This window comes from Aequorivita sediminis (genome assembly GCF_032080575.2).
Taxonomy (GTDB): domain Bacteria; phylum Bacteroidota; class Bacteroidia; order Flavobacteriales; family Flavobacteriaceae; genus Aequorivita; species Aequorivita sediminis.
The window spans coordinates 1-41,285 of the sequence record NZ_JAVLSO020000013.1; the positions used below are offsets into that span (position 1 = coordinate 1).

The following is a 41,285-nucleotide window of genomic DNA, read 5'->3' on the forward strand; positions in this document are numbered from 1 at the left end:
CCGATACTTATTTAACCTCTCATCTTGTCTATGAACACGCTTATTCGCTAAGCGGGTGCAAATATACAACTCTTTTTTTAACCTACAACACTTTGCAGAAAATAAATTAAAAAAGATTTGAAAGAACTTTTACGCTTCATCCTAAAACTAAAAAAAACGTTTTCCAAAGCGGGGTGCAAATATAAAACCATTTTTGATACCCGCAACACTTTTGAAAAAGTATTTTTGTAAAATTTTAAAGAGCGAGTTTTTAACCCCTGAAACAAGCAATTCTGTTTCGTTAAGCGGGTGCAAATATAACCCCGTTTTTTAACCCCACAACATTAATTTAAACTTTTTTTAATGCCTACTTAATAATAAATCATAACACACTGAAAACTCAGAACTTAAAATGAAAAATAAATTTCCCCCACTTATACCTTAATATATATACTATTAAAAATACCATCAAAACCAAACACCCCTAAAGCTCCATTAATCCTAGTAAATACAAGTAAAACCACATCACCTAAACTTCCGAAAAACAGGATAAATAATATCGGTTTCTTATAATTCATATAGCTAAATAAATCACCATTCTATAACAGACACAGAATTGCGAAATTCACTTCGGTTATAAACCAACAATTCGGAAAATTAAATTATCATTAGATTCTACTCATTAAACACTTCCCAAGAAAACACCTAACAACTCAAAATAATGATTTGATTATTCTCTATTTACTTCGACACAGCAAATAGTAACGCTACATCATAATACTACTGTTTTCTCACAAGAAACCGTAAAACGAATATTGCAAAACGGTTAAACTAATAGTATCTTTGCAGCCTAAAATTTTCAACATATGATAGCCATTACCCTACCAGATGGAAGTGTAAAGCATTTTGAAGCAGGAGTTACTCCAATGGATGTAGCTAAAAGCATAAGTGAAGGATTTGCACGAAATGTAATTTCGGCATCCTTTAATAAACAAACCGTAGAAACTTCCACCCCGTTAACACAGGACGGAAACCTTGTACTATATACGTGGAAAGACGACCAAGGTAAAAAGGCGTTTTGGCATTCTACAGCACATATTCTTGCACAAGCACTAGAACAATTATACCCTGGAATCAAGCTTACTATTGGTCCAGCCATTGAAAACGGATTTTATTACGACGTAGATTTTGGAGACATAACTATTTCTGATAAAGATCTGAAAGAGATTGAAAACAAAATGCTTGAAATTGCTAGAGGAAAGCACGAGTTTTCAATTCGCGAGTCTTCTAAAGCAGATGCGTTAGAATATTATAAAAAACAAAACAACGAGTATAAAGTAGAGCTTATTGAAAATCTTGAGGACGGAAGTATTACTTTCTGCGATCACGATAATTTCACCGATTTATGCCGCGGGGGACACATTCCAAATACTGGAATTGTAAAAGCCATTAAATTAATGAGTATTGCAGGAGCATACTGGAGAGGTGACGAAAACAACAAACAGCTTACTCGTGTTTATGGAATTAGCTTTCCTAAACAAAAGGACTTAACTGAATACCTACAGTTACTAGAAGAAGCTAAAAAACGCGACCACAGAAAACTTGGAAAAGAATTAGAGCTTTTCACGTTTTCGCAAAAGGTTGGTCAGGGTCTGCCATTATGGCTTCCAAAAGGAGCAGCTTTACGTGAAAGACTTGAGAACTTCCTAAAGAAAGCTCAGAAAAAAGCCGGTTATGAAATGGTAGTTACACCACATATCGGTCACAAAGAATTATATATGACATCTGGTCATTATGAAAAATATGGTGCAGATAGTTTTCAACCTATACTAACTCCGCACGAAGGGGAAGAGTTTTTACTTAAACCGATGAACTGCCCTCACCACTGTGAGATATTCAACAGCAAGCCGTGGTCTTACAAAGATTTACCAAAGCGTTTTGCAGAATTTGGAACAGTGTATCGCTACGAACAAAGTGGTGAACTTCACGGTTTAACCCGTGTAAGAGGATTTACTCAAGACGATGCCCACATCTTCTGTACACCAGATCAACTTGATGAGGAGTTTAAAAAAGTAATCGACCTTGTACTTTACGTATTTGGTTCCTTAGGATTTGAAAACTTTACAACACAAGTATCGTTAAGAGATCCTGAAAAGCCTGAAAAATACATAGGAAGACCTGAACTTTGGAAAAAAGCAGAGCAAGCTATCATCAATGCTGTAAAAGACAAGAATCTAGATTACGTAATTGAAGAAGGTGAAGCTGCGTTTTACGGACCTAAACTAGACTTTATGGTTAAAGATGCTTTAGGAAGAAGTTGGCAGTTAGGAACTATTCAAGTAGATTACACACTACCAGAGCGATTTGAATTAGAATACAAGGGAAGTGACAATGAAATGCACCGCCCGGTTATGATTCACCGCGCGCCATTTGGTAGTATGGAACGATTTGTAGCAATTTTATTAGAACATACGGGTGGAAATTTCCCTCTTTGGTTAATGCCAGAACAGGTAAGTATCTTATCTTTAAGTGAAAAATATGAAAAATACTCCCAAAAAGTTTTAAATTTGCTTGAAAATGACGAAATTCGCGCCCTTGCTGACAACAGAAGCGAGACCATCGGCAAGAAAATTAGGGAGGCAGAAATGAATAAAATCCCTTATATGCTGATTGTAGGAGAACAAGAAGAAAAAGATGGTACGGTTTCTGTACGAAAGCATGGGGAAGGTGATTTAGGGACAATGTCTATAAAGGCCTTTTCAGAATTGATTCAGAAAGAAATAAAAGAAGAATCGATAGAATTTAATGTTTAACTAAATATTTTAAGCCATAGCAATACGAAGAAAAAGAAGTAGAGGACCTGCAAGGGTAATTAAGGAAGATCAACACAGAATCAACGGAAAGATTCGTGCTGAAGAAGTACGCCTTGTTGGAGACAATGTAGAGATAGGAGTTTATCCTTTAAAAAAAGCTCGTGAGATAGCAGCAGAGCAAGAACTTGATCTTGTTGAAATTTCACCAAATGCAAATCCACCTGTTTGTAAGGTAATAGACTATAAGAAGTTTGTTTATGAACAGAAGAAGCGTGAGAAATCCTTAAAAGCAAAAGCGTCTAAAGTTACCATTAAGGAAATTAGATTTGGACCAAATACGGATGATCACGATTACGAATTCAAAAAGAAACACGGTATTAAGTTTTTGGAGGATGGTGCTAAGCTAAAAGCTTATGTATTCTTTAAAGGCCGCTCAATTATTTATAAAGACCAGGGTGAGATTTTACTTTTGCGTCTTGCGCGTGATTTAGAAGAATACGGTAAGGTTGAGCAAATGCCAAAACTTGAGGGTAAACGAATGATTATGTTCATTGCACCTAAGAAGAAATAATCAATATTAAGTATTGATTTAAATTAAGTGATGTAGAACTTCGGTTTTTTTAATACAAACCGAATGTAATAATAATGCGAAATAATAATTAAATAAGAAAACATGCCTAAACAAAAGACAAAATCTAGTGCTAAGAAGCGTTTCAAGCTTACAGGTTCTGGTAAAATTAAAAGAAAGCATGCGTTTAAAAGCCACATCTTAACAAAGAAGAGCAAAAAACGTAAACTTGCATTGACTCATGACGCCTTAGTGGACAAAGCCGATGAAAGCAACGTTAAGCAAATGCTTCGTTTGAAGTAAAAAGCTTAACCGGTTAAAACAAATTATTTAAACCCTGGAGTAGTGCTTTTATAAAGAATTCAGGATTCAGTCCCGATCACTATCGAGATCAGAATTAAAGAATCGCCTGCTACAAAAAAAATTAAAATTATGCCAAGATCAGTAAATTCAGTTGCGAAGAGAGCCCGCAGAAAAAAGGTTCTTAAACAAGCCAAAGGTTACTTTGGAAGACGTAAAAACGTATGGACTGTTGCGAAAAACGCAGTAGACAAAGCAATGCTTTATTCATACCGTGACCGTCGTGTTAAGAAGAGAAATTTTAGATCTCTTTGGATTACTCGTATTAATGCGGGTGCAAGACAGCATGGAATGTCTTATTCACAATTTATGGGAAGTTTAAAAAATAGTGGAATTGAGTTAAACCGTAAGGTTTTAGCTGATTTAGCTATGAATCACCCTGAGGCTTTTGCCGCAATCGTAAAGAAAGTAAAATAAGACAATAACTATATTATTTCGTATTAAAACCGCTTCAGCAATGAAGCGGTTTTTTATTTTACAGCTATTGTTATATAATGTTTATCTTAGCTAAAAGCATTTTAATGAAACTTTTTGTCAAGATACTTCTTATCTTCTTACTGCTTTCGTACACCGAAATAAATGCTCAATTTAAAACTACTTATCACGACTCTAATGGCTCCAGTGTCTATATTCCTTTAGGTAAAATTTCTTTTGCCGATGAAGTTGTATCCTTTACAATCGGCAATCCAAAACCTTTTAAGGAGTTTAGAGATAGCTCTCAAGCCCTTCACGAACCAAATTACACCAAGTATGAAAAGGCAGACTTTGTGTCGTTAGGATGCGGAGGTGTGTTGGTGGTAAAATTCACTAACAATGGGTTTATGAACTTAGAGGGAGACGACTTATACATCTTTGAAGTTGGACCTTCCAAAGAGACTGCTACGGTTGAAGTTTCGTCAGATGGAGAGAATTGGATTTACGCCGGTAAAACAAAAGGAGGGAAATCTAGCATCGACCTATCCGATGAGGGGGTAGACAACAATACTATTTTCTATTATTTACGGTTGACAGACCTTAAAGATTTATGTAGGAGTAAAACCGCCGGTGCTGATATTGATGCTGTAGCCGCAATAAATAGCGTTGTAAAATTAGATATTGCTGCTGATGTACTTTTTGGAGTGGATAAATTTGATTTAAAAGAAACAGCCACTAAAACCATAGATTCCATTTCAAGAGTTTTAGATGAAATACCAAGTGCTACTATTTTAATTGAAGGACATACTGATAGTGATGGGACCAATGAGTATAATATCGAATTGTCAAAAAACCGATGTGTGTCTGTTAAAGAGCGTTTAAAAGCAGCATGTAAAAACTACGATAGATTCAATTTTGAGGTAAAAGCTTATGGAGAAAGCAAGCCAAGGGTTCCAAATGATTCCCCAGAAAACAAACAACTAAACCGTAGAGTTGAAATTATGGTTCTTCCTCCTAAAGAATATTACGAATCTCTTTCGAACTAAAATTCTAGGTTTTCTGTTTTTTCTTCTTTGCTGCAGGAAACAATACGTTATTCAAAATAAGTCTATAGCCAGGAGATTTTGGGTGTAGTGCTAATTCTGTAGGTGCGTCCCCTACTCTATGTTGATAATCTTCTGGGTCGTGACCTCCAAAAAAAGTAAAAAATCCTTTTCCCTTAATTCCGTGAATGTAACGCGCTTCCCCATTCGATTTATTTTCACCCATAACAAGCACGTTCGATTTTATCTGATCTCTAGCAAAGGAAGTTGTTTGCCCCATAAATCCCTTCACTAAAGATGTATGGTTCTGGCAAAGCATGGTAGGAATTGGATCCCATTTTGCAGAATAATCCATCAGAGAAAAATAATCTGTTTCCTTTTTAACCTTGCGCTTAGCGGTCATATCAATACTAGAAAACTCATAAACCATAGGGCTTCGCTCTAATACAAAATCGGTAAAAGCAAAGGTCCTACTATAATCAATTTTACTTTGATATCCTGGTTCGCTTGGATCACCATCAAACATTGGCTCGCATATGTCTACCCCTTCAGCAGAAAGTGCTATATCAAAACTATCAGTAGCACTACACATTGCAAACATAAATCCGCCACCGATAACGTAATCTCTAATTTTTTTAGCAACAGCCAACTTTTGTTCAGACACTTTATTATAACCTAATTTAGCTGCAAGCTCTTCAGCTTTTCTCTTTTCTTCTATATACCAAGGAGCAGAACGATACGCTCTATAAAATTTTCCGTACTGCCCAGTAAAATCTTCGTGGTGTAAATGCAGCCAATCGTAAAGTATCAATTGGTCGCTTAAAACCTCTTCGTCATAGACGGTGGTATATGGTATTTCGGCATAAGTGAGCACCATAGTTACTGCATCATCCCAAGGTAAATTTCCTTTGGGGGTATAAACTGCAATTTTTGGAGCTTTCTCAAGAACTACAGCATCCATATTTTTTGAAGGACTACTAATATCAAGTAGAATTTGCTCTGTTTTACTGTCGGATAGTACTTCGAAAGAAACCCCTCTTATCTGACATTCTTTTTGAGTTTCTGCAGTATCTGGAAGTAAAAAAGATCCACCCCTATAGTTTAACAACCACTTTACCTTTTGTTGCTTTTCGAGTACCCAATAGGTTATGCCATACGCTTTTAAATGTTCTTTCTGACTTTCAGCATCCATAGGAATTAGGATATAAGATGCAAATGCATTTACAGAAAATAAAAACAGAAATAGAAAGGAGATTTTTTTGATCATAGCTCAAATATAGTAACAAATTTTAAGCCAGAGAGTTGATAAAATATAATATCGTATAGTTTCAAGAAAGAAGTTTTGTGCTTAAGGAAATTGAATTTCAGACTAAGCAACTATCTTTTTACTATTAGTAATCTATGAAAGTCGAAGGGAGGATATTAATTGCGTACCCTTAAAAGGAAAAGGATGGAACATAAATTGCGTTCCATCCTTTTTTCTATGTTGTAAAGTTTTCTACTAAGTCTTAAAAAGGCACGTCGTTATCTTCTGAAGAAGAAAAGTCATCGTTCATTGAACTGCCAAAAGCTTCATTTGGTGATGGAAGGTTTTGCGGGTTAAAACTATCGTCGTTAGCTGCATCGTTCATTCTCGAATGAATTTCTGTAGGAGTGATAAACGACTCTAGATTCTCAAATTTACCAAGATGTCCTACGAACTTAAGACGAATTTCATCTAAACCACCGTTACGGTGCTTAGCCACGATAAATTCTGCCTGTCCTGCAGTTGGTGAATGCTCATCGTCATCCCATTCGTCAATTTTATAATATTCTGGACGATAAATAAACGATACAATATCGGCATCCTGTTCAATCGCTCCAGATTCACGTAGATCGGAAAGTAAAGGACGTTTGCTACCTCCACGTGTTTCAACCGCACGAGATAGCTGAGAAAGTGCGATTACAGGAACGTTCAATTCCTTAGCCAAGGCTTTAAGGTTTCGAGAAATTGTTGAAATTTCCTGCTCACGGTTTCCTCCTTTTTGAGTTCCCCCGGCAGTCATTAACTGTAAGTAATCTATAATTATTAGCTTAATTCCGTGTTGCGATGAAAGTCTTCTAGCCTTCGCTCGTAAATCGAAAATAGATAGTGAAGGCGTATCATCAATAAATAGCGGTGCCTTCTCTAATCCTTTTACTTTTACATTAAGTTGCTCCCACTCGTGTTTTTCAAGATTTCCGGTTCTTAGTTTTTCTGAACTCAGTTGTGTTTCAGATGAAATAAGTCTTGTGATAAGCTGTACAGACGACATTTCCAGCGAGAAAAAGGCAACAGGTATATTGTGCTCAACAGCCATATTTCGTGCCATAGAAAGCGTTAGTGCCGTTTTACCCATACCAGGACGAGCTGCAATAATAATTAAATCACTAGGCTGCCAACCCGATGTAAGTTCGTCAACTTTCGCGAAGCCAGAGGGTACACCCGAGAGTCCTTCTTTATTTGCTATTTCTTCAATTCGTTTTTTAGCTTGTATAACGAGACTCTGAGCAGTTTCGGAAGAACGCTTAATATTACCTTGAGTTACTTCGTATAATTTTGCTTCCGCAGTATCTAAAAGATCAAAAACATCTGTACTCTCATCGTAAGACTCTTCAATTATTTCATTTGAAATTTTAATCAAGCTTCGCTGAATATATTTCTGAAGAATAATACGTGCATGGAACTCAATATGCGCCGAAGAAGACACCTTTTGAGTAAGCTGAATAAGGTAATATTCGCCTCCAATCATTTCTATTTTACCATTCTTCTTAAGTTGGCTAGAAACGGTTAATAAGTCGACTGGTTGACTGTCTTCAAACAGTTCATATATAGCATCAAAGATGAATTGGTGGGCTTGTTTGTAAAAAACATCTGCGTGAAGAATATCAATAACCTCATCGACTCCTTTTTTATCAATCATCAACGCTCCAAGCACAACTTCCTCTAAATCAACAGCTTGTGGCGGTATCTTCCCTTTTTCTAGGGAAATCACTTGAGCAGATCGTTTTGAAAAATTGGTTTGAGATTTGATTTGTTCCATTATGCGAATGTAAATAAAATGTTAAGAGAAAGGTATGGTTTTATAAGGTACGATATTAACTGTTCATCAACAATTTAACTGTTGAAAACTATGTTTTGTTGTTGATAACCCGTAAAAAAATCCGAAGATTGCACTTCGGATTTACGGTATGCTAAGCTATAGTTAGTTTTAACTTTTAAACTCACCCATTTCTAAATATTTATCCATTCTCTTTTTCACCAAATCGGTTGGGGATAACATTTTTAGACCATCGTAAGTCTTTACAATTGCTTCAGAAACGGTTTTAAAAGTCTTTGTTCGGTTGCTATGTGCGCCACCTAAAGGTTCCTTTACAATTTCGTCGATAAGTTTTAATTTTTTCATGTCTTTGGCTGTAAGTTTTAAAGCATCTGCTGCTTGTTCTTTAAACTCCCAGCTTCTCCATAAAATAGAAGAACAACTCTCTGGAGATATAACAGAGTACCAAGTGTTTTCGAGCATTAATACTTTATCACCTACTCCTATTCCAAGGGCACCACCACTTGCACCTTCACCTATAATAATAACAATTATTGGCACTTTTAGGCGTGTCATTTCTAAAATGTTTCTAGCAATTGCTTCTCCTTGCCCTCTTTCTTCAGCTTCAAGTCCTGGAAATGCTCCTGGAGTATCTACAAAACAAACTACAGGTACATTAAACTTTTCGGCCGACTTCATAAGTCGTAAAGCTTTTCTATATCCTTCAGGATTTGCCATCCCAAAATTTCTATATTGACGTGTTTTGGTGTTGTAACCTTTTTGCTGACCTACAAACATAAAGCTTTGGTCCCCTACTTTTCCTAAACCACCTACCATTGCTTTGTCATCTTTAAAGCCACGATCACCGTGAAGCTCTAAAAATGTATCACCGCAAATAGCATTTATATAATCCATTGTATATGGACGATCTGGATGACGAGAAAGTTGTACACGCTGCCAAGGTGTAAGGTTTTTATATATTTCTTTTTTAGTATCGTTAAGTTTCTTTTCAATCTGCTTGCAAGTATTGGATACGTCTACTTCGCTCTCTTCTCCAATAAGACAGGCTTTTTCATACTGCTCTTGCAATTCTTTAATAGGGAGTTCAAAATCAAGATATTCCATAATATATTTCCTTCTTTTTATAAAGGTTGGTGTACAAAGATAAAATTTTGTTTTAGAGGTTAGACAATCTTCGTCTTTTTCTTTCTTGTGTTATTTTAATGATGCCATTTGCAATTACAGTAATTAAGATTATTAAAGCTCCATAATAAAATTGAGGGCTCATATTTTCTGAATCACCTAAAATTATGAGCGCTAGAACAATCCCATATACTGGCTCCATATTAATGCTAAGCATAACCGTGTATGGGCTTATCCATTTCATAACGTGTACCGATGCTATAAAAGCATACGCTGTACACACGGAAGCTAAAATTAAAAGGTACATCCAATCGTTGGCGGACACCTTGAAAAATTCGGCTGTAAAACTTCCTGAAAAAGCCAAATATATTGTTATACCTAAAACGCCAAACATCAACTCATAAAATGAAATAGCCGATGCTTTGTGTTTTAGCACAAATTTCCCATTGATAACCGAAAATAAAGCGCTTAAAAATGCTGAGATTAGCGCCAATACGATTCCTAGAGTATAGGAGGCTTCCACATCGAAAATAACATAAAGTCCTGCAACAACTATCAACCCAAATAATACTTCGTATAAAATTACTTTTCTACCGTATAGTAACGGCTCTAAGATTGATGCAAAAAAAGCTCCTGTTGAAAGCACGGCAAGGGTTACCGAAACATTGGACGCCTTTATTGCTCCAAAAAAAGTGAGCCAATGCAAGGCTATAATTATGCCACCCAGGGCAAAGCCAGAGAGTGTTTTTAATGAGAAGTTGAGTTTTTCTTTTTTAAACTTCAGAAAAGCAAAAATTATTAGTGTAGCTAGTAACATCCGGTACCATACCAATGGTATGGCTTCTAAGGAAATCAAAGCTCCTAACACAGCAGTGAACCCCCAAATAAATATTATAAAATGAAGATGGAGGTAATTAAGTAGCTTATCGTTTCGCATTTCTCAACAGATAAATGGCCAATATTGCAAATACAAAGTTTGGAAACCAAGTTGCGACTAAAGGAGAGAAATCACTTTGCTCGGCCATAGTACCAAACACCTTATCGAAAAAGACAAATATCATCCCGATACTAATTCCAATTGCGAGGTTAAGCCCCATTCCACCACGTCTTTTTACTGAGGAAACTGCTACAGCAATAATGGTTAGGATATAAGCTGAAACTGGTAAACTCCAACGTTTGTAACGCACAACTTCGTATCGATTAATATACGAAGATCCACGTGCTTTTTCCTTCTCTATAAAGTCGTTTAGTTCGAAGAAATTAAGTGTTTCTGCTATATAGGTTACAGGCGTTAAATCTTCCATAGTGAAAGAGAAAACGGTATCTAATTTATGTTCGCTCTGTATAATGTCTTCATTTTCTCCTATTATACGTTTTCGGTAATTAAACAGTGAATAAGTACTATCTTCTTCATTGTACTTAATTTGTCCAGCCGAAATCTTGTAAGTCATTTTATTCCCTTCAAAATGTTCTAAAGTGAAGTTACTACCTATCTTTTCAGCAACATTAAAGTAGCTTACATAGATGTATTCGTTCTTGTTTATCTGTGTGTAAACATTGCTTTGATCTCGATCTTTTCTTCCTTTCTTTAAGTATTCATAAGAAAATTCATTGAAGCCCTTACTCGCTTTTGGCGCTAGGTACATACTAAACCCCAAGGCAGCAATACAAACGATTGTTGCGCCAATTAAATAAGGTCTTAAAAATCTAGAATACGAAACTCCACTACTTAAAAAGGCAATAACCTCTGTATTATTGGCAAGTTTTGAAGTAAACCAAATTACTGAAAGGAATAGAAACAGCGGAAAAAGTAAATTGGCAAAATAGATAGTGAAGTTATAGAGATAGATTAAAACCTCCATTAACGGCACTTCATTCTCTAGAATTTTGTCAATTTTTTCAGCGAGATGGACTGCAATACCAATAGGGATAAATAGCAATAAAAGGAGCGTAAAAGTGCCCAAATATCTTTTAAGTATGTATTTATCCAGTATGCTAAGCATTGTTTATAGTCTTTGAGCTAGTTTTTTAACCATACCGTTTTTCCAATCGGCAAATGTACCCGCTAAGATATGTTTTCTCGCTTCGCGAACCAACCACAGGTAGAAACCAAGGTTGTGAATAGTGGCAATTTGTCGACCTAACATTTCATTTACAGTGAATAAATGACGGAGGTAAGCCTTGCTGTATTCGGTGTCTACCCATGTAATTCCCATTGGGTCTACCGCTGAAAGATCGGCTTCCCATTTTTTGTTTTTGATGTTTATTATTCCTTCAGAAGTAAAAAGCATTCCGTTACGGCCATTTCTTGTAGGCATAACACAATCGAACATATCGATTCCAAGGGCAATATTTTCTAATATATTAACTGGTGTACCTACACCCATAAGATAACGAGGTTTATCTTTTGGAAGAATATCGGTTACAATTTCGGTCATTTCGTACATTTCTTCTGCAGGTTCTCCCACCGAAAGACCACCAATGGCATTACCTTCTGCTCCAACTGAAGCTATATATTCTGCCGATTGTTTTCTTAAATCTTTGTAGGTGCTTCCTTGAACTATCGGGAAAAACGTTTGGTCGTAATCGTATTTTAAAGGTGTTTTACCTAAGTGTTTTATACATCTATCCAACCAACGATGCGTCATATGCATAGAGCGTTTGGCGTAGTTGTAATCGCAAGGATAAGGCGCACATTCATCAAAAGCCATAATAATATCGGCTCCGATAGTACGCTGAATTTCCATCACGTTTTCAGGAGTGAAAAAATGATAGCTCCCGTCTATATGACTTTTAAACTTAACCCCTTCTTCTTTAATTTTTCTATTTGCCGAAAGCGAATACACTTGATACCCTCCACTATCGGTTAGGATATTTCGGTCCCAGTTCATAAATTTATGAAGTCCGCCTGCTTTTTCAAGAATTGGCATTTGTGGACGTAAGTACAAGTGATAGGTATTACCAAGAATAATATCGGGGTTTATATCTTCCTTAAGTTCGCGTTGATGCACTCCTTTTACAGTACCTACGGTACCAACAGGCATAAAGATTGGTGTTTCAATAACACCGTGATCTGTAGTAATAGTTCCAGCTCTTGCGCTGCTTTGTGTATCTGTGGCTTCTAATTTAAACTGCATTCAGCTATTTTTATTGAGGATGCAAAGATAACTTTATAATTCTGAAATCGGGATTCTGAATTCAGATTTGAATGGCATGTTAACAAAACTGCTAAATCGTTAATAAAAGGTTATACTACTATTTTGCTTCCCTTATTATATAGGTTACTTTTGAAGCTGAAAATTAAACTATGTTATGGCAGATTACAAAGCACTTGAAGATTTAGTAATTCAGGTACGAAGAGATATTCTTCGACAGGTACACAAAGTAAATTCGGGACATCCGGGAGGTTCATTAGGGTGTGCAGAATTTTTTGTTGCACTTTACAACGAATTAATGGATCACGATAATGATTTTTCTATGGACGGCGAAAACGAAGATATCTTCTTCCTTTCAAACGGACATATCTCTCCAGTTTTTTACAGTGTTTTAGCGCGTTCTGGGTATTTCCCAGTAGAAGAACTAAACACTTTCCGCCTTTTAGATTCTCGTTTACAAGGTCATCCAACTACTCACGAAGGGTTGCCAGGTATTCGTATGGCTTCTGGCTCTTTAGGTCAAGGGATTTCAGTTTCTATTGGAGCTGCTCAAACTAAAAAGTTGAATAACGACAATCACATTGTTTATACGCTTTGCGGTGATGGTGAGTTACAAGAAGGTCAGAACTGGGAAGCTATTATGTATGCTGCAGGAAATAAAGTGGACAACCTAATTGTTACCATCGATTTAAACGGACAGCAAATTGACGGTTCTACAGAAAATGTACTTCCTTTAGGAAATATGAAAGCTAAGTTTGAAGCTTTTGGCTGGGATGTAATGGATATTGAAGAAGGAAATAACATTGAAGCTGTAATAACTGGAATGAAAAAAGCCAAAGAAAAAACTGGAAAAGGAAAACCAGTATGTGTGCTTTTACGTACAGTAATGGGTAATGGTGTAGATTTTATGATGCACACTCACGATTGGCACGGGAAAGCGCCAAACGACGAGCAATTAGAAAATGCACTTTCACAGAATCCTGAAACCTTAGGAGACTATTAAAATTGAAAAAAATCAAGATGAAAAAATATACAGATTCAGGCAAAAAAGATACACGATCAGGTTTTGGTGACGGACTTACCGAGCTTGGAAAGAAAAACAAAGACGTAGTTGCGCTTTGTGCAGATCTTACAGGTTCACTTAAAATGGATGAATTCAAGAAAAATCATCCTGAACGTTTCTTCCAAATAGGAATTGCTGAAGCTAATATGATAGGAATTGCAGCTGGAATGACTATAGGAGGCAAGATACCTTTCACTGGAACTTTTGCCAACTTTTCTACAGGAAGGGTTTACGACCAAATTCGTCAAAGCGTTGCCTACAGTGGTAAAAACGTAAAGATTTGTGCTTCACACGCAGGTATTACTTTAGGTGAAGATGGGGCAACACACCAAATTTTAGAAGATATTGGTTTAATGAAAATGCTTCCAGGAATGACTGTAATTAACACTTGCGATTACAATCAGACTAAAGCTGCCACCATTGCAGTTGCTGAGCACGAAGGACCTGTTTACCTTCGTTTTGGAAGACCAAAAGTAGCTAACTTTACTCCTGCCGATCAAAAGTTTGAAATCGGAAAAGCTATTCAGTTACAAGAAGGAACCGATGTAACTATTATTGCAACAGGGCATTTAGTATGGGAGGCTTTACAAGCTGCGGAAACCTTACACGAAAATGGTATATCTGCCGATGTAATAAACATTCACACCATCAAGCCTTTGGACGACGAAGCGATTTTAAAGAGCGTTAAGAAAACGGGCTGTGTAGTTACTGCAGAAGAGCACAACTACCTTGGTGGATTAGGAGAAAGCGTTGCTAGAGTTCTTTCAACACAGCATCCAGCGCCACAAGAGTTTGTTGCTACTCAAGACACCTTTGGTGAGTCTGGAACACCAGAACAACTAATGGATAAATACGGATTAAATGCTTCAGCAATTGTTTCTGCGGCTAAAAAAGTTATTGCTCGAAAATAGCAGTCGAGACGATACAATCAGAAACAAAAAATCCCCACTTTAAGCAAGTGGGGATTTTTTTTATATGTAATTGTCATTAGAAAAAGACGTGAAACTTAATGTTACATAAAGAAGCTAAAAGCATCTATTCTCTTTGTCTAAACAATTTGTTGTTTTAGACTGTTGGATCTAAATAATCTGGGATTCCATTTCCGTTTGTATCAGGGAAAAAGATTTCACCGTCAATAATTTCAATCTCGTACTCTGTAAGTCTACCGTCGCCGTCATCGTCATCATCTAGATAATTTGGAACTCCGTTGTCGTCGGTATCGTCATCAGTTAGAATCTGATTGTTGTTTAAGTCCTCCATATACGAAGGGATTCCATCGTTATCGTGGTCTGCTACTTCAGAAGCAAATAATTCAAATGAGAAAATTAATTGATCGTAAGGAAGTAAATCCCCCGCTGGTGGATATTGATAGTACCCTAATCCAGAAGGCACAAACACAGCTCCAATTCCATAGTCTTCAAAAGAAAGCGTTCCGTCAGGGTTTGAAATTATATTTCCAGCACCTTTAAACTCGATGATAGCTTGTTGTAAACCTCTAATAATCCCTGGACTACTTGGACCATCTACTAGGCTAAAACGCACAGGAATTACTGAGTTATCAAACAATTCAAGATTTAAAAATCTTCCGTCGTAAGTATTAATAGTATAATCTGAGAAGTTTGGTCGCTCCCCTGCTCCTTCACGAACTTTTAAATAGTATAACTTATACTTTACGTCCATATCCACAGCATCAATTACTTCCTTATATGAAACTTGTTCAATTAAAGGCGTTTTTGAAGCGTTATCACCAGCGATAGTATCAAAAACTAATTTGAAGTTTTCTGGATCGGCTTGAAAGTCTTCGTAGTTATAAAAGTGTGTTTCTAGAAACTCTTCTATTTCAGCTTGTGCTCTAATAGCTTCCTCCCCACGATCTCTAGGTGGTGGTGGCGGTGGTGTATCGTCTTCATCTTTTTTACAAGAAACAGTAATAGTAAGCATTGCAATAAAAATTGCAAGTCCGTATTTTATTTTTGTCATCATCTCAATTTTGTGGGCGCAAGATACAATTTTCCCCTATTTTTGTATATCATATTAACGTTGTTTTTAGGATAAATGTATGCGGATTGATAAGTATTTATGGTGTGTTCGGTATTTAAAAACCAGAAACATGGCTACTCAGGCTTGTAAAAAAGGAGCTGTACGGGTAAATGGCGATATAGTAAAACCCTCTCGGGATGTTTACCCAGGGGATGTTATTACGCTACGAAAAAATCAGATAAACTATCAAATTGAAGTGTTAGATTTACCCCCAAATCGAGTTGGGGCTAAGCTTGTAGGACTTTATAGAAACGACATTACTCCAAAAGAAGCTTTTGAAACAAATGAATTGCTTCAATACGCTAAGAGTTATTACAGAAAAAAAGGTGTAGGAAGGCCAACTAAAAAAGACAGAAGAGATTTAGATGATTTTATAGAATCCCCGGAGGACGAAATAGAATAGTTACAATTTTGAAAAACACATAGTAGATGCAAGAAATAGATACAGTTATTTTGGATAAGAAGCAGATTGCTCACAAAATAAAAAGAATAGCATATCAAGTATATGAAACCAATGTAAACGAAAAAGAAGTGGTGATTGCTGGAATTATAGGCAATGGGTATGTACTTGCAAAAAAGATAAAAACCGAATTAGAAAAAATCTCTCCTATAAAAGTTATTTTATGCGAAGTGAATATCGATAAGAAAAATCCTATTTCGAAGATTGAAACTTCTTTAAAGCCAGAAGAATACAAAAACAAGTCACTTTTACTAGTTGATGATGTATTACACTCCGGCACAACACTAATTTACGGGATAAAGCATTTCTTAGAAGTGCCTTTGAAGCAGTTTAAAACTGCGGTTCTAGTAGATAGAAACCACAAGAAATACCCTGTAAAAGCAGATTTTAAAGGGATTTCGCTTTCAACGTCTTTAAATGAAAATGTTTCTGTGATTTTTGAAAAAAATAACGACAGAGCGGTTTTAGAGTAAGGTTGAAGTTATTTCTTTAACCACTTCATCTATACTTTTATTTTCAACTTCAACAATTTTGTTGGCTTGATTGTAGTAGTACACTCTTTCAAAAAGGTGTTTACGAATAAAATCGTTTAGCAATTCTTCTGTTTCGAGGTGCGATAATAATGGGCGACTATCTTTTTCTAAAAACAAACGCTTAGTAAGTACTTCTAACGGCGCTTTTAGGTAAACCGATGTTACATTGTCTTGATTGGCAAGAACTGTAATAGAGTCGGCGTAACAAGGCGTACCTCCGCCAGTTGCCAAAACAAAGCTTTTATCTAGGGCTAGGATCTCTTTTAGGATTGTATTTTCAATTTTTCTGAAGTAGATCTCTCCTCTGGTTGAAAATATTTCAGAAACGGTTGTTCCTTCTCTATTTTCGATTTCAGCATCTAAATCTTTAAAGGGAAGATTTAAAACTTCTGCTAGTTTTTTACCAATTGCAGATTTTCCACTTCCCATATACCCTATTAGAACAATTTTCATTTGCTTTTAAAATTATATTATTAGCATTTTCAAGCGGGAAAAACGCTTATATTTTAGATAATTCCCTTTGTTTTGACAAAATTAGAATAAAAAATGCATTTGTGAGCCACTGAATTTCAGGCAATTTAAAATTAATTTAAAATTTTATTCGTTTTCGTTTTGAAAGTATAAATTAATGATAGTATATTTGCACCCGCCTACCGAAAGAAAGGCAACAACAAAAGGACGACTTGGTAGCTCAGTTGGTAGAGCACCTCCCTTTTAAGGAGGTGGTCCTGGGTTCGAGCCCCAGCCAAGTCACAAATTAAAAATCAAATCCCGATCGAAAGTCGGGATTTTTTTGTTTAGAACAATAGTTATTGGGGATCAAGAACAATTGTGGATCAAGAACAATTGTTGTGTTTATGCAAAAATCGTTGTAAATCTACACAGGTAGAGTTCATGCGAGAACGGAGAGAACGAAAGGGGAATTGAGGGGAGTGCTGTTCAAATAGCAGCATAACTATCCATTGTAAAATATTAAATTACTTAACCAATAAAGGAACATTAACTTGGAACTGATTTCATTCTTTAAATATCTCAACAATTCAAATTTGATTTCAAAACTGAAAATTTTTCATATAATTCATTTCTCTTCAAGTACAAGCTCTATATAAATAGGGAAATGATCGGAACCAATATCTGCAAGTTTTTCTAGTTTTTGTACACTAAATTCATCGGTAACAAAAACGTGATCTAATGGCCACCTCATAAGAAAATTCTCAGCATTAAAACTATTGAAGAACCCTCTGCCTACTCTCACATCGTAGAGTATATTTTTAGTATTAGTTAGTTTATCCACTTTAGACCACACTACATCGTTTAAATCACCAGCTACCACTGTTGGGAATTCACGATTGTTAATCATTTTACCCATTTTCATCAAGGCCTTTTCTTTCTGACCGGCATTATCAGGTAATTTTTCAAAATGGGTTGGCGGCACAGGATGCATACAAAACAAACTTAGTTTTTTTCCATTATTTAATAAAATTGTACTCTCAAATGATGGTACATTTTCGTTATTGAGATAATAAATTTCCTTTTTTAATAAGGGAAGCTTACTGTACAAAATCATTCCATAAGTGTTATCTAATATTACCTTCTGCGAAAAGGGATACTCATTTTCAAAGATTTCAAGTTTATTATCCCACCAACTATCAACCTCCATGGCTAAGATTAAATCGGGACTTTTATGTTTGATAATGGAGGTTAGACTTTGTGAATTTCTATTAGACTTTTTAACATTAGCTAATAGTAAACTAAATTGAGCATCTTTAGAACTTATAGTTTTTGATGATGGTACTGCTTCAGCCACCAATGATGTATAGTTTATTATGTATGATCCATTTACTACAATTCCAGATATTAAAAATAACAAAATCAAGTATTTGTACCACCTCCATTTTTTTACAACAAATAAAATTACAATTAAACAAGATATAGAAATTATAAAATACTGAATACGAGGAAAATCCATCATTTTTAAAATGCGACTTTCAGTATTTCTAAAAATTGAAAGTATAGAAAAAACTGCTATTAGCAGCGCAATGGTATAAAGAACAAACTTTAATACGTTTTTCAACATTTTCATTCTATGAAGTTATGTAAAAAAGTTTAGAAAATATGATAAATAAAAAGAACACTTCACCCTATCTCTTCTAGAACGTAATGGACCTATTGCCCTACAAATGAAAAGTTTTAAAAATTGATATGTGAAATCACTTTTGTAAATACAAAAAATTCTATTTGCATGAGTTAAATGAAAATGTATAAAAGAAATAAATAATTCGGCAAAATCTTTAGACAATTAAAAGTATATAGCTGTTAGCAAGAATTAGATTTACTTTTGGAGAAGCTTGTTACCAACAAAGATTTTAAACTCGCACTTCTCTTATTTCTAATGATTTTAACGCTTTTTATCACAGGTTTACAATTTACTTAATATAGTAAACGCGCTGTGAATCTTATCTTTACATAAAAGAAAAATTAATTAAAAATTAAAGTTATGAATAAGAGGATAGCCATATTGGCAACCGATGGATTTGAAGAAAGTGAGTTAAAATCTCCAAAAGAAGCAATGGAGAAAGAAGGCTTTGACGTTCATATTGTAAGTCCGAACTCCGGAAAAATTAAAAGTTGGAGCCAAGGAAATTGGAGTGATGAATACGAAGTAGATAAGGTGCTAAAGGATGTGAGTGCTAACGAATATAATGCCCTAGTATTACCTGGTGGTGTTATTAATCCGGATAAGTTACGTACAAATGAAGATGCTATCGAATTTATTAGAGATTTCTTTAAACAAAAGAAACCGGTAGCAGCTATCTGCCACGGCCCTTGGTCTTTAATTAATGCAGAAGTTGTAGAAGGTAGAAAAATGACATCTTACGCTTCTATTCGAAAAGATTTAGAAAACGCAGGTGCAAATTGGGTTGACGAAGAAGTAGTTGTTGATCAGGCATTTGTTACTAGCCGAAATCCAGACGATTTACCAGCATTCAATAGTAAATTAATTGAGGAAATTAAAGAGGGGAAGCACGAATTGCAACACGCTTAATAATTTAATTAATCACATATCCCTGAATTTAAAAAATAGATTTGACCATCAGGTTAAATCTATTTTTTTTGGAAAAAACATGCTGATTTTATTAAATCTCTAGAAGATATGGATGCGAATTGTTATAAGACTTAGGACGTAGGACGTAGGACGAAAGATATAAAGACTTAGGACATGAGACCTATATGCGTCTCTGATATAGGTTGACTACTTAAGGCTTGGGGAACTGTTTAAGGAAAAGTTTAACATTACATGTAGGATTCGTGAGGTAGCGGGGGATTGTTATAGTTGGGAGTTAGCTTTTCACTTTTAACCATCAAAAAAGCTGCCTAAATCCTGAGAGTTAGACAGCTTTAAAGATTCCTACTTACGTTTTATTTAATGGACAATCAGTTTTTTAGAAGAAGTTCCAAATTCTGATACTACATTAATAATGTAGGTACCTGAAGAAATATCTAGGTTCATTAAAGATGTACCTGCTTCTTTTATAGATTTGCTTAATACTCTTCCATGCATATCTATAACACTTACTTCAGCTTTCTCTGCAAGTACTATTGCAAATATTCCTGATGTTGGGTTTGGATAAATTTGGAAAGCATCCTTTTTGTAGCTTTCTACATCGAGCAAGGTGATTAATACTTCAGTTTTTTCAGACATACCAGTTTCATAAACTGCCTCGACCTCGGCTAAATGGGTTCCATTGGTAAGATTTTCTAAAGTAAATGTTGTTTCGGTTACGGAAGAAGAAACAAGTTCCCCATCTAGATATATATTATACGAAATTTCATGATTGTAATTCTTTTCATAAGTGACATCATCAATCATAACGAAATAAGTATCGTTACTTATATAGTTAATAGCAACATATTTGGTTTCTTCTGGAGCGTTAAAACTATATTCGGTCCAGTTTTCTGGCACGGTGATTTCGCCACCAAAAGCTGTAAAATCTGAAGGTTCACTTCCTGAGGTAGAATATAAAACCTTTATTGTTTCAGGGTCTGATCCCAAAAGCGACGAAGCATTAAACCTAAATTCGCCAGGACCTGCAGGAATTATCAACCAATCGTTATTAGCACCGTTTGGCCCAGCAAATGCAGTTAGATACCTTCGACCTGATAATGCTTCAAGATCAATAGCTGGAATCGTTGAGTATGGATTAAACACCATAAAGGACATTGGTACACCAGCATTTGGCCAAGTGAAGTTTGTATAGGTATAGGTTTCAAGACCATCTAAATCTTTAAGTATATAATTACCTATATTTTCTCGTTCAAAATCTTGATATCTTTCAATTTTATCTGTAAAAGATTGATGAAGTGTCCAATCAAGTCTAGCAGAAGACGCCCCTTCGATAGTAGCTATTAGGTTTGCTGGCTGTACTTTTAAAAGTGTAAGCGGTATAACTAGGGTGTTATTATCCTCTACGGTTACATTGGTAAGCTCTACAATTTCATAATTCTCTAATTCTACTCTTATGGTGTAATCTCCTGTTAATAAATCAGAGAATGTTAATGAGTTTGTAGCATTAGGGATAAAGCCCTCAACGAAATTATCGGCATTCCAAATAGAGATATAAGCATCTTCGGCACTTCCAAAATCTGTGTTTATTTCTAGCGTAAAATCAAAGAACATATTATGTTGAATTTCATTAGAAATTCCTTTTTCTGACATCAGATTCGTTTCATAAAGAGCGCTAATCCCGTATTTATACATATTAGGTTCTTGATCGATTAGAGAAGTATCGCTGAAAGTAGTTTCGGTAATTGGTGTAGGTGTTAATTCTGTCCAATCATTTACTGTTGCTGGGCTCCTGTAAACCTTGTACCCGGAAGGGTTAGCATCCATTGTATTGTTTACAATACCATATATAGTCCAGTTTTTATTAGTAAGGTTTAACCCTGTCCAAACACCATTTTCATATTTCATTCCACCTTTTCTTCCAGGTACACCAGGCCCATCGTCTAGGCCTATTGGGTAAGCTCCGTATTGTCCGGCTAAGAACTCTATACCTATCCACAGCTCTTTTGACACATCTATAGGTAAAGACGTGGAGAGCTCGAAAACATACCATCCTTCTTCTGAAATAGATGCAGGTTGTGAATAAACTAATTGCTCTGCATTTTCACCTTCAAAAACCTTAACGATAATTTCGGCATTATTAGAAATATATGCTTTCACGTGTGTAAGCTTAGCATCTTCGTCAATTTGTGTTTCTAAATCGGAAGTTTCGAACCTAATTCCAGAAATAAAAGGATCTCCTCCATTACCCCACTTTTCGCCAGTAGTATTAAAACTTCCCCAGCCAATAGTTTTCTCGTTGAAGTATCCTACTGGTATACTCCAATCCACTTCACCTACTCCATTATTGTTTACCGCCACAATATCAACTGGTTTATGCAATGCTAGTTCTAATTGAAATGGGTCTAAATTGTAATCTGCCAATTCGCTTGTAAAAGTTATATTCTCCGATACATATAGCGGGTGAAAAACTTCGAGTCCGTATTCTTTTCCTCCGAATGCATCTAAAGTAAAGTTCCCTAAAGCATCCGTAGTTGTTACATAGTCTGAATAGCCAGCTAAGGTTAAGGTAGCTCCTTCGATTGCTGTTCCATTTTCATCCTTTACAGACCCAGAAATTACAATTGGATTTGCATTTGTAAGCGCTGCATCTAATATAAGTTCTTGGTTTGCTGCTATAGTAAAATTTGTTTCATAAGTATTATAAGTATCCTTACTAAATGTAGCCAAATAATCTCCGGGCATTAATGCTGGAACTGTATAAACCCCTAACTCATTTGTTAGTGCTATTTCTGTTTGATATGCTGAAGCTCCTTCTGGTGTAATTGTAACTGTTACTCCTTCTATAGGGGAGTTATCATCTAAGAGCCTAACTGTTCCTGCTAGACTACCATGGTCTGTCCTTTTTTCCAATACTATACTTGGTATAGTAGGTACTTCCTCAGTAGACCAAGCCGGTGGCTGGTTTGTTATTAGACTTAAGTCTGTAGAATAGCCAATAGAATAATAGGTACGCATACCTTCTACAGGAGTGTTATAAAACTCTCTAGGATTTACCGAAGGTGGGTTTGCCACTAACGGCTTAACGATAGTAATTATAACGTTTTCACCACTTGCAGCATCATAATAAAATGGCTGATCTAAATCTATTGTAATAGCATTTCTCCCTGCTGGGAATTCAATATAACCATCAAATAAGAGTTTTTGATCTCCAAAAAACTCCCAAACAGCATTATTAAGGGTAGTTCCAAATGTTTCTCTATTTGTTGTACTCATATAGATTTTATATCGACTTGAAGTAGTAGTTCCTAAGTTACCAAAGTATGAAAGTGAAGTGATAAGACCTGTACTTCCAATTTGATCGGCTGTATAAATACTTTGTGATATAATGGATGATCTGCTAAGTTCAAAAACTTGGTCTGAAGCTTTATTACCATTAGTAACAGATACTTGGTTTTCATCCATTCCTGAATAAGCAGAAACTTCCGCAGGTATACCAAGGCTATCAGGGCTAGTTTGTGCAATTATTTCATAAGTATAAAGATTAAAATCTGGAATTTCAGTTTCGGTATACGTAGTATTTGCATGCATTTCAGCAAGAGTTTCTGTTAGGTTTCCTAACTTTCTAATAATAGTATACCCAACTACTGGATTTTCAAGCGTACCCCCTAAAACACCATAATCGACTTCATCCCAAGAAATTACAGTTTGTAAACTTGCGTTTTGTGTAAAGGTTATATTTTTTGGGGCTCCAGGAATAGTTTCATATCCAAAAAACGTAAGCGGGGTTGTATGAACAACTCCATTTCCTAAATTATTATACGGTACAAACCTGTGAATATATGAACCTCCTTCAGGTAATATATCAACATAGGTCATACTCTCACCTACAGCACCACTTAAATCTGCAATTTCTGTCAAGTTCATAGGATTTGTACCTCTATAAACTTTAACCCCTGTAATGTCGGTTAAAGGATTACCGGCTTTATCAACAACTGGGTTATTCCAATTGAAAGTAACTTCTATATCATTTCCTAATACAGTATTCACAGATAAATCAGTAATTGTATTTGGGGCTTGTGGTTCTACATTATGGACAAACTGTATATCGTCTACCAACATCATAACAGCTTGAGAAACACAGTTAATCGCAAGGTGTTTTGCTCCAGGTGGTATTATATATTCATATTTTGTCCAATTTGTTGTAGGCGAAGTAGTATTCCCTCCATTAAACAATATGAAGTCTTCGGTATTTGATCCCGACATAGAATATCCTACTTTAAACTCATCGGGTCCAGAATAATCGAATGAACTTTTTACATAAAAGGATAATACTCCACCAGGGTGACTTTGAAGTTCATCAGAAATTAACCAGTCGTTTGCCGGACCACTATATGAAGATACACTAGCAAAATATTTATCGCCAGAGTGAGGTATATACGCATCTAATGTGTTTGGTGGATTTGTTTGCGAGGGTGTGTAAACAAAAAAACCCAATGGCCCGCCCTTTCCAGGGAAGCTTTGAAATGGTCCGGCGGTATTTAAGCCATCCAAATCAAGTGAAGTCCACCCTTCTAAATTGGTTTGCGAAAAATCTGCTTGTTGTTCTACATCCTCCATAAAGGGTTGTAATAAATTCTGTGACCACCCTTTGAAAGCAAAGAGCAAAGCCAAGAGAATAATTGTGTACGTTTTTTTCATTATTGAATTTTAGATTAGAAAATTTATCTGCACCCGAAAAGAGTACGATTTTATTGCCTAGCAAACTAATCGATTTAGGGGTAATTCACCAATTTATTGTCCTCCTTTTAGACCCAAACAAATACTTTTAAACACAAGACATTTACGTTCAGCAACTTAACAACTGGTGCGTGATTTGCGATAGACTGCAGGAGTTACGTTTTCCATATCTTTAAAGAACCTATAAAAAACGGACATTGTTTTAAATCCTGATTCTGCAGCAATACCTTCGATTGTGTAATGGAATAGATTTTTATCTGAAAGCAATCTTTTGCTTTCTTCAATTCGCAACTCGTTTATATAATTATAAAACGTTTTGTTTAAATTGTGGTTAAGCACATGTGAAATTGCATTCCTTTTTTCTGACAATTCAGTTGCTAGATCGTTAAGGCAAAAGTTTGGATTTTTATAAGGCTTCTTCTCTTTCATTAACTTGTCTAGTTTTTCTATTATTTCACTTTCTATTTCTGGTTCATTATTAAAGGTTTCGCGAATTATACTTGCCTCGTTATTCAGCTTTGTTTCAAAAGGTTTTACTGTATTTACTGAGCTGACTTTAGAAATAGGAATAGGCCGACTGAAAAGGATAGGATACTTATATATCATAAGTGTTATATAAAAAATACTAATTGCGATTACTGCGTGATAAGCCATATACAATAGATAAGGATCTATATAAGTAATTTTAATTATTGCCGAAACCCCACCTATTATAAAGACTGAAGCGAAGCTATAGTTAATAATATGAAACCATTCTAGCTTCCTGCTTTCTATTTCGGAGTATTGTTCTTGGAGGATTTGATACCTTTTCTTTAGAATTCGATTAGTTTTAATGAAATAGATAGGCCCTTGTAGAGTAGCTACGTAAGAACTTATATTCATTCTAAAATTATACCATTCATGTTTACGCATATTTGCTATAGAGAAGTCGCTACTTACAAATAAATAAAGAGTGAAGCCTAAATAAATATAAATTGGTAAAAAATGTAAATGGTCCTTTTTTTGAAACTTTTTGTATTCATAAAACATAAATTTTGCATACAAATATATTGGCGGAAACAATGTAAGAGCTAGCATTGGTCCTATAAAAGTAGTAAGGGTAACGCTAAAAAATGGTTCTTTGTGTATGAATGCAAAAAACCAGTAACACGAAAAACCCCAAGCAAAAAGAAGCAAGGCAAGTATATTGTTGGAATATGGTCTTCGTTTATCTTTTAACAGAAGATATATACCAGTGAAAGCCTGTGAAGCACCGAAAAGCATTAAAATAGAAAAGTAGGATTCAATTTTGGGGTACATAAAAAACTATTTAAATAGAACTCTGTAAACTTAACTATTTATCCAAACAGTTTTATTCATCCTAGTATACGATATTTGAAAATTAATTAAAAACGGTCAACCCTAATCAGGGATGTTTAGATATGTTTTATTTTGGATATATACATAATCAAATGCTGCGTTAACTTGATTGGATTCAAAAACAGGAAATTAATTGGAATTATTTCTATCTCTGAAATCTTGAAAGAACCTTAATATTGCTATTGTTATTTTTTTTAACAAACTCATTGAATCTGGCAGACTATAGCCATATATCCATTAACGCCACTTGTTGTTTTTCTCGGTTATAAAAAACATTTCTAACAACGAGTTCGTCATTATAAGCACAAGCTAAGGAAGCTGTTTTTACCGAGTACAAAACCGAATTGTAAAACTTTAAAACTAGTCAATAGTAATTCGTAAGTGAAGTCAGTTTTAGCAAAGCATAGCATCTTAGCTAGTTCTCATTTTTAATTGAATGTATCCCTTCATTGAACATAAACATTGTTTATGTATTTAAGTATTTTTGACAAATGCGATGGTTCCCTAAGTTTAACATTTTGCTAGCTATTAAATTCACATTAATAACCGCTGTATTACTTGTAGTGGTCTATTTTTCTATTGGATTTTTTATGGGCTCTACTAAATTTTTCTCTCCTACTCGAAGTAGAGATGAGATTCCTCAAGAAATAACTTCTCTTTTAGATTCGGCCAAGTTGATTATTCGTCACGATCCGGTAAAAGCAGATTCTTTAAGTAAAGCTGCAAAGCAATTACTTCTAGGAAATAAAAATGATTCCCTACGCTATAAAATTGATTATACGTTAGGTGAAATTGCAGTTTACAGATCAAATTATCCTGAGGCTCTTCAATATTTACTAAGTTCTAAAGCAGTTCTTGAGAAAAATAAGGAAATGGATAGTATTACTCGTTTTGACTACGCTAGAACGTTGAATAAACTTGGACAAGTGTACTATGAATTAGAGAAGACCGACAAAGCCTTAAAGTATTTACAACAAAGTTTATCTATTTACAAAACACTATCTAAAGATGAGAATATAGTAAGAACGATTAGTAATATTGGAGGAATATACTATAAGGAAGGGCAGATACAAAAGGCCATAGATGCATACGAAGAAGTTTTAGGTTATGATAATCTTGACCAAATTGATGATATACAAATACTTTATTCAAATCTTGGAGGCTTAAACTTACTAATCGGAAAAAACATAGATGGTCTAGAATATTTAAATAAGGCGGAGTCTGTTATTCTCAAAGCCCAGTTAAAGGAAAAGAACACCTTACAATTATCAAAAGATTACTCGAGGGTACTATACAACAAAGCTTACTATTATCGCGGAGCAGGTGAAACGGATAACTATACAGAACATTTACTTAAGTCTTTAAAAGTTCTCGATACATTTTTTGCTCCTAATGAAGCCCGCGCACCTTTAATAAGTTTACACGAATTGTATCGTGAAAATGGCAATTACCAAGCGGCATATGAAACGCTTTTAAAGTATCAGAGTATTCATGATACACTTTTTAATTTAGAGAGTGAAAGGCAAATTGCTAAATTGGAGACACAACATGAAGTTTTCCGGAATCAACAAGCGATTGAATTAAAAAAGAGAAATACAGCGATGATGTATTGGGCTGCTCTTTCAGTGTTACTACTATTTCTGATTCTTGTTTTGATTTTTTTATACAGACAAAAGTTGAAATTTATAAAGGCCGAACAAGAAAGACATCGACTGGCAAAAAATAAATTATTGTTAGAATCTAAGTTAGATGTACAAGAGGAAATACTACATAAGAAGAAAAAGGAAGTACATCATTTAGCTTCTCAAATTGTAGAAAAGAATGAAAATATTTTAAGCCTAAAAGAGCATTTAAACCAAATTAACACCTCTGCTCAAAAGCACTTAAACCAAGGAAAAATAACTGAATTAATTAAGAATACTAGAGAGGGTAAGAATTTAGAGGCCGATAGAAAGCAATTTCTATTAAATTTAGAACAAAGTTCGGTAGTGATGTTTGAAAAGCTCGATACTGAATTCAATGGTTTAACTAATCGTCAAAAACACTTGGCAGCCTTAATAAAATATGGTTTTACAGCAAAAGAGATTTCAGTTTTATTTAATATTTCTCATAAATCTGTTCAAACTGGAAAGTACAGGCTAAAAAAAATATTGAAACTAACTAACGAACAAGATTTAGAAGTTTTTTTAAAAAAGTATTGAGTAATTATTCTCGCAGAAGTCCGTGTTTGTCTAAAAAATAACGGGCATTCTTGTAAATAACAAGATGACTGCCTCAAAAGTTAACTCTTGAAACAGCCATCAGAATTGGGGAGTATTTAAATTTTACTTTTTTAAGAATTTTTGAGTTCTTGTAATACCCTCTGCTTCTATTTTTACAAAATACATTCCTGGGGAAAACTTGTTTACGTCAACCTCTGTTCTTGTTGCATCTATAGTTTGTTCGAAAACTTTTTGTCCCATAATACTATAAATCTCCATTTTTGTGATAGGGTGTTGTGAAGTGATATTTAAAACATTCGACACTGGATTCGGGTAAATAGAAAAAGAATTGGTTTCAATACTGTTTGTTGAAAGTGTACCTACTTGTATAGCGTAATCTTCAACCTGTCCGTAAGTAACCCATGTACATCCATCTATCGGATACATATTTGCGTAAAACTCTTTAACTAATCGCATTCTTGTAATCCCGGCTAGAGCATTGGTTGGAACTTCCACGATTTTACTAATTTGAATTCCATCTTCACCATTACTATTTTCAAGGATTCCTATGTCATACCTTTCAGTAGTGTTATTAAAAGTGTTATCCTGATTCCAATCTATAAACAAGCTTACACCATCTTGATAATTCCCCCCTGTATTCCCTTCCACAATAATTTCATACGATTCGCCTGGTACTACTTGAGCTGAGATGTCTAAAAAATATTCGTGTGCTGGAGCTTCATCAAGAGCTGCAGGAGAACGATTTTCAATTCCCGCGAACTCAACGTTTGAAATTGGCTCGATAGTATCCAAATTACCTACTTGGCAATAAAAGTCGTTTGTGGTAAAATTAAATGGGATTGTAAAGATACTTTCTCCTTCGTTACACACTGTCTTTATGTAAACATCGTAAGAAGTTATTAATTCGAGATTATCAAGGATCACCTCTGTTGTACTACTAGGAACACTAACTTCAACACCGTTGCCTGTTCCTGGAGTGAACCCAGAAAAACCATATTCGACGGTGTAAGATTCCGCTTCAGGCCATCCATTCCAAACTATTGTAGCTTGGTTTGTTTCGATATTGGATGCTGCTACATTTTCAGGAATTAAACATCCTTCGGCTAATGTACAAACTCCATTTAATGTAAATACCCCATCCCAAGTTTCATTCACTAACCAATAATTTATCGCAGGGTTTGAGTAATTAACTCCTTCACCTTCTACTTCTACCCCGTTAATTTCCCATCCTACACGTTTTCCAAGAATCGACGCATGTGCAATTAATTGAATCCAATATTTCACGGGTTCAGTACCTGTACCTTCGAAATCTATAGCTTGTGGTAAATCTAAAACTACTCGTCTAATGTCAAAATCCTCTTCTTGATCTATAACTATTTGTGAAGTAGGAACAACATTACTAATTGTATCTCCAAGAACCAAACCTGGATGACCGTTATCATTATTAAAAAAAACCACATCTATAGACGCAATTTCGCCATCTTCAGTCCATAAATTCGCTTCTATTTGTTCTAATGAGAAGTTTGTAGTATTGGCTGAAAGTTGAAAGTCGTTAGCAATTGTTTGCCCGCCAGCATCCATGAAACCTTTAGATCTAATGTCATTTGCAGGATGGTCATGTGGGGAGCAATTGTTTTGACTATTTCCTAATATAGGCGTAAGAAATAGTAAAAGTAAGAAGCTAAGAGATAGAGTGTATTTCATAATATATAGTATTTAAAGTTTAGATTGATTTATTAAACTTTTCGCGAGCCTTGGATAAAATTTCACGATTTTATTTTGGTGCAATTTACAAAGGAATATGGTTTAGCAATGATTTTGACATACTACACACCTACTACATCAACAGATATTTTATTGATAATAAACAGATTGATTAAACAAAGTACACCTAAAATAACTTCAACCTTTTTTTAAATTAAATTAGAAGAATTCAAGTTAAGAGTCCTATTAAAACACTCCGTTATGACGAATTTTTTGAAACATTGGAGTAGCAAAAATGATTTTGTTTCGACTTTATTTGAATTCAAATAAAAAAAGACATAACATTTTAACACAGATACTCTTCATAATCTAATCCCACAATAATTCCCAAAACTCTTTAACAAAAAATCCTTCTATAACTTACTGTTACCTCACACACTACACCATCTTAAAATATTTCAAACTAACTTCCTTGGTTTTAAATAGAATTTATTAATAAGTTTGTGGGGTAAACTTTAGGGGTGTTCTAAAAATAAGAACTGAGAAAGACCCTTTGAACCTGATCTGGTTAGTACCAGCGAAGGGAAAAGTTAGCAATACATCATCCTAATGGATAGATGTATTTATACACTTTTTATAAAAGTACAGTATCCTAAACTGTGCTTTCATTTCAAATATTTTCCTTCTCAAAAACCTTTATCGTTTACAGCATACTTAAAACAATACTGTATTATGATTACTATTTGGGTTAACAAGAGAGCTATGGAAGTCAGCTCCGACTTCAACATTCTACAACTGCTAGAGAAAATAAAATCCCCTCAAGATGGTATTGCGGTAGCCGTAAACCACAGCATTATTTCAAAACATTTATGGAGTGCCACAAACTTGTCTGCCAATGACAAGGTTTTAATAATTCAAGCTACTCAAGGTGGATAATCTCTTCATTTTAATAAACTAACACAACTGCAAAAACTTTTCGATATGAAAAACAAGGACACTGCTCCAAAACAAGGAACAATCACAAGACAAGCGTTTCCAAATTCAAAAAAGATATACGTGCCGGGCAAATTGCATCCACAGATAAAAGTTGCAATGCGAGAAATCTCCTTAAGTGACACAAAAGACTCCCTAACAGGGAAGATAAGCCCTAACGAAGCTGTTACTGTTTATGACACTTCAGGTCCTTATACCGATCCAAATAAATCGATTGACGTACATAAAGGAATTGAAAGAATTCGCGAACCATGGATTTTAGACCGAAATAATGTAGAACAGCTAGAAGAATTCTCTTCAGAATACGCAAGGGAACGACTAAACGATAAAAGTTTAGACCATATGCGTTTTTCTAGCTTAAAGAAACCTTTACGAGCAAAAAAAGGGCAAAATGTTACCCAGTTACATTATGCCAAACAAGGAATTATAACGCCAGAAATGGAGTATATCGCTATTCGTGAAAATCAGCGTATTGATGAAATGACTGAAATTAGAAAACAACACAAGGGCGAGCATTTCGGTGCTTCCATTCCTTCTAAAATTACTCCGGAATTTGTACGAGAAGAAGTTGCTAGAGGTCGTGCTGTAATTCCGTCAAACATCAATCACCCAGAAGCAGAACCTATGATTTTAGGGAGAAACTTTTTGGTAAAGATCAATGCCAATATTGGAAATTCTGCCACTACTTCTTCCATTGAAGAGGAGGTTGAAAAAGCAGTATGGGCTTGCCGTTGGGGTGCAGACAATATTATGGATTTATCTACTGGTAAAAACATACACGAAACCCGCGAATGGATTATCCGAAACTCCCCTGTTCCTGTTGGAACCGTACCGATTTATCAAGCCTTGGAAAAAGTAAACGGCGTTGCAGAGGATTTAACTTGGGAGGTTTTTAGAGATACTTTAATAGAACAAGCCGAGCAAGGAGTAGATTATTTTACCATCCACGCTGGGGTTTTACTTCGTTATGTTCCTATGACGGCAAATCGAGTAACTGGTATCGTTTCTCGCGGTGGTTCTATAATGGCTAAATGGTGTTTAGCCCATCATAAAGAAAGTTTTTTATACACCCATTTTGAAGACATTTGTGAAATTTTAAAGCAATACGATGTAGCCTTTTCATTAGGAGATGGCTTACGTCCAGGTTCTATAGCCGATGCTAATGATGAAGCGCAGTTTGCTGAGTTAGAAACCTTAGGGGAACTGACTAAAATCGCAAGAAAACACGAGGTGCAGTGCTTTATCGAAGGTCCGGGTCATGTACCTATGCATATGATTAAGGAAAATATGGAGAAGCAAATAGAAGTTTGTGACGAAGCTCCATTTTACACTTTAGGGCCATTAACTACAGATATTGCTCCAGGCTACGACCATATTACATCTGGCATTGGTGCTGCTATGATAGGATGGTACGGATGTGCCATGCTTTGCTATGTAACGCCAAAAGAACATTTAGGCTTACCGAATAAAGAGGACGTTCGTGTAGGAGTAATCACCTATAAACTAGCTGCTCACGCCGCCGATTTGGCTAAGGGACACCCGGGAGCACAACATCGAGACAATGCTTTGAGTATGGCTCGTTTTGAATTCCGTTGGGAAGATCAGTTTAATTTAGGATTGGACCCTGAGCGCGCCCGAGAATACCACGATGAAACCCTTCCAGCTGCGGGAGCTAAATTGGCTCACTTCTGTTCTATGTGTGGTCCAAAGTTTTGTTCCATGAAGATTTCTCAAGAAGTCCGTGACTTTGCCGCTGTAAACGATATCGTGGATAACGAAGTCATCCAAAAGGGGATGGAAGAAAAAGCGGAAGAGTTTAAAAACAAAGGTTCTGAAGTCTATTTATAAATTATGCTAATTGTTATTGCTCCTGAAGTAACTATTTCTGAGGAAACAAACACGCTAAATCAACTTTTTGAAGCTGGTTTAGCGTGTTATCACCTTAGAAAACCCAAGATGAATTTGGACGAACATATTGCTTATCTGAATGCCATACATCCAAAATTTCACAATCGAATTGTGGTGCATTTATTTCATCAACTAGCAAACGAATTTCATCTTAAAGGTGTTCATTTTCAGGAACAGGCAAGAAAGACATTACTAAAGAACAAAACGACGGATTATTTTAAAGCGTTTCAAGCAAATAGTTTGACGATTAGTTCCTCTTTTCATAGTCCCGAGGATATTTCCAATTGCACTATGGATTTCGACTACCATTTTTTAAGCCCAGTATTTACTTCTATTTCAAAAAAAGAATATACCGGTCGCAAGTTTGATGTAAATAATATAGACAAAACAGTAATTGGACTAGGTGGTGTTAGTGCTGATAACATTAAAAAAATAAAAGCCCTCGGTTATAATGGCGTTGGCGTTTTAGGAGGCATTTGGAACACTGATAATCCTGTAGAATCCTTTAAAAAAATAAAAGACAGTTTTGAACCATCATAAATACATACTTAGCATTGCAGGTCACGACCCTTGCGGAGGTGCTGGGATAACTTCCGACATCAAAACATTTGCAGCCCACGGACTTTATGGCCTAAGTGTTTGCACAGCAATTACTATACAAAATGATAGGAATTTTAAACATTGTGTTTGGGTGGACACGGAGATTATTTTGGCCCAAATAGCTATTCTTTTTGAACGCTTTCCTATCGATACCGTAAAAATTGGATTAGTAGCATCTTGGCAATCATTGCTTCGTATTCTAGAAAAACTTCACGGTATCCATCCTTCTATAAAAGTTGTTTTAGACCCTATTTTTAAGGCTAGTGCAGGATTTGACTTCCATTCAGAAAAAGATCAAAAAAGCCTAGATGAAATATTAAAACACTGCTATATCATCACCCCGAACTACGATGAAATAATGAGTTTGTATCCGAATTTAGATTTTGAAGAAACGATTTCCTATATGAAGAAATTCACCAATGTCTATTTAAAAGGAGGGCATAGATTGGACAAAAAAGGATGGGATGAACTGCATCCAACAAATCAACAAAGCTATCAGATCCCTCCTATTGCTGCTAGTATTTATGAAAAACACGGCAGTGGCTGTGTGCTTTCCTCATCCTTAGCTAGCAATATTAGTTTAGGACAGGATTTACCAACTGCTTGTAATATGGCAAAGCTATATACCGAACAATTTTTAAACTCACACCCTTCCTTATTGGGAGTTCACCACAAAAATGAAATTATATGATTCCTAATTTACATTATATCTCTCAAGGCGAAACTCCGGAACAACATTTAGATAACATACAAAAAGCCTGTTCTCACGGAGCAGATTTAATCCAACTTCGACTTAAAAACGAAGAGGATATCACCATATTGAAAACAGCTGAAAAGGCACGGGAAATCACAAAGAAGTTTCAAACGAAATTAATTATAAACGACCATTATAAAATCGCGAAAGCTGTTGAAGCAGATGGCGTGCATGTAGGCAAAACAGATACTTGCCCAACTATTGCCAGACAGCATTTGTACGATTGGCAAATTATTGGCGGAACGGCAAACAACCTTCTAGACTGCCAAGAACTTATGGATAAGAAAGTAGATTATATAGGCTTAGGTCCCTTCCGATTTACAAGCACGAAAAAAAACTTGAGTCCGATATTGGGTTTAGAAGGCTATGTATCGATATTCCAAGAATGGAATTCAGAAACTCCCATTATTGCCATTGGCGGCATTACTATGAAGGACCTTCCTGGATTATTAAAAACAGGTATTTATGGAGTGGCAGTTTCGGGAGCAATTACAAAGGACTTTCATAACATCAAAGCCTTTCAAAAAAGATTAAGAACCCCTGTTAATCAGGTGTAAGCTTAAAAATTTAATAAGTACATAAAATGACAGACATACTAAAAATAGCAGATAAAACTTTCCGTTCCAGATTATTTACGGGGACGGGGAAATTCAGCAGTTCGAAATTAATGCAAGAAGCCATTATAGCCTCAGAAAGCGAATTGGTAACCGTGGCTTTAAAACGGGTAGAACTCCACAGTACATGTGACGATATATTAACGCATCTTCAGCAGGATCATATTCATTTACTACCAAACACCTCAGGGGTACGAACAGCAGAGGAAGCTATTTTTGCTGCACAATTGGCTAGAGAAGCTTTACAAACCAATTGGATAAAACTAGAGATTCATCCCGACCCAAAATATCTATTACCCGACCCGATAGAAACACTTAAAGCCACCGAAATTTTGGTAAAAGAAAGTTTTGTAGTTATGCCTTATATACACGCAGATCCCGTGTTGTGCAAACGATTGGAGGATGTTGGGGCGCAATGTATCATGCCACTTGGTGCTCCAATAGGTAGCAATAAGGGACTTATAACTAAGGATTTTTTAAAGATAATTATTGAACAAAGTAAGGTCCCTGTAATTATAGATGCGGGAATAGGCGCACCTTCACATGCAGCTTATGCCATGGAATTAGGCGCCGATGCAGTTTTGGTAAATACAGCAATAGCAGTTTCTAAGAACCCAGTGCAAATGGGAATCGCTTTCAAATTGGCCGTGCAGGCTGGAAGGTTGGCATACGAAGCAAAATTAGCCGCAGTTAATCCACATGCAGAAGCAAGTAGTCCGTTAACTTCTTTTTTAAATGAGTAATTTTCAAGACATATTTAATCAATATCATTGGGACACTGTAAAAGAGAACATCTACAGTTATTCGGCAAGCGATGTGCAAGAAGTATTATTAAAAGACGAAATAAACTTAGAAGATTTTCAAGTATTAATTTCACCTGCTGCCAAACCTTTTATCGAAAGCATGGCTCAACGAAGCCGCGCGCTTACCAGAAAGCGATTTGGAAACACTATACAAATGTATGTCCCAATGTATCTCTCAAACGAATGTCAAAACATTTGCACCTATTGCGGTTTCAGTTTAACGAATAAAATTCCGAGGAAAACGCTTACCGACAAGGAAATCCTGAAGGAGGTATCTTATATTAAACAATTAGGTTACGACCATATTTTACTGGTTACCGGGGAAGCAAATAGTACCGTTGGAGTGGCCTATTTAAAAAACGCCATAAAATTAATTCGCAATCACTTTTCTAATATTAGTATAGAAGTACAGCCCCTAAATCAGGAGGAATACGAAGCGCTTATTAACGAGGGACTGTACGCAGTATTGGTATATCAGGAAACATATAATCGTCCTACCTACAAAACCCATCACCCCAAAGGCAAAAAATCTAATTTTGATTATCGATTAGATACACCCGATAGATTGGGAAAAGCTGGTATTCACAAAATCGGTTTAGGTGCTTTGTTTGGTTTGGATGATTGGAGGGTGGATAGTTTTTACACTGCCTTACACCTAAAATATTTACAGCAAACCTATTGGAAAACCAAGTATTCTATTTCCTTTCCAAGATTGCGACCTCACGAGGGAGAAGTGCAACCCAAAGTGGAAATGACCGACGCCGATCTAGTTCAATTAATTTGTGCTTTTAGATTATTAGATGAAGATGTGGAGCTATCTATGTCCACAAGAGAAAGTGAGACTTTTAGAAACAATGTTATAAAACTGGGAATCACTTCGATGAGTGCGGAATCGAAAACAAATCCAGGTGGGTATGCTGTGGATCCAAAATCCTTGGAACAGTTTGAAATTTCGGATGAGCGAGGTACGAATAAAATTAAAGCGATGATACAATCTCAAGGCTATGAAGTAGTATGGAAAGACTGGGATAAATCGTATTATAAAAAGTAAAACATGAAATTAAGCTCAGAAGAAACCTCTCAATACAGTAGGCACCTTAGCCTTGAAGAAGTTGGAGCAAGAGGGCAATTACAGTTAAAACAAGCAAAGGTTTTGGTTATTGGTGCTGGCGGCTTAAGTTGTCCAGTGCTACAATATCTAGCTGCAGCAGGGGTTGGCACCATAGGAATTGTAGATAATGATAAAGTGGATGCAAGCAATCTGCAACGGCAAATTTTATACACTCATGAGGATATAGGAAAATATAAAGTGGAAGCTGCTGTTTCCCGTTTAAAAAAATTAAATCCCTTTATTCAACTTCATTGTCATAATACCAAATTAAGGAATGATAATGCCCTTACTTTATTTGAAAGCTACGATATCATAGTGGATGGCACCGATAATTTCCCTACTCGATATTTAATAAATGATGCTGCCGTAATCTTGGGAAAAACTGTAGTATTTGGCTCGATAAACAAATTTGAAGGACAAGTTTCTGTGTTCCACTATAACAACGGCCCAACATACAGATGTTTATTTCCTAGCCCACCTTCGCCAGAATTAGTACCTAACTGTTCAGAGGCAGGAGTATTGGGGATTTTACCAGGAATTATTGGATGCTTACAAGCAAATGAAGTATTAAAAATCATTTTAGGCTTAGGTGATATCTTGTCTGGAAAGCTACTAACTTTTAATGCGCTTACATTAAAACAGGAAATATTTCACTTTAAAAAGAATGCTTCACTTTCAATAGAATCTTTAGCGCAAGATTATCAAATGTTTTGTGGTCTGGATGATGGACTTGAGGAAATAACCTATCAAGAATATCTGCAACAGGCAGATACTTTTAATGTATTAGATGTAAGAAACAAAGGAGAAAGAGAGGAACTTTCCATAGAAAGCTTTCATATTCCCATAGACGAATTAGAAGAAAGATACACCGAGCTAGCAGAAAACAAAAGCTTATTGGTTTTTTGCAAATCTGGGGTGCGTAGTAAGCTAGCTATCCAAATTCTTAAAAAGAATAATTTCGAGAATAAACTAGTAAGTTTAAAAGGTGGCATTAGCGCTGCGACTGTAACTATTTAATGAAATAATTTGTTTAAAAAAATAGTTTCAACTTTTGAAATAGTGCAATAGAAAATGTGTGTCCCAAAATAGTTAAATAATTACACTCCATAATCTTTCTATATCTTTGTAAGCGAACACTAACCAACATAAAATTTAAAAGCTAAAAATTAAAAATTGCTTTATGTTTAAAATCAAAATTATTAAGAAATTCGGTTTTCTTTTAGTTGCAACAGTTTTACTAAGTTGTAATTCGGATGAAGACTGTAATTGTAGAGGAAAATTTCTCGGAAATGAAGGCGTTTTTTATGGCGATGTAGTTAGATGCAGCGATGGAGAGCCTGTACTTTCACAACAAGCTAGTGAAGGAAACAACGTAACGTACTTAGGTTGTGACGATTAAAAGGACGTGAAATTTGCTGTGAAACTGGGTATAATAACAACTTCACAAAGCTAATGTTGTGAGGTTTTTCTACTTTAAATTTTTCAGGAAAATAGTTGAAATCGATTAAATAAATTTAGTAAGTTTGCCGTATGGGATTAGGTTTATTAGCAATATGGACTGTTGGACTTTTCTTAGCTCTATTCATTATTATGGAGCTACAAGAAAGACTATAACGGTTTTATATTTTCGTCTTTTTATTGAGTTACATGCTACTAGAAATTCCTCTAGCGTAGCACTATTTCACCATTTTTCTTCTATAAATTAGTAGCCATATACTTTCGATATTTAGCCTTATTGCTTTATGAATCCCTTCATAAACACCCTTAATTTCACATAAATTTATTAATTATTTAACCTTTTTAATAAAAGTTTGAAACCATGTAATTGTTAAATTGTGTTTGATAGCTGAATAATATAACTGTCACTCTTACAGGGTTATGTTATAAAAATTTAGTGTATTTAACCCACTAACCGATCAATTTTGAGCTTTTATAAAAATGTTATATATATTATCTTCTTAACTGTAACGATTTGTTATGGAAAGAACGAACAGGATTTTCGTGATGGCACAAATTACTCCCACATTCTAAGTATTGCAGATACCGACCTTGATAAAGCAGTTAAAATAGCAAATTCCTTATTTTTGAACGCTAAAACCTCAAGTGAGCTTATTGAAGCGAAAATGATTTCCTCTGTTATTTGATTTAAGTCTGGAGCTATGGATAAAACCTTTAGCGATGCCATGATTAGCCTTCAAGAAGCATCTGAATCTGGAGACTATTATTCTCAAGCAATAATTGAAATGTATTTGGCTAAACGAAATTTGGATGTTGGATATCTCGAAATGTCATTCATGTATCTGAATAAGGCTGAAAAAACTATTTCATTGTTAAGAGAAACGGAAGCTAAAAATTATATTAGAGCAGAATTCTATTTGTTAAAAGGGCGTGTTTTTCTTTCAGAACATAAATTTGCCAAATCTGTAAATGCTACTAAACAAGCTGACTCCATTATTAATAACTTAATAGGTTCATCTGACAAAAAATATACGTATTTAGCTAAATTGCATTTCCGATACAGTGCTTATTACTTTCATCTCGAAAAATACTCAGAGTCGTTAAATCATCTTGATAAAGCATTGCTCTATAATACGAATACCCAGCAAATAAGTAAATTTGGATTAAACGTTATATATAATGCCTATGCAGAAATTCATTTAAAATTGAACAATTTTAGCCAAAGCAAGATTTACCTATATAAAAGCCTTGAAGTTCTAAATAACACCAATTATGTGATTGGAAATATACATTCATATACAAATGCAATAAATTATTACAAAAAGATACAAAATCCTGATAGTATTGCATTTTATAAGAGGAAGTACGTTCAAGCTTTATCAGTTTTAGACAGCAAACAAAATAAAACCTTTCATCTAGAAGACATATTTAAAATTGAAGAGGAAAATAATGAAAACAAGGGTTCATATAATTATATTTATTTAGGGTTTAGCTTATTAGCTCTAATTTTCATTGGAATATTTTATATTAAAAAACCCTTAATACTACAAACACCTGATGAGCCAGCAGTTAAGAAAATTACTGATATTGAAAAAAAAGAAAATTCGGCTACACAGGAAAAAAACAATAATTATTTACCTATCGAAACAGAGGTAGAATTACTTTCAAAGTTAGATGAATTTGAAAAAAAGAAGAAATACCTTAACAACAACATGGCTCTTAATTTAATGGCCTCGCAATTACAAACAAATAATAAATATTTACGGTATATTCTTAAAAAACATAGAAACACCGACTTTAATAATTATATAAATGAATTGAGAATTTCATATATAACCAATAAGCTTAAAACAGACCCTAAATACCTTCAATATAAAATTAGTTATTTAGCGAGGGAGTCTGGATTTACTTCTCACACAAAATTCACGAAAACTTTCAAAAAATTGAAAGGAATATCACCTTCGGCATATATTCGTAAAATTCAACCATAATATTTTAGTCTTTTTAGACTTAAAATAGGACAGATTTGAGTTGGAATACAACTTATTGTGCTTTTCCTTAATTAAAAAGTGTTTTAGCAAAAAATACAAGTAACATACTGACTATCAGCGTATTTAATAATAGTCATTTTCCGGAAAATGACTATTGGGGACAGTTTAAAAATTGGGAATCTCTTATAATTTTGAATAAATTACAATTGAACTCAACTATACAACTGTCTTATGAAAAAATTATTACTCTTATTAATTTTGTGTACATGTAGTATTTATGCTCAAGTGGGGATTGGAACTGACACCCCTAACCCTTCTTCGCAACTTGAAATTAAATCTTCCAATCGAGGGGTTTTAATTCCACAAGTACCTCTAACTGGTAAAACAGATCAGACTACTATTAATGCCGGGAATTTAGAAAGCTTATTGGTTTATAACACCAGTACAAATGAAACTTTAACCCCAGGATACTATTATTGGTTTCAAGAAAATTGGCAAAGATTGACTTCAGACTCAGACTTACCTGATTTTATTGTTTTATGGGATGTGGTGAATAACCAGTTTACCTATATAGATCAGAATGGAGATATTCAAACAATCGACATTTCAGATTTGGAAACATTGACATTCTTAGGGTTAAACGTAGATGGACACACCTTAGAATACACCGATGAAGACGGGGTTGTAACAAGTATTGACCTTGAACAGGTTATCAAGAATTTTGAAACAATTACCACGTTAATTAAACATGGTGATGGAACATATACATTCACTAATGAGTCTGGAGAAGTTACTACTATCGATGTAGTTGGTGACGTGGTGACCAACATTCAAAACCAGGGCGATATCTACAATGAAATAATAAACATAATCGCTGCCTCAGGGACTGATGTTTTTGAAGACTTAGGAGATGGAACTTTTAAGCATACAGCTGTAGATGGTACTGAAGTAATCTTCAACGCCAACACTACAAGCATGCAGGACAATGGAGATGGCACCTACGTCTTTACCAACGCCAATGGCGATAGCATTACAGTTGATGTGATTAACGACGTGGTGACCAACATTCAAAACCAGGGCGATATCTACGATGAAATCATAAACATTATCGCTGCCTCAGGAACTGATGTTTTTGAAGACTTAGGAGATGGAACTTTTAAGCATACAGCTGTAGATGGTACCGAAGTTATCTTCAACGCCAACACTACAAGCATGCAGGACAACGGAGATGGCACCTATGTATTTACCAACGCCAATGGCGATAGCATTACAGTTGATGTAATTAACGATGTGGTGACAAACATTCAAAACCAGGGCGATATCTACGATGAAAT

36 protein-coding genes, 1 tRNA gene and 1 riboswitch are annotated in these 41,285 nt (G+C 35.2%); of the genes, 24 read left to right on the plus strand and 13 right to left on the minus strand.

Features of this window, described 5'->3' with window-relative positions; all coding sequences use genetic code 11:
- Positions 1 to 413: 413 nt before the first annotated feature.
- The gene (locus RT250_RS13095; protein WP_313115290.1) at positions 414 to 557 is read right to left on the minus strand and encodes a hypothetical protein; all 144 of its coding nucleotides are present in this window, start codon (positions 555 to 557) and stop codon (positions 414 to 416) included.
- A gap of 288 nt (positions 558 to 845) precedes the next feature.
- On the opposite strand from RT250_RS13095, the gene thrS reads away from it, so the two are divergent.
- The 5 genes from thrS (at position 846) to RT250_RS13120 (ending at position 5,180) form a co-directional block, all read left to right on the plus strand.
- Positions 846 to 2,792 (plus strand): threonine--tRNA ligase, encoded by a 1,947-nt coding sequence (thrS, locus tag RT250_RS13100; protein ID WP_185099649.1) that lies wholly within the window; start codon positions 846 to 848, stop codon positions 2,790 to 2,792.
- 58 nt (positions 2,793 to 2,850) lie between these two features.
- Entirely contained in the window at positions 2,851 to 3,363 is a 513-nt protein-coding gene (gene infC, locus RT250_RS13105; RefSeq protein WP_262710122.1) for a translation initiation factor IF-3, read from the plus strand.
- A 102-nt stretch (positions 3,364 to 3,465) separates the two neighbouring features.
- Positions 3,466 to 3,663 carry a 50S ribosomal protein L35 gene (gene rpmI / locus RT250_RS13110; RefSeq protein WP_271394081.1) on the plus strand — a complete coding sequence of 66 codons (198 nt, stop codon included), beginning with the start codon at positions 3,466 to 3,468 and terminating at the stop codon, positions 3,661 to 3,663.
- Positions 3,664 to 3,792: 129 nt separating this feature from the next.
- The gene (gene rplT / locus RT250_RS13115; protein ID WP_139856715.1) at positions 3,793 to 4,137 is read left to right on the plus strand and encodes a 50S ribosomal protein L20; all 345 of its coding nucleotides are present in this window, start codon (positions 3,793 to 3,795) and stop codon (positions 4,135 to 4,137) included.
- Positions 4,138 to 4,241: 104 nt separating this feature from the next.
- Positions 4,242 to 5,180, plus strand: coding sequence for an OmpA family protein (locus RT250_RS13120; protein WP_313115297.1), 939 nt, complete (start codon positions 4,242 to 4,244; stop codon positions 5,178 to 5,180).
- A gap of 4 nt (positions 5,181 to 5,184) precedes the next feature.
- On the opposite strand, the gene RT250_RS13125 is transcribed toward RT250_RS13120, so the two are convergent.
- From RT250_RS13125 to tgt, 6 genes are all read right to left on the minus strand, one after another.
- Positions 5,185 to 6,444, minus strand: coding sequence for an asparagine synthetase B (locus RT250_RS13125; RefSeq protein WP_313115299.1), 1,260 nt, complete (start codon positions 6,442 to 6,444; stop codon positions 5,185 to 5,187).
- Between the two features lie 241 nt (positions 6,445 to 6,685).
- The gene (dnaB, locus tag RT250_RS13130) at positions 6,686 to 8,239 is read right to left on the minus strand and encodes a replicative DNA helicase (protein ID WP_313115302.1); all 1,554 of its coding nucleotides are present in this window, start codon (positions 8,237 to 8,239) and stop codon (positions 6,686 to 6,688) included.
- Between the two features lie 168 nt (positions 8,240 to 8,407).
- Complete coding sequence (locus tag RT250_RS13135; RefSeq protein WP_313115304.1) at positions 8,408 to 9,361, minus strand: acetyl-CoA carboxylase carboxyltransferase subunit alpha; 954 nt, start codon at positions 9,359 to 9,361, stop codon at positions 8,408 to 8,410.
- 52 nt (positions 9,362 to 9,413) lie between these two features.
- The gene (locus tag RT250_RS13140) at positions 9,414 to 10,316 is read right to left on the minus strand and encodes a DMT family transporter (protein ID WP_313115306.1); all 903 of its coding nucleotides are present in this window, start codon (positions 10,314 to 10,316) and stop codon (positions 9,414 to 9,416) included.
- Entirely contained in the window at positions 10,303 to 11,382 is a 1,080-nt protein-coding gene (locus RT250_RS13145; protein WP_313115307.1) for an LptF/LptG family permease, read from the minus strand. Before RT250_RS13145 ends, RT250_RS13140 begins: the two co-directional genes overlap by 14 nt.
- A 3-nt stretch (positions 11,383 to 11,385) precedes the next feature.
- Positions 11,386 to 12,516, minus strand: coding sequence for a tRNA guanosine(34) transglycosylase Tgt (gene tgt, locus RT250_RS13150; RefSeq protein WP_313115310.1), 1,131 nt, complete (start codon positions 12,514 to 12,516; stop codon positions 11,386 to 11,388).
- 175 nt (positions 12,517 to 12,691) lie between these two features.
- On the opposite strand from tgt, the gene RT250_RS13155 reads away from it, so the two are divergent.
- Together RT250_RS13155 and RT250_RS13160 are read left to right on the plus strand one after the other, a co-directional pair.
- Positions 12,692 to 13,537: a transketolase gene (locus RT250_RS13155; RefSeq protein WP_313115312.1), complete on the plus strand. Its 846-nt coding sequence runs from the start codon at positions 12,692 to 12,694 to the stop codon at positions 13,535 to 13,537.
- 17 nt (positions 13,538 to 13,554) lie between these two features.
- Complete coding sequence (locus RT250_RS13160; RefSeq protein ID WP_313115315.1) at positions 13,555 to 14,508, plus strand: transketolase family protein; 954 nt, start codon at positions 13,555 to 13,557, stop codon at positions 14,506 to 14,508.
- A 154-nt stretch (positions 14,509 to 14,662) separates the two neighbouring features.
- Here RT250_RS13160 and RT250_RS13165 read toward each other — a convergent pair whose 3' ends face one another.
- Positions 14,663 to 15,580 (minus strand): FKBP-type peptidyl-prolyl cis-trans isomerase, encoded by a 918-nt coding sequence (locus tag RT250_RS13165; RefSeq protein WP_313115317.1) that lies wholly within the window; start codon positions 15,578 to 15,580, stop codon positions 14,663 to 14,665.
- A 76-nt stretch (positions 15,581 to 15,656) separates the two neighbouring features.
- Here RT250_RS13165 and RT250_RS13170 point away from each other — a divergent pair, with 76 nt between their 5' ends.
- Both RT250_RS13170 and RT250_RS13175 read left to right on the plus strand, forming a co-directional pair.
- On the plus strand, positions 15,657 to 16,040 hold the full coding sequence (locus RT250_RS13170) for an RNA-binding S4 domain-containing protein (RefSeq protein ID WP_139856695.1): 384 nt from the start codon (positions 15,657 to 15,659) through the stop codon (positions 16,038 to 16,040).
- 26 nt (positions 16,041 to 16,066) lie between these two features.
- Positions 16,067 to 16,570, plus strand: coding sequence for a phosphoribosyltransferase family protein (locus tag RT250_RS13175; protein WP_139856693.1), 504 nt, complete (start codon positions 16,067 to 16,069; stop codon positions 16,568 to 16,570).
- Here RT250_RS13175 and RT250_RS13180 read toward each other — a convergent pair.
- Complete coding sequence (locus RT250_RS13180; protein WP_313115321.1) at positions 16,562 to 17,083, minus strand: shikimate kinase; 522 nt, start codon at positions 17,081 to 17,083, stop codon at positions 16,562 to 16,564. The two genes, RT250_RS13175 and RT250_RS13180, sit on opposite strands and share 9 nt — an antisense overlap.
- Positions 17,084 to 17,310: 227 nt before the next feature.
- On the opposite strand from RT250_RS13180, the gene RT250_RS13185 reads away from it, so the two are divergent.
- A tRNA-Lys gene (locus tag RT250_RS13185) sits at positions 17,311 to 17,383 on the plus strand.
- Between the two features lie 325 nt (positions 17,384 to 17,708).
- Here RT250_RS13185 and RT250_RS13190 read toward each other — a convergent pair.
- Positions 17,709 to 18,713, minus strand: coding sequence for an endonuclease/exonuclease/phosphatase family protein (locus RT250_RS13190; protein ID WP_313115323.1), 1,005 nt, complete (start codon positions 18,711 to 18,713; stop codon positions 17,709 to 17,711).
- Between the two features lie 414 nt (positions 18,714 to 19,127).
- Here RT250_RS13190 and RT250_RS13195 point away from each other — a divergent pair, with 414 nt between their 5' ends.
- The gene (locus RT250_RS13195) at positions 19,128 to 19,676 is read left to right on the plus strand and encodes a type 1 glutamine amidotransferase domain-containing protein (RefSeq protein ID WP_313115325.1); all 549 of its coding nucleotides are present in this window, start codon (positions 19,128 to 19,130) and stop codon (positions 19,674 to 19,676) included.
- A gap of 378 nt (positions 19,677 to 20,054) precedes the next feature.
- Here the strand turns inward: RT250_RS13195 and RT250_RS13200 are convergent, their stop codons facing one another.
- Both RT250_RS13200 and RT250_RS13205 read right to left on the minus strand, forming a co-directional pair.
- On the minus strand, positions 20,055 to 24,395 hold the full coding sequence (locus RT250_RS13200; protein WP_313115328.1) for a carboxypeptidase regulatory-like domain-containing protein: 4,341 nt from the start codon (positions 24,393 to 24,395) through the stop codon (positions 20,055 to 20,057).
- 156 nt (positions 24,396 to 24,551) lie between these two features.
- A complete protein-coding gene (locus RT250_RS13205; RefSeq protein ID WP_313115330.1) occupies positions 24,552 to 25,733 on the minus strand; it encodes a helix-turn-helix domain-containing protein in 1,182 nt (393 codons plus the stop codon).
- Positions 25,734 to 26,284: 551 nt separating this feature from the next.
- Here RT250_RS13205 and RT250_RS13210 point away from each other — a divergent pair.
- Entirely contained in the window at positions 26,285 to 27,994 is a 1,710-nt protein-coding gene (locus RT250_RS13210; RefSeq protein ID WP_313115331.1) for a tetratricopeptide repeat protein, read from the plus strand.
- Between the two features lie 123 nt (positions 27,995 to 28,117).
- On the opposite strand, the gene RT250_RS13215 is transcribed toward RT250_RS13210, so the two are convergent.
- Complete coding sequence (locus RT250_RS13215) at positions 28,118 to 29,719, minus strand: fibronectin type III domain-containing protein (RefSeq protein ID WP_313115333.1); 1,602 nt, start codon at positions 29,717 to 29,719, stop codon at positions 28,118 to 28,120.
- Between the two features lie 507 nt (positions 29,720 to 30,226).
- Positions 30,227 to 30,322, plus strand: a riboswitch (TPP riboswitch).
- Positions 30,323 to 30,451: 129 nt separating this feature from the next.
- Between RT250_RS13215 and thiS the strand changes: the two genes are divergently transcribed.
- The 12 genes from thiS to RT250_RS13275 form a co-directional block, all read left to right on the plus strand.
- A complete protein-coding gene (gene thiS, locus RT250_RS13220; protein ID WP_313115334.1) occupies positions 30,452 to 30,655 on the plus strand; it encodes a sulfur carrier protein ThiS in 204 nt (67 codons plus the stop codon).
- A gap of 45 nt (positions 30,656 to 30,700) precedes the next feature.
- A complete protein-coding gene (gene thiC / locus RT250_RS13225; RefSeq protein ID WP_313115336.1) occupies positions 30,701 to 32,560 on the plus strand; it encodes a phosphomethylpyrimidine synthase ThiC in 1,860 nt (619 codons plus the stop codon).
- 3 nt (positions 32,561 to 32,563) lie between these two features.
- Positions 32,564 to 33,160 carry a thiamine phosphate synthase gene (locus RT250_RS13230; RefSeq protein WP_313115338.1) on the plus strand — a complete coding sequence of 199 codons (597 nt, stop codon included), beginning with the start codon at positions 32,564 to 32,566 and terminating at the stop codon, positions 33,158 to 33,160.
- Positions 33,147 to 33,911 carry a hydroxymethylpyrimidine/phosphomethylpyrimidine kinase gene (locus RT250_RS13235; RefSeq protein ID WP_313115340.1) on the plus strand — a complete coding sequence of 255 codons (765 nt, stop codon included), beginning with the start codon at positions 33,147 to 33,149 and terminating at the stop codon, positions 33,909 to 33,911. Before RT250_RS13230 ends, RT250_RS13235 begins: the two co-directional genes overlap by 14 nt.
- Positions 33,908 to 34,531 carry a thiamine phosphate synthase gene (gene thiE / locus RT250_RS13240; RefSeq protein WP_313115342.1) on the plus strand — a complete coding sequence of 208 codons (624 nt, stop codon included), beginning with the start codon at positions 33,908 to 33,910 and terminating at the stop codon, positions 34,529 to 34,531. Before RT250_RS13235 ends, thiE begins: the two co-directional genes overlap by 4 nt.
- Positions 34,532 to 34,557: 26 nt before the next feature.
- Positions 34,558 to 35,331: a thiazole synthase gene (locus tag RT250_RS13245; RefSeq protein WP_313115345.1), complete on the plus strand. Its 774-nt coding sequence runs from the start codon at positions 34,558 to 34,560 to the stop codon at positions 35,329 to 35,331.
- Positions 35,324 to 36,442: a 2-iminoacetate synthase ThiH gene (gene thiH, locus RT250_RS13250; protein WP_313115346.1), complete on the plus strand. Its 1,119-nt coding sequence runs from the start codon at positions 35,324 to 35,326 to the stop codon at positions 36,440 to 36,442. The genes RT250_RS13245 and thiH overlap by 8 nt, the downstream gene beginning before the upstream one ends.
- A gap of 3 nt (positions 36,443 to 36,445) precedes the next feature.
- On the plus strand, positions 36,446 to 37,519 hold the full coding sequence (gene moeB / locus RT250_RS13255; RefSeq protein ID WP_313115347.1) for a molybdopterin-synthase adenylyltransferase MoeB: 1,074 nt from the start codon (positions 36,446 to 36,448) through the stop codon (positions 37,517 to 37,519).
- A 163-nt stretch (positions 37,520 to 37,682) separates the two neighbouring features.
- On the plus strand, positions 37,683 to 37,901 hold the full coding sequence (locus RT250_RS13260) for a hypothetical protein (protein ID WP_313115348.1): 219 nt from the start codon (positions 37,683 to 37,685) through the stop codon (positions 37,899 to 37,901).
- 523 nt (positions 37,902 to 38,424) lie between these two features.
- Entirely contained in the window at positions 38,425 to 38,646 is a 222-nt protein-coding gene (locus RT250_RS13265) for a hypothetical protein (protein ID WP_313115351.1), read from the plus strand.
- Between the two features lie 15 nt (positions 38,647 to 38,661).
- Positions 38,662 to 39,951, plus strand: coding sequence for a helix-turn-helix domain-containing protein (locus tag RT250_RS13270; RefSeq protein WP_313115354.1), 1,290 nt, complete (start codon positions 38,662 to 38,664; stop codon positions 39,949 to 39,951).
- A 231-nt stretch (positions 39,952 to 40,182) separates the two neighbouring features.
- Positions 40,183 to 41,285 (plus strand): phage tail-like protein (locus RT250_RS13275; RefSeq protein ID WP_494337402.1); only part of this gene is annotated, 1,103 nt, incomplete at its 3' end.

Excerpts from the sequence above, each read along its gene's own strand:
- RT250_RS13095 (WP_313115290.1), bottom strand. The coding sequence starts at position 557 with ATGAATTATAAGAAACCGATATTATTTATCCTGTTTTTCGGAAGTTTA.
- RT250_RS13140 (WP_313115306.1), bottom strand. The coding sequence starts at position 10,316 with ATGCGAAACGATAAGCTACTTAATTACCTCCATCTTCATTTTATAATA.
- thiH (WP_313115346.1), top strand. The coding sequence starts at position 35,324 with ATGAGTAATTTTCAAGACATATTTAATCAATATCATTGGGACACTGTA.
- dnaB (WP_313115302.1), bottom strand. The coding sequence starts at position 8,239 with ATGGAACAAATCAAATCTCAAACCAATTTTTCAAAACGATCTGCTCAA.
- RT250_RS13145 (WP_313115307.1), bottom strand. The coding sequence starts at position 11,382 with ATGCTTAGCATACTGGATAAATACATACTTAAAAGATATTTGGGCACT.
- RT250_RS13270 (WP_313115354.1), top strand. The coding sequence starts at position 38,662 with ATGGATAAAACCTTTAGCGATGCCATGATTAGCCTTCAAGAAGCATCT.
- thiS (WP_313115334.1), top strand. The coding sequence starts at position 30,452 with ATGATTACTATTTGGGTTAACAAGAGAGCTATGGAAGTCAGCTCCGAC.
- moeB (WP_313115347.1), top strand. The coding sequence starts at position 36,446 with ATGAAATTAAGCTCAGAAGAAACCTCTCAATACAGTAGGCACCTTAGC.
- RT250_RS13230 (WP_313115338.1), top strand. The coding sequence starts at position 32,564 with ATGCTAATTGTTATTGCTCCTGAAGTAACTATTTCTGAGGAAACAAAC.
- rplT (WP_139856715.1), top strand. The coding sequence starts at position 3,793 with ATGCCAAGATCAGTAAATTCAGTTGCGAAGAGAGCCCGCAGAAAAAAG.
- RT250_RS13165 (WP_313115317.1), bottom strand. The coding sequence starts at position 15,580 with ATGATGACAAAAATAAAATACGGACTTGCAATTTTTATTGCAATGCTT.
- RT250_RS13175 (WP_139856693.1), top strand. The coding sequence starts at position 16,067 with ATGCAAGAAATAGATACAGTTATTTTGGATAAGAAGCAGATTGCTCAC.
- thrS (WP_185099649.1), top strand. The coding sequence starts at position 846 with ATGATAGCCATTACCCTACCAGATGGAAGTGTAAAGCATTTTGAAGCA.
- thiE (WP_313115342.1), top strand. The coding sequence starts at position 33,908 with ATGATTCCTAATTTACATTATATCTCTCAAGGCGAAACTCCGGAACAA.
- RT250_RS13155 (WP_313115312.1), top strand. The coding sequence starts at position 12,692 with ATGGCAGATTACAAAGCACTTGAAGATTTAGTAATTCAGGTACGAAGA.
- RT250_RS13195 (WP_313115325.1), top strand. The coding sequence starts at position 19,128 with ATGAATAAGAGGATAGCCATATTGGCAACCGATGGATTTGAAGAAAGT.
- RT250_RS13205 (WP_313115330.1), bottom strand. The coding sequence starts at position 25,733 with ATGTACCCCAAAATTGAATCCTACTTTTCTATTTTAATGCTTTTCGGT.
- RT250_RS13245 (WP_313115345.1), top strand. The coding sequence starts at position 34,558 with ATGACAGACATACTAAAAATAGCAGATAAAACTTTCCGTTCCAGATTA.
- RT250_RS13180 (WP_313115321.1), bottom strand. The coding sequence starts at position 17,083 with ATGAAAATTGTTCTAATAGGGTATATGGGAAGTGGAAAATCTGCAATT.
- RT250_RS13125 (WP_313115299.1), bottom strand. The coding sequence starts at position 6,444 with ATGATCAAAAAAATCTCCTTTCTATTTCTGTTTTTATTTTCTGTAAAT.
- RT250_RS13170 (WP_139856695.1), top strand. The coding sequence starts at position 15,657 with ATGCGGATTGATAAGTATTTATGGTGTGTTCGGTATTTAAAAACCAGA.
- RT250_RS13210 (WP_313115331.1), top strand. The coding sequence starts at position 26,285 with ATGCGATGGTTCCCTAAGTTTAACATTTTGCTAGCTATTAAATTCACA.
- rpmI (WP_271394081.1), top strand. The coding sequence starts at position 3,466 with ATGCCTAAACAAAAGACAAAATCTAGTGCTAAGAAGCGTTTCAAGCTT.
- RT250_RS13260 (WP_313115348.1), top strand. The coding sequence starts at position 37,683 with ATGTTTAAAATCAAAATTATTAAGAAATTCGGTTTTCTTTTAGTTGCA.
- RT250_RS13200 (WP_313115328.1), bottom strand. The coding sequence starts at position 24,395 with ATGAAAAAAACGTACACAATTATTCTCTTGGCTTTGCTCTTTGCTTTC.
- RT250_RS13190 (WP_313115323.1), bottom strand. The coding sequence starts at position 18,713 with ATGAAAATGTTGAAAAACGTATTAAAGTTTGTTCTTTATACCATTGCG.
- RT250_RS13135 (WP_313115304.1), bottom strand. The coding sequence starts at position 9,361 with ATGGAATATCTTGATTTTGAACTCCCTATTAAAGAATTGCAAGAGCAG.
- RT250_RS13120 (WP_313115297.1), top strand. The coding sequence starts at position 4,242 with ATGAAACTTTTTGTCAAGATACTTCTTATCTTCTTACTGCTTTCGTAC.
- tgt (WP_313115310.1), bottom strand. The coding sequence starts at position 12,516 with ATGCAGTTTAAATTAGAAGCCACAGATACACAAAGCAGCGCAAGAGCT.
- RT250_RS13160 (WP_313115315.1), top strand. The coding sequence starts at position 13,555 with ATGAAAAAATATACAGATTCAGGCAAAAAAGATACACGATCAGGTTTT.
- RT250_RS13215 (WP_313115333.1), bottom strand. The coding sequence starts at position 29,719 with ATGAAATACACTCTATCTCTTAGCTTCTTACTTTTACTATTTCTTACG.
- thiC (WP_313115336.1), top strand. The coding sequence starts at position 30,701 with ATGAAAAACAAGGACACTGCTCCAAAACAAGGAACAATCACAAGACAA.